The organism is Picosynechococcus sp. PCC 8807 (assembly GCF_001693295.1).
Taxonomy (GTDB): domain Bacteria; phylum Cyanobacteriota; class Cyanobacteriia; order Cyanobacteriales; family MRBY01; genus MRBY01.
In genome coordinates this window covers 1,992,864-2,048,764 of sequence record NZ_CP016483.1, presented here as the reverse complement: position 1 = coordinate 2,048,764, position 55,901 = coordinate 1,992,864, and the positions used below count along the sequence as shown (strand labels likewise).

Below are 55,901 nucleotides of genomic sequence, written 5' to 3'. Positions count from 1 at the left end.
CACAGGCGACAATTTGCTCGTTAAAGCGGAGGCGCAGGGCTTGGTTCCCTTGGGAGGTTCTGCCCATGACAGGGATTTCGTTGTCGTTTACGGGCAAATGCAAGACTCGCCCACTGCTGACGGCGATCGCCACCTGCTCACCCCCCTTCACGAAACAGGCGAATTTGAGGGTGTCCTTGTCCTTGAGCTTAATCAAACTCAAGCCGCGACTGGTGAAACTTTCGAGTTCGATCGCCGGGAGACGTTTAATTCGTCCTTGGGCTGTAAGTAAAAGTAAATCGTACTCTGCTAAATTATCGGGCAATAAAAACTGGGTAATCGGCTGATGATTATCCCGTAGGGCATGATCTGGTAATAAATCGATTAATTGGGGTTTATCCCGCTGTTCTTGGTAGGGTAAATCGGCGATCACCACCGGAAAAGCTTTCCCTTGATCGGTGCAGACGATTAAATTTTCCTGCGTGCCAATCTGCGCCTTGAAAATGGTCGGTTCCTCATCCAATAGCCCCGCATCATCATTGCCCCAATACACGCCCCCCGACGCTGCGATCGCCACATGGGAAGTCTCCGTTAGTTGCGGCAGGAGGGCAAGCACAGGTTCCTCCTTTTTGCGGGATTGGCGTTTTTTCTTCGGGGTCGCCGCGGGTGCATCTGGCTCCGCTTCGACTGTGACAGGTTCCGGTTCAGGGGATGGCACATCCGGTAAACGGGTGCGACGTGGGTCGGCAAATTTCCGTTTTAAACTGCGCAATTCCCGCTTTAGTGCCTTGAGTAATTCGTGGCGATCGCTCAACAACTTATTTAACTTGCCAATCTCCGTCGCCAGTTCCGCAAACTCCTGCTCCAACTTTTGCCGTTCCAAGCCCGTTAACCGCCGCATCGGCATCGCCAAGATCGCATCCGACTGACTTTCACTAAACCCCAATGCCGCCTGAAACTGCTGTTTTGCCGTCGTGCCATCCGCCGCATTCCGCAAAATCTCGATCACCGCATCCAAATTATTCAGCGCGAGTAATAACCCCTCCACCGAATGTTGCCGCGTTTCCTTCTGCGCCAACTCATACCGATATTGCCGAGTGACCGTTTCCTCCCGAAATTTAAGAAATTCCTGCAAAATCGCCTTAAGAGACAACTGACGCGGTTGATTATTCACCAGAGACAGCAAAATCGCCCCAAAATTCGACTGTAACGCCGTTTTCTTATAAAGCAGCTTTAAAATCTTCTCCGGTTCCGCATCCCGTTTCAGTTCAATCACCACCCGCATCCCTTGGCGATCGCTCTCATCCCGAATATCCGAAATCCCCGAAATCTTGCCATCATTCACCAGGTCCGCAATCTTTTCGATCCAGCCCGCCTTATTCACCTGATAGGGCAGTTCCGTCACCACCAGCGCATTCACATCCCGCTTCCGTTTACGCCCCACCTGAAGCACTTCCAAATGGACAATCCCCCGCATCGGAATAATCCCCCGTCCCGTCCGGTACGCCTCCCGCACCCCATCGAGATCCACAATTTCCCCCCCCGTCGGAAAATCCGGCGCAGGAATAATTTCCCACAATTTCTCATCCTCAATCTCTGGCTGATCAATCAAAGCGATCAACCCATCCACCACTTCCCCCAAATTGTGCGGCGGCATATTCGTTGCCATCCCCACCGCAATCCCCGACGAGCCATTCAGCAACAGCACCGGCAATTGCACAGGCAGCACCACAGGCTCCTGCTGCGACCCATCAAAATTATCCGTAAAATCAACGATGTCCTCACTAATCTGCGCCAACATCGCCTCAAAACTCACGGGCGATAAGCGCGTTTCTGTGTACCGCATCGCCGCCGGCGGATCATTATCAATCGAACCAAAATTTCCGTGCCCCGCCAACAACGGATAGCGCGTCGAGAAATCCTGTACCAACCGCACCAACGCATCATAAACGGACTGATCGCCGTGGGGGTGATACTTCCCCAACACATCCCCCACCACCCGCGCACATTTCCGGTAAGGGCGATCCGGACTTAAACCCAACTCATACATCGCATACAAAATCCGGCGATGCACTGGTTTCAGACCATCTCGCACATCCGGCAATGCCCGTCCGACGATCACACTCATCGCATATTCCATATAGGACTGTTCCATTTCCACATGGAGTGCTGTCGGGATAATGTGACCGGACTGGAGCAGATCGAGTTGTTGTGCCATGAATTTATGCTGATTGGACAATAATGGGGAACGCTGTTTTCAAGGAATATACTGTTGATTCTTAAATCTTTACAAGCGTTTGCATCTTTTTCACCATAAAGGCATAGGGCTCTCTGTCGCAAAAAACATTGTTATGGATTCGCTTTGCTTTGGGTAGAAATAAGTTACGCGATGTCTTTAATTCAAGGGGGTAATAATCGAGGTGGCAGAGATGATATATTGTGCTTCTGCTCAATGGCCCGCAAGACCCCAGTGATTACGCCATAATGAATCCCAGAATTGATTGTTTGCAGTTGTCCCTAATCTCAAGAAAGTAGTTATGGCCACGATATTGATAGTTGAAGATGATCCGATTAATGTGCGTGTTTTCAGCACAATTTTGCAGAAACGGGGACAGTTTGATGTGCTCTGCTCTGAGAATGTCGGGGAAATTATGGCCTTAACGTCAGCGGGAAAGGTTGATCTGGTGATGATGGATGTTTCCCTAACGGCAAGTCTCTATGAAGGGGAGTCAGTGGATGGAATTCGGATTACCCAAATGCTCAAAGCAGATCCCCAGACGAAGGAAATTCCAGTGATTTTAGTGACAGCCCACGCGATGCAAGGCGATCGCGAAACCTTCCTGAGCAAGAGTGGGGCTGAGGGGTATATTTCTAAGCCAGTGGTTGATTATGATGATTTTTTGCAGCAGATTCATCGCCTAATCGGAGAGTAACAAATAAAACTTGGCGATCGCCTTTTTTTGGCTTCAGTGAAAATCCGTTGGCGTTAATGGTTTACAACACTTGCGATCGCAGTAGGGCGACGGGCAGATAAACCATTTTCTTGGCCGTCGGCACATAGGCGCGGCGGTTAAAGACATCGTAGTCATTTTTCTCGATGATATCGAGGATCCCTTGGTATAGCATCAAGGCAGACCACACCGGCCAGCGGGCATCGGGATGGAGCGACCGAATTCCCCGCTCGGCAATTTGGTAGTAATGGCGGGCCCGCTTAATTTGAAATTTCATTAGCGATCGCCACCGCTCATCGATGACCCCCGCGAACAAGTCCTTTTCGGAATAGTTAAATAGCGCTAAATCTTCTAGGGGCAGGTAAATGCGACCACGGCCCCGGTCTTCCCCCACATCCCGGAGAATGTTCGTTAGTTGATTGGCAATCCCCAGGGCGATCGCCTCTTCCGTCGGCATCTGAGACTGGCTTTGGCGATTCCAGGGGGCCGTATTAGTGCGATTTTCTAAACCCATGACCGCCCCGGACATCAGGCCCACAGTCCCAGCGACTCGGTAGCAATAGAGCTCTAGATCTTCAAATGTTTCATAGCGACTCCGGTACAAATCCATGCGCTGCCCAGCAATCATGTCCCGAAAGGGCTGGATATCAAGGGGAAAGCGATTCAAGCTATCCACCAAGGCCACATCTGGATCGGCAACCGGTTGCCCCGCAAATACAGATTCGAGATCCCGCTCCCATTGATCGAGGGTTTCTGGGGTAGTATTAACCGCTTCTGGCCCATCAACCAGTTCATCGGTGCGACGACACCAGACATAAATGGCCCAAATTGCCTCGCGTTTTTCCTTGGGCATGAGGAGGGTGCCTAGGTAAAACGTCTTAGAATACATCGCCGTAACAGTACGACAATATTCGTAGGCCTCTTCACGGGAGATGAAGGACGAGGCAGTGGGTGGGGAAGGTTGAAGTCTAGACAATTGCAGCATGCGTTGCGGGCGAAGTGTCTGGGGAGTCGTTTCCGGGCCTCCCCGTGGGCAAAAAAAGCCATAATGATTGTCGCATTGTACGAGTCAAATGGGAAATTAATCTTAATTTTGTCAAGAAGTCTCCCACAGACTGATTTTATGCGGCAACGGAAACAGTGGTGGCCTGGTCAGCAAGGGTGGTTTCAGCCGCTTTCGCAACAGCTTGGGCGGTGAGTTTCCCGGAGAGGACGGCCCCTTCCATACTGGCGAGATAGCGCTGCATTGTGTAGTCCCCAGTGAGGAAGAAGTTGGAGATGGGTGTCTCCTGGGAGGGACGGTGATCTTGGCGACCGGGGGTTGACTTGTAAACGGAGCGGGGAGTTTTCACCACATGGTACTTCAAAAGTTTGGCTTGATTATCACCCGTAAAGTCATCGGGGAAGAGTTGTTGCAATTCTTCCATGGTGGCGGCGATGATCTCCTCATCGGACTTGCTAATCCAGTCCTTTGCGGGGGCCAAGACCAGCTCTAACATGGATTTGTCGCTGTAGTAGCCACGGCAAGTGTTGCTCATGTCCGCATACACGCTTAATAAAGGCGATCGCGAGAAGAGGAGATGATCCACATCGGTTAATTTGCGATCAAACCACATGTGCAGGTTGATTACCGGGACGCCTTCGAGGCCATCCAGCTTCTGGAAAAAGGACATTTCTTTCCAAGGCTTGGGCAACATTACCTTGAGGGGATCGACGGGCATCGCTGACACATAGGCATCGGCGGTGAAAAATTCGTCTTCGGCCCCGTTTAGACCGCGCAGGAGGAAGCCTTTTACAGAGCCATCATCGTTGAGTTGAATTTCTTTGAGGGGACGATTGAGATGGACTTCGCCGCCCCGTTCAGTGATGTAGTCCACGATGGGTTGACAGAGGCGTTCGGTGGGAGAGCCATCGAGGAAAGCCATTTTTGAGCCGTTCTTTTCTTGGAGGAAGCGGTTCAGGGCGGTGAGCAGAATGGTGGCAGAAATTTCATCGGGGTTGATGAAATTCAAGGCTTTGGACATGGCGATGAAAACTTCTTTCTCGACCCGCTCAGGAATTCCTTGTTTCTTCATCCATTCGGACCAGGAATATTGATCCATGTCTTCGACATATTTTTGGCCCTGTACCATCGCCGGAATTAAGCCGATGCCAAATTTGATTTTTTCTTCCCAGGTGAGCATGTCGTTGTTGCGGAGGATGGCAAACACACCGTTGATGGGAGCAGGCAGATCGGGGAAGTCGAACCGGGAATAGGTACCGGGAGCATCGGGCTGGTTGAAGATCATCGTATGCTCTTTCCACTGCAGACGATCTTCGATGTCGAGTTCTTTAAAGAGCTGGAGCATATTGGGGTAGGCTCCAAAGAAGATGTGTAAACCAGTTTCGTACCAGTCTCCATCTTCGTCTTGCCATGCGGCGACTTTGCCACCGAGAACGTCTCTTCTTTCGAGGACAATAGGAGTATGTCCTGCATCAACAAGGTATTTCGCACAGGATAATCCTGCTAATCCGGCTCCGGCGATCGCAACTCGCATGGTGAAGGGCTTCCTACTCTAACGAACGACAACTAAAAATTAGATGTTGTTCATTATACTTTGCAATTCGTTACATTTGAGTTTTTCTCCAGAAATCCCTTGATTTTCCACAAAATTAACGGTCTAAATTGCGGCAAGGGCGATCGCCTTTATTTTGATGCCAGATTACCTACATCGGAAAAAATAGGGTCGGGAACCAACTGCGGTGTAATAAATCGCTGGCATAGCTGTGCACCGTGAGTTCAAGGAGTTGATTGCGGGGTTTGCTGGCGATGGCGATCGCACTAATATCTTCTTTGACGGCGATATCAAGGGTTTCACTGAGGGGATTGCCAATTTTAACGGCGGTTTTGACCGTCAGTCCCAAGGCTTCTAGCTCCCCTTTAACCTTCGCGAGTTTTTCCTCGGCTTCCTTTTGGAGATATTCAATCTGAATGCGCTGGATACCAGAATTATCGAGGACGGACAACAAAAAACAATTGGCGATCGCCCCTTGGGGCGCATTTTTCGCAAAAGTCTTCACCTGTTCAATTAAATATTTCGCCTCATCACTGCCATTGTAAGGAAGCAGCAGATATCGCCACAGATGGCGGCAACGCAGCGCCAACTCCTCACAAGTATAGGTAGAGACAATCTGGGGCCGGAGGATCATGATCGGCTTTTTCAGAGACTTGATCAGACCCAGGCTCGTACTGCCAAACATTTTTTCTTGGATTAAATTTTTGATGGGGGTGCCCACCAAGATGACATCACATTGATATTGCTCAAGGACTTGGGGAATATTATCGAGGGCATTCCCAGAAACAATTTCTACTTTGACATCTGCACCAGCCGGCACCTGGGTGAGGGCCTTGGAAAGATGGGCTTGGGCAGCGGCAACTTTTTCTTTGTCAATGCGGGGGATATTGCCTTCTGTCCAGAGGGGCACACTGTGGAAAAAAACAATCCGGGATAGTCCTCCCTGTACCAGATTTGCGATGCAGCCAGTGAGTCGATCTAAGCCATCGGAAAAATCTGTACAGACTAAGGCGCTATGAAACATGGCAATATCGCTAAAAATTGTGGGCTAAGAATCAAAATTTTCTTTACGGTAGCATTTCTCCCCGAAGAAGTTGAACTGCAAGTCAATAAATCGTTTGGAATTTTTTCTCTACCCCCACATCCCTAGCGTGATGCTGTTGTGATCAGGCTTGAGAAGGAGGCCAGTGAAAAATATTCACGTTCACCAGTGGATGCTCTTAGTTGGAATAAACTTGACTATTAGTGCTGTTTCCAGCATTTGGACTATTCCCTAGAGTCCCCATTGGTGTTTGATCACTTCTTTGTACATATTCTCCCGTGAGAGCATTTGCTCATAAAGTTTTACGAGGTGCTCTAGGGCTTGCTCACGATTCATCTGTTGCACTTGGTTTTCGAAGGAACGGAGACTGAATTGTTGTTCTAATGAGAGTTCGTTATTTGTTGGAAACATAGTTATCTCCTGAACAGTTTTGACAATTAATACTGGGCTGAATTTCTACTGATGCAGAAATGCCCGGCTAACTATTACATATTGTAAACAATTATTGACAACTGTGTGATTGCATCAATTCGTTTTTAGCGATTCTTCCCCCAAGAAGTTGCTCAAAGTGAACAAAGCAATGAGTAAAAATACTTGTTTGTCTGGATTTCTAGATAAAATCAGTAAAAATCAGGGACAGCCAAACTAGCAGTAGGGAGAAATGTCTTCGTGGTACAGGAATTTCGTTTGGGGTGTGCAGTCTGGGCCTACCGGGGTTGGTTAGGGGATTTTTACCCAAGGGGCAGTGCTGCGAAGGATTTTTTGAGGCTCTATGGCGATCGCCTCCATGCCGTAGAAGGAAATACGACGTTTTATGCAGTGCCATCCGCTGAAACTGTGACACGCTGGCGGGAACAAACGCCCCCCGAATTCCGCTTTTGCTTGAAATTTCCCCAGACCATAACCCACCAAGGCCCGTTAATGGCTCAATTAGACCAGGCAAAGGCGTTTATCGACCGGGTTGCACCTTTAGGCGATCGCCTAGGCTGTATCTTTGCCCAGCTTCCCCCTTACTATTCCCCGAATTACTACGACGATCTACAGGCATTTCTACTCGCTCTGGCAGATTCTCCCGTCACCCTAGGCGTAGAAGTACGCCACCTCGACTGGTTTCAGACGCCCCATCGCCTGCGCCTTGACACCCTGCTCGCTCACCACAGTGTGAGTAAAGTTCTATTAGATACCCGCCCCATTTACAATTGCCCCGATAACCCCCAGGCCCATTCCCAACGCCCCAAACCGGAAGTGCCGCTGATCCCAACAGTAACGAACCAGAAAGCCATTGTCCGTTTTATCAGCCATCCCAAACGTTCCTTAAATCAGCCCTACTTCGAGCAATGGTGCCAGCAGATTCAGCAATGGTATGCCGCTGGCCACTCCATCTATTTCTTCATGCACTGTCCTATCGAAGATCACTCCCCCGGCCATGCCCGCTATTTCCAAAAACAACTACAACAGGCCCAGATTCCAGTGCCGCCCCTCCCCTGGCAGGAGCTCACCCCCGAACCAGAACAACTCAGTCTTTTCTAAAAACCATTGGCTTTCGGCATCGACCCCCCAATCCTGGCATTTTCATGCCCGACAAAGTCTATTCCATGACAAAATTCGAGGTCTATTTTTCAGTAAACCTGCCAGCAACTGAGAAAAATACCAGCTCTAGTCCCTCAGGACAGCACTCAACCCAAGATCCCCCTTAGCCCCTGTAGATGTTAAAAACTGTTACGAAACAACAAGGAGAGGTGACACAGTAACGCAAAATATTTGCGGATGGCTGTAGGAAAACCTAGGACAGTGTCGGCTTATTTCTCTGATGAAACATTTAGGTAGTAATCCGGACGCTTAGGGGCTTCACACACCCACAATGTTGGTTTTAATTTGAGCAATATAAAGCAAATTAAAGAAAGCCACCATTCATTTGATAAAAAACCAGTTTAAACCTAAAATCTGGTAATTATTTACTTTATTTAGTCTCATATCTAGAGGAGGAATCCATAGATGAGTATTGTCACGAAATCCATCGTGAATGCCGACGCTGAAGCTCGTTACCTCAGCCCCGGTGAACTCGATCGCATCAAAGCTTTTGTTACTTCTGGTGAAAGCCGTCTTCGGATCGCTGAAACCCTGACTGGCTCCCGTGAGCGCATCATCAAATCTGCTGGTGATGCCCTCTTCCAGAAGCGCCCCGACGTTGTTTCTCCCGGCGGTAACGCTTACGGCGAAGAAATGACTGCAACTTGCCTCCGTGACATGGACTACTATCTCCGTCTAATCACCTACGGTGTCGTTGCTGGTGATGTAACTCCCATCGAAGAAATCGGTCTTGTTGGCGTTCGCGAAATGTACAAGTCCTTGGGCACTCCCGTTGATGCGGTTGCTCAGGCCGTTCGTGAAATGAAAGCTGTTGCGACTGGCATGATGTCTGGCGACGATGCAGCTGAAGCTGGTGCTTACTTTGACTATGTCATCGGAGCAATGGAGTAATCATAAAATTTGATTACTTTCTCCATAGTGGTTTTTACCCTCTGGAACTTCGTTAAGACCTACTAAGATAAGGAATTATAACAATGCAAGACGCAATTACTTCTGTAATCAACTCTGCTGACGTCCAAGGTAAGTACCTTGATGGCAGTGCAATGGATAAGCTCAAGGCTTATTTCACAACTGGTGCTCTCCGTGTCCGTGCTGCTAGCACCATCAGTGCTAACGCTGCAGCAATTGTAAAGGAAGCTGTTGCTAAGTCTCTCCTTTACTCCGATGTAACTCGTCCTGGTGGCAACATGTACACCACTCGTCGTTACGCTGCTTGTATTCGTGACCTCGACTACTACCTCCGCTATGCAACCTATGCAATGCTTGCTGGCGATCCTTCCATCCTCGATGAGCGTGTGCTCAACGGTTTGAAAGAAACCTACAACTCCCTCGGTGTACCCGTTGGTTCTACTGTTCAAGCAATCCAAGCAATGAAAGAAGTCACTGCTGGTCTTGTCGGTGCTGACGCTGGCCGTGAAATGGGTGTTTACTTCGACTACATCTGCTCTGGCTTAAGCTAATGCTTCGCATCTGTCGGATGCAAATGGTGTAGTAACCCAATTGAGTTCGGAGGTATGCGCTCACTGTCTAGCTCTTTATAAGCTTTTACTAGGTTTATCTGGGTACAAGTTTTGGGGATCTAGAATCTGGGTTGCGACTTCCGAACTTTGCTATATCAGCCTTGATAATAAAACTCTTTCAGATAAACGACTGGGTTCAAAAACTTTTAAGGAGATCATTAAGCTATGCGGATGTTTAAAATTACGGCCTGTGTACCAAGCCAAAGCCGAATTCGGACACAGCGTGAATTACAAAATACATACTTCACCAAGCTGGTTCCCTACGACAATTGGTTCCGTGAGCAACAACGCATCATGAAGATGGGCGGCAAGATTGTTAAGGTGCAACTGGCAACTGGTAAGCCCGGCACCAATACTGGTTTGACCTAAATACAAATCGTCAAGTGTCCATCTGTTTTTGGGTTTGACTTGGGGAGGTCGATTAACGGCCTCTTATTTTTTTGGCAAAATCTGGGGTCATTGGCAAAAATTTGGTTCACGAATGGGTAACGAAGTCTAAATTTCACGCCAAAATTGACTACCCTAGATCTTGTATTTTCAGTGTCTCTTTGTGGTGGTACTCGCGATGACCCAACAAAATCCCCAACCTCCAAAAACACAATTGGGACAGATGGTCACCCAAGCCTTCAACACGATGGTTCACTTTGGGCAGCATACCCTCAAGCCTGGTGCTCGTGTACCTGAGTTACACATTGAAGGCCAGACACAACCTTTTCCGTTGATTGGCGATCGCCACACAGGGGGCCGGAGTTCGAGCCAAGATATCACCATCCGCAACGAAACGGTGAGTGCCCAACATTTTTCACTTAGTAAAGATCCCGAAAATCCGCGCCATTACCTCATCCATGACGAACGCTCTTCTAATGGTATTTATGTCAATCGGCGTAAAGTTAAACATTTTCCCCTCCGCCATGGCGACGTGATTCATCTTGCGCCCCCCGAATTAGCCCAGGCCGCTTGTTTGACCTACCGTTATGAAATGCCGGTCTGGGTCAAAATTATTCGTTATGGTCTGTTAAGCGGTGGTGGTTTCGTCGGTTTCTTGACCTTGTTTTTGCTATGGCAATGGACAAAATATCCTTTAAATCCTCTTCCCTCCGGCGTTACAGGCCCTGTCGTGATTTTTTCCCGGGACGGAGAGACCGCGATTAATCCTGTTACTACCGATAGCCATCGAGAACTGCAGCGGCTCAAGGATTTTTCACCTTACCTAAAAAACGGGGTAATGGCTTCTGAGGATGCCCGTTTTTATTGGCACCCAGGCATTGATCCCATTGGGATTGCGCGGGCGATCAGGGTGGCCCTTTTACGGGGAAGCGCGACCCAAGGGGCAAGTACAATTACGCAACAGGTGGCCCGGAGTCTATTTCCAGAGGTGGGGCGAGAAAAAAGTGCCAGCCGTAAGTTACGGGAAATAATTGTCGCCTTGAAGATGGAAACTTTCTTCAGTAAAGATGAAATTTTGCTGCTGTATTTAAACAAGGTTTACCTGGGGGTGGGCCAATCGGGTTTTGAGGATGCGGCTCAGTTTTATTTTGATAAGTCGGCCCGAAACCTCGATTTGCTGGAATCTGCGACTTTGATCGCCATGTTGCCTGCCCCAAATGCCTTTAATCCCATTGTTGATCCGGATAAATCCCGCGAACAGCGCAATCTTGTGATTGACCGGATGCACAAGTTAGGGATGATCACCGATCAAGAACAACGTCAGGCAAAGTTGACGCCCATCGAAGAGCGTTTAAGTGAAGAAGCCCGCCGTTCGCTATCGAACAATGCCGCTCCTTATTTCTATGGCTATGTACAGCAGGAGTTGACGGAATTACTGGGGGAAGATGCCCTGAAAATGGGGAATCTCTACATCGAAACGGGGCTGGACATCACGATGCAACAGAAAGCGGCCTCGGCTCTCAAGGCCTCCATTGAGCAGGATGGCACCCAGGTCGGATTTTCCCAAGGGGCGATCGCCACCCTCGATAGCGACACGGGTGAAATTCTCGCCATGGTTGGCGGCAAAGATTATGCCGAAAGCCAATTTAATCGCGCCGTCCAGGCGAAACGACAACCGGGTTCAACCTTTAAAGTGTTTGGCTATGGTGCCGCCCTTGAACAAGGCATTTCCCCCTACACTGCCTTTTCCTGTGCGCCTCTCAATTGGCAAGGACAACAATACCGTGGTTGTGAGCGCACCAGCACCGCCAGTACCGATATGTTTCGCGGCATGGCCCAATCTGAAAATGCGATCGCCCTGCGCATTGCCCAGACAGTGGGGTTAGATGGCGTCATTAACTTTGCCCAACAATTAGGCGTAGACTCACAACTGAGACCCTCCCCTGGTTTGATTTTGGGAGAAAGTGAAGTCTCTGTTTTAGAAATGGCAGGGGCCTATGCGACCTTTGCCAACGACGGTACCTGGAATAAACCCCACGCCATCCGTCGGATTTTTGACAGCAGCGACTGTACTGGTGAAACCATTGATAGCTGTCATTTACTCTACGATTTCAGTAACCGCGCCGATCTCCACCGAGAACAGGTCATTTCCCGCGATACCGCCCGCACCATGACCAGTATGCTTCAGGGAGTGATTCAAGGGGGCACAGGCACCGCCGCCCGTCTGGGCCTTGATGAAGCCGGCAAAACAGGGACAACGAACAGTAATGTTGACCTGTGGTTTGTTGGCTATGTCCCCTCCCAAGATTTAGTAACGGCCATTTGGTTGGGAAACGACGATAATAGTCCAACCCGGGGCGGGAGCTCATACGCGGCTAAACTGTGGGGCGCTTACATGCGTGAGGCCTTTTAAAACCGCTTCCAATACGGAAATCTAACAACGCACCATCGGGAAAACCAAACCATTCTTGGCAGAGCAATTTGCTATTCTATGGTGTAGTGAATCATGACCCCCGCAAGGAGGCTTAATTTCGATGGCAGCAACGGATTTTAAAGATTACTATTCCATCCTTGGGGTCAGTAAAAGTGCCTCTGCCGATGAAATTAAGAAAAAGTTTCGCAAGCTCGCTCTCCAATACCATCCTGATCGCAATCCAGGCAATGATGCCGCTGAAGCGAAGTTTAAGGAAATTAGTGAAGCATACGAAGTCCTTTCTGATCCAGAAAAACGGCAAAAATATGACCAGTTTGGCCAATACTGGCAACAGGCTGCTCGCGGGGGCGGTAGTCCCTATGGTGGCGCTGGCGTAAACGTCGATTTTGAGAACTTTAGTAACTTCGACTTTGGTAATTTTGGCAGCTTTGATGAATTTATTAACGATTTACTCGGACGAGCCGCAGCGAGTGCGGGGCCAAGAAGTACCGGGAATCCCTACAGTGATTTTGGTTTCAATACAGCAGCGAGTGGTACAACCCAAGGCGCCGATCGAGAAGCAAATATTCAACTGACATTGTCCGAAGCCTTTCGCGGTGTTGAAAAACGGTTGAGCCTAGGCACAGAGACAATTACAGTCAAAATCCCAGCAGGAGTAACCAACGGCAATAAAATCCGTGTCAAGGGCAAAGGTTCTCCTAGTGCCATGGGCGGCCAGAGGGGTGATCTGTATTTAATTGTTCAGCTCCAGGCCCATCATTTTTTCCACTTTGAAGGGGATAACTTAATCTGTACTTTACCCATTACCCCCGATGAGGCTGTGCTAGGGGCATCTGTCGCCGTCCCAACGCCGGATGGTATGGTGACGATGAAAATTCCCCCAGGGATTAAATCAGGACAATCACTGCGACTCCGAGGCAAGGGCTGGCCCAAACCAAAGGGAAACCGCACGGATCAGCTTGTCAAAATAGAAATTGCTGTCCCTGCTGCACCCACCGAAGCGGAAAAAGAGTGTTATGAGAAGCTCCGGGCGCTTAATTCTTTTAAACCCCGCGATCGCCTCCAAAATGTAAGCCTCTAACTAATCACCACCGAGGATTTTCTTAAGGGAATTAATCCCTTTTTTAATCCGCCGTGACACGGTAATAACACTCACTCCTAGTAGGTCAGCGGCCTCTTTTTGGGTAAGGTCATGGAGAAAAACAAATTCCAATACCTTGCGGGTATGTTCTTCGAGTTGAGCAAGGCCCTGTTGAATGCGAATTTGATCTTCAATGGCCAGTTGAAAGCTTTTGTAACCCGGATCCGGAACCAGATCTCCTAAAGAAGTATTTTCCCCTTGGTCAGCTTTTACAGAAACATCAAGACTGACAGGATCACGGTTTTGATAAGCCAGATTAATGGATTGCCATTCAGTTACAGAAATGTTGAGGTGTTCAGCGATTTCGATGGCAGAGGGTTGTCGATTATGTTCTTGGCGAAAAGTGTGGATAAAGCGATTAGACTGTTGCCGCAATTGCAACATTCGGCGGGGAATACGGACAGTAGAGCTTTTATCTCGCAGGTAATGTTGAATTTCACCGCGGATATAGGGATTCGCAAAGGAACTGAAAGCGTTGCCCCGCTCTAGGGTAAATCGCTCAATGGCCCGGAGTAAACCCAAGCTCCCCACCTGCATGAGATCATCAAAATTTTCGCTACATTGTCTCGACCAATGGTGGGCTTCTTTGCGAACCAAGCCAATATTTAAACTTACAATCTGATTACGAATTTTGACATCTTGGGACTGCCGATATTCCTGTAACAGTTCCAGGGTTTTTGACTTAATATTGTCACTAACTTTTGTCGTCGTAGGTTCCATTATTTTTCGGCCAGATTAATGGTCAAGCGATTACTGAGAAATGGATTGGAGCAAGCTAAAAAAGATACGCTATTTTTCTGATGAAAAACTTCAAAATTAATGCGAGACTAAGGGAGGATTTTGGGAAGGATAAATTTAGATACCCCTAACATCCATCAGTTGTACTATTCGTGATCATAATATTGGCATAGGTAGATCCGAAATAGTATTGATTTTTATCAAAATTCACTACTTTTTACGGAATCTTCAACAAAACTCCGTGAAACTACTGAAAAACCAGGGAAGATGACCTTTTAAATTCTTTCCAAAGACTCCCTAAATCTACGGAATTAATAGTCTTTGGCCTGCGGCGGATAATGATCTTGATTATTAGTTGATTTGGGTAAATTTGATTTTAGTGCTTCCGGCACAAGCCATTCTCCCATGACTTGCAGTTGAATTTTACCGGGTAAAGTGCTGAGGCGATCGCCATTGCAGCCATGAAGTAACTCGACTGTAGCGCTAATTTGGGCGAAGGTGGGCATTTTGGGCAAAACTTGCTGGAGGTATTGCCGGATAATGCGACGTTGGAGGGCAATGTGTAAGGGCTGTAGGACAAGGCGATGGAGATGTTGCTGGGGAGTTAGGGCTTGCTGGAGATATTGTTGGGCGATCGCCTCAAGGTAGTCATTTTCATCCTGCAAAATGAGCGCTGTTTGGGCAAGGTGTTTATCGGCTTGGGTGTTTAATGTCCGTAAATGGGGCAAGATTTGCTGGCGTATTTGGTTGCGTTTAAAGCGCATTTGTTGATTGAAAGGATCAAGACACACAGGCAGATTAAATTGTCGGCAAAATTCCCCCGTTTCCTGTCGCGTAATTGTCAACAAAGGACGCACCAACTTGACCTTGTTGGAGAGCGATCGCCGTTCGGTGAGACTGCCTAGACCAGCCGTCCCCGCCCCCCGCACCAGGTTATATATTAAGGTTTCTGCACGGTCACTTTGAGTATGACCCGTCACCACATAGGCCTGATCGAGTTGTTCTGCTAAGTGAGTTAGGGTGTCATAGCGCCAGCGGCGTGCCGCATTTTCTGTTTCTGGAAGAGAAGACGCCGCGCGGCAGAGGTAGAAAGGTAACTGCCATTGTGCCCCCAGAGTTTGTACGTGGGCGGCAATCTCTTCATCACCGGGCCAGCCATGGTGACAATGGGCGATCGCCAAGGACCATTGCCAATGGCGTTGTAAGTCCAGCATCAACCGACTTAAACACACAGAATCCTGCCCGCCGGAGACAGCCATGATGAGCTTGGCCCCTGCAGGCAATAAATTTGACTCCTTCAAATGTTGGTGTAGCCGCGCGTGTAAAGGACTCCAGTTCATGGAATCATCGATCTACTAATACGCCCATAGGATCATTATCTTCGTATCCAGGCTTATGGCTTTTTACGAAACATCGCAACATTGATAAACTGGCCCAGATCATCCTCCGATGCTTGGGTATTTTGGGTACTTGAAACTTCTGAGTCATCAAAAAGATCGTCTAAATCGAGATCACTATCTTCGGATAATGGCTCTTCTGCCTCATCTAAAGACAACTCCAAATCCCCTGACAGATCATCTAGACTTTCGGCGTCCTGACCTGTAAACACCGTAAACGGATCATCTGCCTCTGAAACATCCGCCTGGGTTGGTGCTTGATCTTCTGTCACCCCTTCAAAGGGATTAGGGGCCTCAAGAGAATCTGTTTCTAGGGCTTCAGGAGTACTTTCTGTCTCCATCTCCGGTAGATCTTCTGGTAGATCTAAAGTTTCTAAATCACCAGTCTCAGGGGTTGGGTTCTCTTCCAATAGGGATTGGAATAAATCGTCTTCCTCTGGAATCTGCTCCGGTTCATCAAACAGGTCTGTAAGGGCCATTTCCTGTTCTTCAATGCTATCGACGGTGATTGCAGTTGGCTCATCGTCGTCGGCAAATTCATCTAAATCTAAATCAAGATCAAAATCTCCCTCTTCTGTATCACCAAACAAATCATTGAGATCTTCGTCAGAAATTGCTTCATTTAGCGCATTAGCTGGTGTGTCTTCCGCAAATAATGCCTCTAAATCATCGGTTTCTTGAAGCTCAGCTTCTGCCTCTGAAGCTTGTTGCTCTGGGGATTCAGAAGTTTCTTGATCAAAAATATTTTCTAAAAACTCTTCATCCGGCTGCACCAGAGTCTCTTGAAAAACAATGGTTTCTTTACCATTAACGGTGGACTTTTCAACGGGTTCTGAGGTGCTAGTCGAGATATTCTCCTCACCGTGATCAGCTTCTGGGGCGATCCCGGTAAAATCTGCTTCAGGAGTCATTGTCTCGGCAAAGTCTGGCGCCTCTTCTAACTCCTCTGAGTCTAGGTCTTCTGAGAAGGTATCAGTGACTCCCGCAGTTTCCTCTGATGCCGTGTCAGGCCCATGAATTTCAGGTTCTACTTCGGCAACAGCAGCATCAAAATCAAAGTCTTCTTCCCCGAACAGATCATCAAGGTCGTCGATTGGTTCTGCCAAGTCTGCTTCGGCTGTGTCGCTAGATTCTTCAAAAAGGGCCTCAAAATCATCGAGGTCATCCTGATCAGAGAAATCAGCACCATCGGCAGTTGCTAGATTTAAATCTTCTAAATCTGCACTAATATCTTGGGGCTCGACCTCCATGTCCGGCAGGTCAAGGTCTGGTAGATCTGTCTCTGGGGTATCAGATTCAGAATCATCAAAATCCAAACCAAGGTCAGCAAATTCTGCTTCGTTAAACTCTAGTTCCAAATCATCAAAGTCTGATTCTGATTCAGAAGTCGTAGAGGCAGTCGCACTAGGGAAATCACTGGCAGCTACCGAAGGAAGGAGATCAGCAGCTGCCTTAGGCTTTGGGTCTGCGCTTGCCTCCCCACCGTCTTCTTCGGCAAATTCAAGGTGTAGCCTGACTTTTCCTTTGACCCAACCAGAGGCACCAAACCGCAGCACATCACATTCAATGCCGTTATCCGTTAACCAATCAACGGTTTCTTCGGTGAGTCCCCCCAACCCTTGTTCTAGCAAGAGTTGCTTTAAGGCGGCGGCGAACTCGTCAACGCGAAAAGTGCTATGGCCGATTACAAAACGAGATTCGCTATTAATCGACAGCACTTCACCGCTGCTCAGTGGTTGAAAGTTTTTGCTCACGGTTATTTCCCCACAGTGTCAAAATAGTTAGGTCATCAAGCTAAAAGAGGGTTCGGGCGGATTGATCACAATTCCCGCCTTTGTGTCTTATTTTAATCGGGCTTTTCCTACGGAAATGTCTTTTTCTCTTTAAAATTTACGGATTTTTAGAAAAACCAACCGTAGGAATGCAATCCTTTACCAAGAATATTGACCCCTAGATAACATACCCAAACGACTAAAAAACCTGCCGCTGCGAGAAAGGCGGGTTGTCGACCTTGCCAACCCCGGGTGATACGGGCGTGTAAATAAGCGGCGAAAACTAACCAAGTGATCAGGGCCCAGGTTTCTTTGGGATCCCAACTCCAATAGGAACCCCAGGCTTCGTTGGCCCAAACGGCACCGGCAATAATCCCAATGGTCAAAAGCGGAAATCCTAGGCCAATGATGCGGTAGCTGATGTTATCGAGGGTATCGGCAAGGCTCAACATCTGGGGACTGAGAGCTGGGGTCGTAGTGAGCTGCTGGAGGTCAGGGGATGCTAGGACGGCAGTATTACCGTTACTTTGGGGTTCGGTTTTTTGAAAAGCGACTACGGTCACTGGGGTTTCGTCGGTGGTGTTTTGGGGCTGACGGAGTCGATAGCTGCCATTACCAACGGAACTGCCTCGCAATTCAATTTTCTGGCCTTTGGTGACAATTAAAAAGGCGATCGCCAATAGAGATCCCACCAAGAGTGCGGCATAGCTGATCATCATCACACTGACATGCATCATCAGCCAGTTAGATTTGAGGGCCGGGACAAGGGGCGCGGAATTTTGCATTTCCGCCGGGAGCGATAGGGCAGCAAAGGCCGTGATCCCCATGGCAACCGGAGCAGTAATTACACCGACCCAACGACTGCGGCTCATCCATTCAGCCACGAGGTGCATGGTGGTTACCCCCCAGGCGAGGAAAAAGAGCGATTCGTAAAGATTACTAAGAGGGAAATAGCCGGCTTCTAACCAACGGGCTCCCAGGAGGGTGGCCATACAGAGATTGGCGATCGCCACGCCGAGGGTACCTAAACCGGTTAAGCCCGGAATGTTCGGAAACGCAGCCCCGCCCCAGTAGAGGAGCATCGTCAAGAAAAGAACCAGAAAAGAAGTGTTATCTAAAAGGCTTTGGAGTGCGACCAAATCCATTGTGCGATTCTCCTAAAAAAATATCGATCAAAAAAGCTTGGACTTTTAGCGGACTGTAATTAAAAAATTTTTATCGTTACTTATTTTCCCATTAGATCATATCGGCTGAGCTCCCCCGACGGCTATGTCGATCCTGATAGAGGGTGGTACGTTCTGCGGGAAGGCGATCCACTGAGGCGATCGCCATTCGTAGCTGAGAGACCGTTAAACAGGTTCCCCCTTGGGCCCCAGCCATGGTTGTAATGTGTTCTTCCATGAGGGTGCCGCCCAAATCATTGCAGCCCCAACGGAGGGCAGTGGTGGCCCCCCCTAAGCCCAGTTTGACCCAACTCGGCTGGTGATTGATGATCCACTTTCCAAGAAAGAGACGCGCCACTGCCGTTAATAACAGGGTTTTTTGTAGATCCGGTTGATCCCGGCCCACTTTTTTGCGGAGTACCTGGGGCGCGGCTTGACCGACGAAGGGCAACAGAATAAATTCGGTAATTTTAGCGAGTTTACCCTCGGCGATCGCCTGTTGTTGCAGTTGCCGGATCTGGGCTAAATGTTGTACCTGGTGCAATGGTGTTTCGATGTGGCCACAGAGCATTGTGCTGGTGGTCGGTAGTCCCAGGTGATGGGCTGTACTGACAATTTCTAGCCAAGTTGCCGCCTTTAACTTTTCGGGGCAAATTTGACGACGAATCTGATCGTCGAGGACTTCTGCCGCCGTACCCGGTAGGGAACCAACGCCAGCGTCCTTGAGGGCAATGATTACATCCCGGAAGGACAGCTGATCCTCGCGGGCAATAAATTCAATTTCCTGGGGAGAAAAGGCGTGGAGATGCAAACCCGGAAAAGCATCCTTCAAAGCAGCAACCAAATCGAGGTAGTAGTCGAGCGATCGCCCATTACGTTTTGCCTGGGGATTTAACCCCCCCTGGATGCACAGTTCCGTTGCCCCCTCCGCCCAGGCCGCCGCCGCTTTTTCCTGGAGTTGTGCTTGATCGAGCCAAAAGGAATCTGGATCTCCCGCATCCCGTCGAAAGGCGCAAAAGTGACAGTGCTGCTCACAAATATTAGTGAAGTTTAGATTGCGGTTCACCACATAGGTAACGGTTTCCCCACAAAGCGATTGTCTGAGGGTATCAGCTGCCATGCGGATACTTTCGATGGCCTCCGGCTCCGTTTGGGAAAGGAGGAATACTCCGGCCTCAACCGTGAGATCAACACCGGCGATCGCCGCATCTAGTACCTGCAGTAACTTCATCCTTGGCCTAACTCGACAGAACGGGCCTTCGCCGCGGCAACAGCAGCAATGACCCCTGAGCGAAACCCGTGGGCTTCAAGGGCCGCAACACCAGCGATGGTAGTGCCCCCTGGACTGGTCACCCGGTCTTTGAGTTGAGCGGGATGTAAGCCGGAGGTTTGGAGTAATTCAGCCGTTCCCTTGACCGTTTGGAGGGCGAGTTGTTGGGCCGTGGCCCGGGGCAAACCTACCGCAACGCCGCCATCGGCCAGGGCTTCTACCATCAAGGCCACAAAAGCCGGGCCAGAGCCAGAAAGTCCAGTTACCGCATCCATCAGAGACTCTGGTACTGCCACCACTTCACCCACAGCCCCAAAAATTTGTTTTGCGAGGGCGACCTGGGCCTCTGAGACGCGATCCCCAGGGGCGATCGCCGTCATCCCTTGACCAATAATCGCCGGTGTATTCGGCATTGCCCGTACCACTGGATAGTCCCTAAAACCATCTTGTAACTGAGCCAGGGTCACCCCAGCGAGGATTGACAACACAAGGGGGCGCGTTGATAGCTGTTGACCTTGGATTTCGGTACTGACTTGGTTAAAAATTTGCGGCTTGATTGCCAACATCAGAACCTCAGAGGCGATCGCCGCTTCCTGGTTACTGGCCGTGACACCCACCTGATATTCCTGTTGTAAATAGGCCCGTCGCTCCGCCACAGGTTCACTCACAATCACATCTGCTGGCAAGTAAATTTGTTCCTTGAGGAGCCGCGCCAGGAGTGCTTCTCCCATAACACCACCGCCAATCATGCCGAATTTTGCCGCCATTTTAATTCTTCACATTCATCCCTGAAATGACGCATTCATCTTGACTGATTTTTTCCCAGAAGGCAAATGCAGCGCACCAAAAAGGGGACAGAAAATCTATCCCCAAAATTTGGCGATCGCCTTGGACCTTACAGCGTTTTTGTTGGGCCAATTCTTATTGGGCCTGGGCCATCGGTGTCATTTCATCACTCCAAGCGGGAGCAGGGGCCGCTGGGCGAGCCGGGGCAGCCGGGGTGGCAGGAGTTTCTTCGCGGCTTAAGCTATTTGTGACTTGCACACAATTCGGTGTAAAGAGGAAAATGCTATCGCCAATCCGTTCTTGGTGGCCATCAATAGCAAAAGTCCCACCCGCAACAAAATCTACTGCCCGCTGTGCTTCGTCGGGATCCATCATGTTGAGATTGAGGACAATGGAACGTCGATCCCTAAGGGCTTGGATAATTTGGGGCATTTCTTCAAAGGAATGGGGCTCACAAACAACCACTTCAGCCGGGGAGTTACTGACGCCAGGGAGGCCGATGACATTGTTACGAGTGGGGGTGGTGTTAGAGTTCATGGCAAAGTTAGAAGCAACGGTAGGGTTTTCAGATAGACGACGGGGGGCAGGCGCACTCTCTTCGGGCAAAGGGGTGGGCATTTCAGCAGGATAGAGGGCATGATAATCGTTGTTATCAATTTCCCCTTCATAGTATTCTTCGTATTCTTCTGGTTCGTTGAAGCCTAGGAAGTTACGTATGCTGTTGAACATGGGGCTAAATATCCTTGGTTATAGGGTTTTCAATATTGATTGATAATATGCTTCGTCGGCTTGGTAGATGGTGGGCAACATCTCCAAAAATTGTTTGTCCAGGATATAAGGCTCGAAGGGTGAAGAGACTTGACCAAGACTTAGGTAATTTTGAGCATATTCTAAGGGATGAATTATCTAGGGTTTCGCCAATTTAAAATTCTTAAGCTTGGCGATCGCCTTGGGACATATGGCTTATTTTGCCCTAAAAGTGAAGTTTTGGAGAATCGACATTGATAAGATTTTGTGAATCAAACATTGCAAATTCTAGATATTTTTCATCAATAGAATTGTTGCAAGAGGATCAATTTCAAAATTCTTTATGGAACTGCGGCCATTCACTGGGGTGATCAACAAATTTTTCAGCGGTTAGATTGGCTTATTCCCGTGCCCCGAAGATCCCCTGGCCAACGCGAATCATTGTTGCTCCAGCCCCGATCGCCAGGGGGTAATCACCGGACATTCCCATGGATAATTCTGTTAATTGCTCCGGTAAGCTTGCCATCTGATTCAGTTGTTCCTTGAGAGAAAATACTTGTTCAAAGGCCATCTGGGTCTCAGTGCGGGAAAGCCCCAGGGGAAGAATTGTCATTAAACCCTGAAGCTTGAGGTGTTGACAGGTGGCGAGTTGTGGTAGCTCGCTCAGGAGTTGGGGAATTTCCCAGCCAAATTTATTAGGGTCAGGCAGGGGTTTGATTTGTAAACAGCAGCGGGCTGGATTTTCTAAATCGGTGGCGTACTGATCCAGTTTTTGGGCGAGGGCGAGACTATCGACGGTATGAATCCAATCGAAATGGGCGATCGCCTTTTTTGCCTTATTTTTTTGCAGATGGCCAATAAAATGCCACCGGATATCCGGCAAGTCCTCTAATTCCGCTTGTTTTTGCTGGGCTTCCTGGAACCGATTTTCGCCAAAATCTCGAATTCCCGCCGCGTAGGCCAGGCGAATTTTTGCCGCAGAGTGGGTTTTGCTAACGGCGATCAGGCGCACCTCCGGGGGGATTTCTTCCCGTAGTCGGGCAATATTTTCGGCGATCGCATCTGACATTACTAAAAAAATGACCCGTAAATTTTAGACTCAACTAACTCGCTTACTGGAACGTCCGTTTATAGAGCGCCTGTAATACTTGAAACTCAGCCATGGCACCGGATCGGCGCACCTGACGCAGGCGATTTTCCATTTTTAACCGGGCATCCATCCGGGTGACCGACTCAAAACTCATGCCATTGGTATCTTGGTGCACAATGAAAAATAACCGCTGGGCATAGAGCGTTGTAAATAACTCTTGCTTGTCTTCCAGTTCACAAATCCGAAAGAGCATCCCAAATGTCGGGTGATTAAAATAAGATTCCGTATTCATTCAAATTTTAGCGAGTTCACCAATAGCCACAAAGCACCCTTTCTTTTTCGGTTTTCGACCACAAAAAATCAGAGGTTAGCTTTGCTGTAATCAAAAATACACATCAAAAATATTAGACATAGTATATAGGCAAGGCTCCCCCTGGGATAGCGTGATCCAGAGTTTTCACAACTCACATTGAGGTTTTGGCGGATTCACATCCCCATCTCCCACAAGCGAAACCTAAATTGGTAGAATAAAAAGCTGCTAATTTGCCTAGCCCATTATTTTTGAAACGACCATGACTAAGCCTCGTCAATATCACATTACCACTTTCGGTTGTCAGATGAACAAGGCCGACTCTGAACGTATGGCGGGCATCCTCGAAGAGATGGGCTATCACTTCACCGAAGATCCCTATGCTGCAGATCTCGTCCTCTACAATACCTGCACGATTCGGGATAATGCGGAACAAAAAGTTTACTCTTACCTCGGTCGTCAGGCTAAGCGGAAACAAGAAAAACCCGACCTCACCCTGATCGTTGCTGGTTGCGTCGCCCAACAGGAAGGAGAAAGTCTCCTGCGCCGTGTCCCAGAACTGGATCTGATCATGGGGCCTCAACACGCCAACCGTCTCCAGGATTTGTTAGAGCAAGTTGAAGGGGGAAGTCAGGTGGTGGCGACGGAGCCAATCCATATCGTCGAAGACATTACGAAACCCCGGCGAGACAGCACGGTTACGGCCTGGGTCAATGTGATCTACGGCTGTAATGAGCACTGTACCTATTGTGTTGTCCCTGGGGTGCGGGGCACGGAACAATCGCGCTATCCAGAAGCGATCCGGGCAGAAATGGAAGAACTAGGGCGACAAGGGTTTAAGGAAGTCACGCTCCTCGGTCAAAACATCGATGCCTATGGCCGGGATCTACCGGGTACAACAGCAGAGGGCCGAAATAAATATACCCTTACTGATCTTTTATATTACGTCCACGATGTGCCGGGCATTGAGCGGATTCGCTTTGCCACCAGTCATCCCCGCTACTTTACGGAACGCTTGATTAAGGCTTGCCAGGAGTTACCCAAGGTTTGTGAGCATTTTCATATTCCTTTTCAGTCTGGGGACAATGAAGTGCTTAAGGCGATGCGACGCGGTTATACCCACGAAAAATATCGCCGCATTATTAATACTATTCGGAGTTATATGCCCGATGCTTCCATTAGTGCGGATGCGATTGTGGCGTTCCCCGGAGAAACGGAAGAGCAGTTTGAAAACACCCTCAAATTGGTGGATGAGATTGGTTTTGATCAATTAAATACGGCGGCCTATTCTCCCCGACCCGGCACTCCCGCCGCCACTTGGGATAACCAATTGTCAGAGGAAGTAAAAGGCGATCGCCTTCAACGTTTGAATCATTTGGTCGCCCAAAAAGCAGCAGAACGCTCCCAACGCTATGCCGGACGGATCGAAGAAGTGCTTGTTGAAGATCAAAATCCGAAAAATCCGAGTCAGGTTATGGGACGGACCCGGGGCAACCGCCTCACCTTTTTTGAGGGAGAGATTAATGAACTCAAAGGAAAAATTGTTGCGGTCAAAATCACCGAAGCACGGGCCTTTAGCCTAACCGGAGAAGCCGTTGAAGCCCTCGTAACCGCCTAGTAGATACTATGACCACTCAACCTTGGCTCACCCCAGCGGCGATCACCCAAGTGCAGCTTATTTTGGATAGTTATCACCATTGGTTTGGGGCGGATTTGATTGATCGCAGTGAATCCCCCCAAAAGCAGGCGGCGATTTTATTTGACGCGCCGCTGGTGGTATTTTCCCATGGCACGGAGGCCGACCCAATTTATAACTATGGTTCTCGTCTCGGTTTAGAACTTTGGGAACGGTCTTGGGAGGAGTTGTTACAGATGCCCTCCCGACAATCGGCGGAACCTTCGGCACAGGTACAGGCAGAGCGCAATCAATTGTTAGCGAGCAGCCGTAGTTATGGGTTTAAAACGGGTTTTTCGGGGGTACGCATTACCAAAAGCGGGAAGCGGGTACAGATCGAGGATGTTAAGCTTTGGGACTTACTCGACCCGGCGGGAAATTACCGGGGGCAGGCTGCCGTATATTCTAAATGGACAGATTTAGATTAGGACATGAAAGAGCAATTTATCCTGTGGTTGGATCGTCTATTGGTCGCGGATGTATTTGTGGTGTTATTCGCCTTTTTTTGGTTTGCGATCGCCTTAGTTGGCCGCTCATCGGGGGTTAATCTGGGCTGGGATTTGTGGTATTCCCTCTGGGAGCCTGTGTTTACGCCAGCCATTGGTATTTTGATGTTGGGGGCAATCCTGAGTTGGGTGGTAAAAAAACTGGGCCTCTGGTTTGGTGACAAATCCGATGAACTGTCTTAATTCTCTTCCCCATTAATGAGGCACAATCCTGCCTAGTTCATTGGTTAGGATTGGTGCAAATGCAACCTAGGCATTAAGTTGATGAAACTCTCTGACCGATTTTCTGAAGCGCTGGTTTTTGCGGAAAAATTGCACCGTCAGCAAGTGCGTAAAGGTTCTGGCGTTCCCTATGTGGCCTATCTCCTGGGGGTTGCCAGTTTAGTGCTCGAAGCCGGGGGTGATGAAGACGAGGCGATCGCCGCCCTGCTTCATGATGCCATCGAAGACCAAGGGGGATGGGAAACCAGAGCTTTAATCTGTGAAAAATTTGGCGAGCGGGTGGTAACCATTGTCGAAGGCTGTTCCGATAGTTTTGATGGTGAAAAAAAGAAGCCTTGGCGGGAACGCAAAGAAGCTTACCTCCAGCATCTACAAACAGCTTCAGCTTCAATGCACCTCGTTGCCATGGCCGATAAACTTTACAATGCCCAATCTATTTTGCGGGATTACCAACGGATCGGTGAAGCCCTCTGGCCCCGTTTTAAAGGCGAAAAAGAGGGCACCCTTTGGTATTACAACTCACTTTTGAAAATCTTTGATTTATCCCATCCCCTCGCCCAGGAATTGCACTACACGATGGAAACTTTGAAGACATTAGTGGCGGCAAATCAAGCACATCAGCAATAAAAAAGACAGACCGGAGTCTGCCTTCGCACAATTTTAAATTTCTTGTAATTTAGAAGTCGAGTTGGCCAGCGGCTTGAACCCGTTCTACCTGTTTCTTCTTCAGAACAAGGAAGATTTGGGTCAACATAATCCCAGCAACAAAGGCCATGTAGCCATAGATGCGAGCGGGATTCTGGAGGACAACTTCTGTATCTTTTTGGCCAAATCCACCGACGTTGGGGTTGTTCGTGAGGGCTTCACCAGCGGCGATCGCCTGACCTTCAGAAACAATCACTTCGGGGCCAGCCGGGATCGTATCGATCACTTCGCCCGCTTCAGTGGAAATGGTGATATCAGTACCCGCAGCCTCATTCACCGCAATATTGGTGATGGTGCCGGTGGCAGACGCTTTAAATTGATTGTTATTGCTTAGTTCACCAGTGGGATAAACTTGGCCACGGCCACGGTTCGCACCGAGGTGGACTGCATATTTACCGTAGTTGATGTTCTTATCGGTTTTCGGATCGGGGGAGAGTACCGGGAAAACGATCTCTTCATATTGGTCACCGGAAATCGGCCCAATGATTACAACATTTTCTTGATCCGGAGCGTAGGACTGGAAGTAGAGACCTTCGGTTTTTTCCTTCAGTTCGTCAGAGAGACGATCAGCGGGCGCAATTTTGAAACCATCCGGGAGCATCAAAACAGCACCAACGTTGAGGCCACCCTTTGAGCCGTCTCCTAGAACCTGCTGTTGGCTATGGTCATAGGGAATTTTGACAACGGCTTCAAAAACTTGATCGGGTAAAACGGACTGGGGAATTTCCACCTCTGCTTCTTTGGCAGCGAGGTGACAGTTGGCACAGACGATCCGGCCTGTTGCTTCACGGGGCGTTTCTGGGGCGGTTTGCTGGGCCCAAAAAGGATAGGCGGCAGCGGCTTGGGGGAAAAGGGCGTCACTGGCGAAAAATAAACCAAAGGTGGCGATCGCCACGAGGCAGGCGGTCTTTAGCCGTTGCCAGATTGCCATCAGTTCAGGTGTTTTCATCGTAAATTTTTACAAGCGTTTTCTCTAATGGATGAACCCGTATGGGGTCTTTAGGCCCACCAAGGAGCTTCGTCAGTACGGAAATCGGTTTCTGTCCAGTCGGTGAAGGAGATCTTGTCATCTTCAGTCACTTCCGCATGGACAAGGGCCAAGGATAAGGGGGCTGGGCCGCGGACAACTTTCCCGGTTTCGTCATACTGAGAACCGTGGCAAGGACACATGAATTTATTTTCAGCGGTATTCCAAGGGACGACACAACCAAGGTGGGTACAGATGGCGTTGATCCCATAGCTGGAGATGGTGTTATCCCCTTCGACAACCACATAGGTGGGATCCCCTTTGAGGCCTTGGGCCAAGGAGCGATCGCCTGCGGTGTGGGTTTGGAGATAGTCGCTCACGATAATGTCATTACCGAGGGCATCTTTAGCAATCACGCCACCACCAGCGCCACCACTAGAAGGAGGAATAAAATATTTAATAACGGGATATAAACCACCGAGAGCCGTTCCCGCCGCCGTCCCCACCCAGAGGAGGTTCAAAAATTGGCGACGACCTAGATCTGGAACATCGGAGGAACCTGATAATTGAGTCATAATCAGAGCCTTTTTGTATAGTTATGTAAGCGTTTCTACAATACTTCCTATGAAGAATATCATCCAAATGGCGAGCAAAGATGGCGTTTTACCTGAGCTTGAGCCTTAGTTGGTTGCCGGATAGCCTTTAAAAAGGTTAACAAAGTTTTGTAGATAAATTATTACAGATCGGCTGAGATTAGGCTTTTGGCCACAGAAATGTCAATGAACCGCAGGAGGAGTGGGCGATGAATGGTGGAGAACTACGGGAACTTTTGTGGCGTAAATGGGGACGATCCTATGACATCCAACTGCGACAAATTAAGGGGGAATGGTATCTCCAGGTGATGTGGAAATATTTGGAACAGGTTTCTTTTCCCCTCTCGGAGGCTCAATATGAGGAACATCTCCAGGCGATCGCCACTTATTTAGGGGAATGGGGTGTGAGTCAACAAGTTCATACTTACCTCGAAGAAACCACAGAACGCCCCAGGGTCGGCAAAGCAATTAGTATTCGTTTGGAATTGGGAGAACGGGCCTCAGAATGGCTGTTGGGTTAATCCAAAAATATTTTAATCAGAGTGTCTGTGTAGTGCTGGTGTTGGTAGCCGGACTGAGCCACAGCCCCAAGGCGATCGCCGATCCGCCGTCAGAGTTGCCCTCCCTCCAAGATTGGGCCTTTGACCCCCAAGCGCAGCAACTCCGCCTCCAAACCGCTCCAACGACGATTCCCCAATATTCTCGCCTCAGTAACCCGACTCGTCTGATCATTGACCTGACCGATACCCGCTGGCCCGCTGCTACCTTGACCCAGGCTTACGACGGCACCATTCGTCAACTGCGCATTGGCCAATTTAATGACCGCACCACTCGAATCGTTTTAACCTGGGCTGGGGAAATTCCGCCCACTTGGTCGCCCACCTTTCAACGTTTGCCCCAAGCTGATGGTTCTGTGGTGTGGCGCTTTGAATTTCAAGGGGCGATCGCCAGTGCAGATCTCCCCTTCACATTTCCCCCGGCCCTCTTGCCCCCCACCCAGGCGATACCGATCCAACTCCCCCCATTGCCAGAACTTCCTTAACGGTTTGTGGCGATCGCCACTATCTTTAGACAGAAAAATATCCTCCTTGGGCTACACTCAGGGATGAATCTCCGCTTCGGGCGCTGACTTTTTATGACAAGCCGAGCAAAATTCCCCCTTGTTTTCTGAACTTCCGTGGGCAGAATTCCCCTGTCATCGCTTTGACTATTTAAATTCAGCAATTTTTTTCGCAGGCCACTGGCACGTGTTATTTCCCGTGAAACTCCTATGACTGATCTGCAACTCCGCATCCAAGCTGAGGGCTACCCAGAACGTATTGTGGTGGTCGATCAAGGGGAGTTTGTGATCGGTCGCTTGCCTGAATGTAGTCTCTCGCTACAGATGACCCAAATTTCCCGGTACCACGCCCGGATCAAACGGCGGCAACAGGCTTGGGTTTTAGAGGACTTGGGCAGCACCAATGGCACATATCTTAATCACGTCCGGATTACTGAGCCCCAAACGATCCGCCAAGGAGATCTAATCCGTCTGGGCCATGCGTCAATTTTAGTCACGTTCCAGAATGTGACCCTCGATGAAACGACAGATCTACAGGCCGACCAATGGGGATCGGGGCGCACCATTCTCCGTAACGCCGAAGATCTCAAGGAGCAATGGCTACAGGGGGAAGAAGGCTATGGTCATCAGCCCCACACGGAAACGGCGATCGCCCGCCTCAAGGAGTTGGTGGACATTGTGAAACAACTTAGTTCTGCCGAATCCATTGAAGCTATTTTTCGCCTGACCCGGAATGTTATTTTTCAGGAATTGCCAGGTTTAGAACGGCTGGCGCTGCTCATTGATATTCGGGGCAATGGCAAATTAGAACTCCTCAGTGCTGCGGCCCAGAGTCTTCCGGATAATCACCCGGCCATCCGCACCAGTGCTTGGATTAGTCAATCGGTCTGCCAAAAGGTTTTTAAAGAAAGGGTTGCCCTCAAATCCGTAGATGCCCAGAGCGACCAGCGCTTTGCAGGGGAAGATAGCATTTTGGCAAAGGGGATTCGGGGAGTGTTGGCGGTGCCCCTATGGGATCAAACAAAAGTGGTGGGGGTTTTGTATGGTGATGCCCACTTGAAGTTAGATGAATCAGAATCGTTAACCGATGATGATTTAAGTTTTTTTTCGACCATTGGCCATCTGTTGGCGGCCAGTGTGCAACGGTGGTTGCTAAGCCGTCGTCTCCAGGAACAGGCCCAAATTCGCCAAAAACTAGAGCGTTACCATTCGCCTGCGGTGGTACATCAATTAATTTCGGTGGGGGCGTTAAAAAATGGGCGACTCCCCCCTAGGGAAGCGGAAATCAGTATTCTATTTGCAGACATCGTTAATTTTACGCCCATTGCGGAGCAGTCTTCCCCCAGTGCCATTGCGGATTTGCTGAACGTTTTTTTTGAGGAGATGCTCCACTCGGTGTTTGCCCAGGGAGGAACCCTCGATAAATTTATTGGCGACTGCATCATGGCGTTTTTTGGGGCACCAGAACCCCAGATCGACCATGCTGAACGGGCGATCGCCACTGCCATGGGCATGCTCAACCGCCTTGATCAACTAAATTTACAAAATATTTGGCCCCAACCAATTCAACTGCGGGTTGCGGTAAATAGTGGCAAGGCTTTTGTGGGCGATGTGGGCAGCTCCCAGCGGGTAGACTACACGGTTCTGGGGGGAACGGTGAATCTTGCCGCCCGCCTTGAGACCATTTGTCCGCCGGGGGAATGTGTGATCACCGATGCGACATATCAAGCGATTGGCGATCGCCACCAGGATTTATTTATTCCCATGGGTGCTGGGCGATTTAAAGGCATTGACCGCCCCATCCAGGTTTACCGTACCCAACGGCACCGCCACCCCAAACCGCTATCGTTAAAAAGCACCGAGGTTTCCAGCTCCTAGGTTTTTGGCATTTCATCACGGCTCTGCAAAATAAATTCGGCGATCGCCAAATCTCCTGGCGTCGTAATTTTGAGATTTGTTTCTTCCCCAGAGACAATTTTCACAGGCAGACCACAACGCTCGAACAAAGCCGCATCATCGGTCACTTCCCAACCCAGGGTTTTGCCTTTTTCGTGGCAATCCTTGAGGCGCTGCACCGTAAACCCCTGGGGCGTCTGGGCAGCCCAAAGCTTCGCCCGCTCCGGCGTCTCTTTGACCCAACCTTGTTCATCTACTACCTTAATGGTGTCCTTGACGGGAATCGCCGCAATTAAGCCCTCACAGGTTTCTAGGGCCGCTGCACAGCGATTAAATAGCGCCGGGGTGGCCAAACACCTTGCCCCATCGTGGATCAGCACCTGGGTTGCCTCTGGGGGAAGGGCTTGTAGACCGTTATAAACTGATTCTTGGCGAGTTTTGCCACCTCGAATCAGTTGGACAGGCTTAGAAAGCTTTAAATCGGCCAAAATTGCCTCAAAGTCCGGAAAATCTAAGGGCTGTCCCATGATGCCAATCCAGGCCACTGAATCCGCCGCCGCTGCTGCCTGGAGCGTCCAACTAAAGAGCGGTTTATCCTGTAGTGTCATCAGCAGTTTGTTGCGATCGCCGCCCATCCGTTTGCCGACGCCCGCCGCAGGCAATAACAAGTGCACCATGGCTTTTCCCTAAGTTACTAAACGTTTCCGCCTATTCTCTTCTAAAATGATGCTGGATACGTAAGTTTATACCCCCAAGATGCGCATACTAGCCCTAGTTCCCGGAGGAGTTGGCGACCAAATCCTCTTCTTCCCGACCCTCGCTGATCTCAAGGAACGTTATCCCGAAGCCATGATTGACGTTCTGGTCGAACCCCGTGCCAAGGCAGCCTATCGCGTCTGTCCCCAGGTTCATGAAGTGCTGACCTTCGACTTTAAAGATCGTAATGGCCCCGCTGACTATCTCAATATTCTCGGCACCATCCGCGATCGCGAATACGAAATTGCCCTCTCCCTCGGCAAAAATTGGGCTGTGGGCTTCCTGCTCTGGCTGAATGGAATTCCCACCCGCGTGGGCTACAAAACCGCAACATCTTGGTTTATCTCCAATCCAGCCCCCCTCAACGAAAACCAATACGCAGCGGCCCTCTACCACGATCTCCTCAAAGGCTTAGGCATTGACACCGATTGCCCATCCCCCAGTATCACAGTGCCCAATGGGGACATTCAGTGGGCTGAAGGGGAACAAAAACGCCTGGGCTTAACCGAGGGGTATATCCTGATCCACGGTGGTGCCAGTCAACTCTCCCAAGCCAAGGGCATCAACAAACTCTATCCTGTGGCAAATTGGCAACCGATCATTGAAGATATCCAGAGCAAGCAGCCAAACCTCCCGATTGTCTTGCTCCAAGGCCCGGACGATGCCCCTTGGGTCACGGAACTCATTGCCCTTTATCCAGCGCTAAAGGTGACACGGCCTGAGGATATTGGTAAAGCAGCAGCCATGATTGCCGGGGCCAACTTGATGGTTTGTACAGATAGTGCGCCGATGCACCTGGCCGCCGCCGTGGGGACTTACACCATTGCTCTCTTTGGTGCGACCCACGCCGAAAAGCTCTTACCGCCAAAGAATGATAAATTGATTGGCATCCAGTCTCCCACTGGAAAAATGGCAGATATTCAACCCAAAGACGTATTGGCTCAAATTTGGCGTGGCTAAACCAGCAGTTTTCCTTGATCGTGATGGTGTCCTTAACATCGAAGCAGGATATATTCACACCCTCGAAGACCTGAATCTAATTCCAGGGGTGGCGGCGGCTGTGCGATCGCTCAACGATCAAGGAATTTTTTGTTGCTTGGTTTCCAACCAATCGGGGCCAGCCCGGGACTACTACGGCATTGACCATGTAGAAGCCCTCCACACCAGACTGCGTACCCTCCTGAACCAAGAAGCGGCGGCCCACCTCGATGCGCTGTATTATTGCCCTTATTTAAGCCAGTCAGCCGGGGGCACCCACCCAGACTTTACCCAGTGGGGCACCTGGCGCAAGCCGAATACGGGAATGTTGGTGACAGCGGCCTGGGAACATGATTTAGATTTACGCCGTAGTTTTATGGTGGGGGACAAGGCGACGGATATTGACCTCGCCCACAACGCTGGCCTCCGGGGAATTTTGGTTCAAACAGGCTACGGTAAACAAGTCCTCAGCGGCAAGTACCAACACCACACCAAGCCCGATTATGTCGCCAAGGATCTCCAAGATGGGGTGAATTGGGTATTACAACAGCTCCAAAAGAAGCCATAGGAATCAAGAAAATACGGAAATCCGCATCTAGGGATGGGGGCGATCGCCGCCTTGAGGTTTTCCCAAGTTCCGGCAAAATAGAGGACGAATCCTTAGACCAAGTTGGAAGCATACGACCTATGGCAGTCCTCGAAAAAGGCAATATTACAATCCATACCGAGAATATTTTCCCGATAATCAAAAAATCTCTGTATACCGACCACGAGATCTTTTTACGGGAACTCATTTCCAATGCCGCTGATGCGATCACCAAGCGCAAAATGGCAAAAATGGCCGGTGAAAGTAGCATTGATGTGCCCGATGGGGAAATCATTATTGACGTTAACAAGGAGAAAAAACAACTCTCCATTACCGATAATGGCATTGGGATGACCGCCGACGAAATCAAAAAATATATTAACCAAGTTGCCTTTTCGAGTGCCGAAGAATTTATTCAAAAATATGGCAAGGATGCAAACGATTTAATCGGGCATTTTGGTTTAGGGTTTTATTCTGCCTTTATGGTGGCCACTCAAGTAGAAATTAATACCCTTTCCTGCAAAGATGGTGCGGAAGCGGTTCATTGGAGCTGTGATGGTTCCCCCGAATTTCAACTGAGTGCCAGTGACAAAACCAGCATCGGCACGACCATTACCCTCACCATGATGGACGAGGAAACAGAATATTTAGAATCCCAACGGATTCGCCAATTGGTCAAAACCTATTCTGATTTTATGCCCGTTGCCATTCGCTTTGAAGGGGAACAAATCAACAAACAGCGGGCCATTTGGAAGGAATCTCCCCAGAATTTAACCGACGAAGATTACCTCGAATTTTATCGCTATCTTTATCCTTTCCAAGAAGACCCATTACTGTGGGTTCACTTGAATACGGACTATCCTTTCTTGCTCAATGGCATTCTCTATTTTCCGAAATTGCGCCCGGACATTGATGTTACTAAAGGACAAATTAAGCTGTTCTGTAATCAGGTTTTTGTCAGTGACCATTGCGAAGAAGTCATTCCTGAATTTCTGATGCCGCTGCGGGGCGTTGTGGACAGCACCGATATTCCCCTCAATGTTTCTCGCAGTGCCTTAACAAACCACCGGACAGTGCGCCGCATCTCCGATTACATCGCCAAAAAAGTTGGCGATCGCCTGAAGTCCCTCTACAACGAAAGCTATAGTGACTACGTTAAAAGTTGGGAAGATGTCGGCACCTTTGTGAAGTACGGTAGTATCCGCGATGAGAAGTTTAAAAAACAAGTCGAAGACATTCTCATTTATCGCACAACCCACCAACCAGAAACAGCAGCGACAACGCCGAAAGTAGAAGTACAGGGTAATGATGGCGATGTGTGGGAAGACGTGAAATCCGAAGACACCCAGGCAACGTCTACGGCCCCCTACACAACCCTCAAAGATTATTTAGAACGCAATAAAGAGAAGCACGAAAATCGCGTTTTTTATTGCACCGATCCCAGCACCCAGGGCACTTACATTGAACTGTACAAAAACCAAGGTTTAGAAGTCCTTTACATGGACTCCTTTATTGATACCAATTACTTCATTCCTTTCCTAGAACAGGAATACAGCGATGTGAAGTTTTCACGGGTGGACTCGGAGCTAGATCAAAGCCTCGTAGAAGACGATAAGGCCAGTGAAATTGTTGATCCGAATACCAACAAAACCCGTGGCGACGTCATTAAAGAGTTGTTTGAAAAGGCGATTGGGAAACCAAAGGTCAACATCAAAACCCAATCGATTAAATCCGCAGAAACAGCGGCAACGCCCCCGGCAATGGTGCTTTTACCAGAGGCCATGCGACGTCTGCAAGAGATGACGGCGATGATGCAACAAACGACGATGCAATTCCCAGAAGATCATGTGTTGATGATTAATTTGTCGCACCCTTTGATCGAAAATATTTACCAACTCAGCCAGGGTTCGATTATCCAAGCAGATGGCAAAGCATCCAACCAGGAAACCATCGATATGATGTGTCAGCACGTTTATGATTTGGCATTGATGGCCCAGAAGGCCTTTGATGCGGAGGGGATGAAAGCGTTTGTGGAACGTTCGAACCAAGTGTTGACCCGTTTAACCCAGAAGTAAGCCTTCATTTAACTCGCCCGATGATCTCCCCCCCGGTGGGGAGATTTTTTTTGTAAACACAATTAACGGACGGGCATTGCGCTATGCTCAGTAGCTGTCCCTCTGCGTAACATTTGGCTATGGCTCGTCTCTCCCAAGAATTGCACCGTTATTTTTTTGAAGAAGACCGTGGTGAAACCGTTAGTTTAGCCCAGGCGATCGCCCTCGCAGAGGAAAAAGTCTTTGGGGTCATTTTGCTGCTGTTGGCCTTTCCGTCGGCCCTGCCAATTCCGGCCCCAGGCTATTCAACGCCCTTTGGGATTTTAATTTTTGCGATCGCCCTCCAGTTGATTTTTGGGCGGAAAAAACTCTGGCTTCCGGTTGCTTGGCAACGAAAAACCGTCAAAACGACCATGGCCCAGGGCATCCTGAAAAAAGGTCTCCCTTGGCTTAAAAAAATTGAGGCGATCGCCCACCCCCGATTTCCCATCGTTTGCCAGAGTCGCCTGGGTCGCACCGTCATGGGTTGTACCATTGCCCTGATGGCTACCTCGATGATGATCCCCATTCCCGGCACCAATACCCTCCCGGCCATGGCAATTTTTCTCACCGCTTTTGGCCTCCAAGAGGACGATGGCTTGATCAGTGGCGCTGGGGTTGTTTTCTCCATTGTCATTGCCGTGCTGATGGTGTCCGTCATTTATGTGTTCTTCAACGGTGGCCTCAGCCTATTGGATCTGCTCAAAGACTGGGTCACGGTACGATTAGGGGGCTAGTTGTTTTCGTTTTGTTACCGCCATGTCCCAGTTCCCATCCCTAGAAGCCGCCCTCAAACACTTCTTTGGATATGACAATTTCCGCCATGGCCAAAAGGCGGTCATTACCGCTGCCCTGGAAAACCGCGACGTCCTCGCCCTGATGCCAACAGGAGCGGGTAAGTCCCTTTGCTTCCAACTGCCCGCCCTGCTGAAACCGGGGTTGACGGTGGTGATTTCTCCTTTGATTGCCCTAATGCAGGATCAAGTCGATGCCCTGACAGACAATGGCATTGGTGCAACTTTCCTAAACAGTACCCTCAACCTCGACCAAGCGCGATCGCGAATCCAGGCAATTTTTAACGGCAATATTAAACTGCTCTACGTTGCCCCAGAACGGCTGTTTAACGAAGGCTTTCAGCAACTACTCACAGATGTAGATCAGACCATTGGCCTGACTGGATTTGTGGTGGATGAAGCCCACTGTGTTTCAGAATGGGGCCATGATTTTCGTCCAGAATACCGCCAACTGAGTCGCATCCGGAGACGCTACCCCCGGACTCCTTGCCAGGCCTTCACCGCTACCGCCACCCAGCGCGTCCGGGAAGATATTATTGATCAACTTGCCCTACAGAACCCCAGTTTTCACTGCACCAGCTTTAATCGCCCCAACCTTTACTACGAGGTTCTTCCCAAAGACCGGAAAAGTTATACGCAACTGCTGCGCCATGTTCGTCAACGGCGTGGGCAACCGGGAATTATCTACTGTTCTAGCCGCAAAAAAGTAGACGAGTTGGCCGATCGCCTCAAACAAGATGGCGTTAAAGCCTTGCCCTACCATGCAGGACTGGCCGATCGTTTACGGGCGGATTATCAAGAGCAGTTTATCCGGGATGATGTGCCTGTGATGGTCGCCACCGTTGCCTTTGGCATGGGCATCAACAAACCCGACGTGCGCTTTGTGGTGCATTATGATTTACCGACCAATTTAGAACGCTATTACCAAGAGTCGGGTCGTGCGGGTCGGGATGGAGAGCCTGCCCACTGTACTCTGTTCTATCGGGCAGGGGATATTAAAAGAGCCGAATATTTCATTGAACTCAAGGAAGACGAACAGGAAAAACGAATTGCCTACCAGCAACTGCAAAAGATGATCGACTATGCCGAGGGGATCGATTGTCGGCGGACGATCCAACTGAGCTATTTTGGGGAGCAATTTCCGGGGGACTGTGGCGGTTGCGATAATTGTCAGAATCCTCGCCCCGTCGAAGATTGGACGATTGAGGCCCAGAAATTTTTATCCTGTGTTGCCCGCTGTCGAGAACGCTATGGCATGACTTACATTATCGATGTGTTGCGGGGTTCCAAGAAAGAAAAAATTATTCAAAACGGGCACCATCAACTGTCTACCTATGGCATTGGCCTCGACCATACTAAGGAAGCATGGAAAAATTTGGGGCGATCGCTCCTGCATCAGGGCTTGATGACCGAAACAAGCGATGGCTATCGGGTTCTAAAGCTCAACGCTCGCAGTTGGGAGATTTTGCGACAACAGAAAACAGTGAAAATTGCTGTGGAACGGCGGCAAACGGCCCAGGAAATTCTGGGGATTTCTGAGAGTCGCCTCGATGCGGAAATTCTCTTTGGGCAACTGCGACAACTGCGGAAACAATTGGCCGATGCAAATTGGGTTGCCCCCTATATGATTTTTTCCGATGCGACCCTCCGGCAAATGGCAACTCGGCGACCCCGCACCCAAGCAGATTTTTGTTTGATTTCTGGGGTAACGAGTGCGAAATACCAGCGTTATGGGGAGCCTTTCCTCGCGGCGATTCAGGAATTTTGCGCCAGCCAAGGGCCACCAAAACCCCAGGTCAATGGCACCCAGTTACTCACCCTCCAGCTTTATCAACAGGGCCTTTCGGTCACAGAGATTGCCAAGCGGCGCAGTCTGACGGCGGGGACGATCAACGAGCACCTGGCAACATTACTCCAGAATGGCGAGATTACTGACCTAGACCGCCTCGTAAAACCAGCCGCCCAGGTGGAAATTGAAAAGGCGATCGCCACCGTGGGGCCAGAATCCTTAACGCAGTTGCGGGAGCACCTCCAGGAAAAATACAGCTACGATGCGATTAAACTGGTGCGGGCTAAACTGCTGCAAACTGCAAAATCAGCCTAGAATCTTGAAATTTACTGGAGATTGAGGAAATTATCTAAATCTTCAAGGACTTTCGGTGGAAAGCGACGAATATTCTCTAACCATTCTAGATCCCGGTAACGATCGTCTAAACCCGCTGCGGCCACCCAGTTACTTTCAGCTTCGCCGAATTGGTGGTTGCCCCAGAGCATCGCCGTCAGGGCCACCCGCGCATCAGCAAACATCGGGTATTTGCGCACCAGGCCTTTCATTCGCTGGATCGCTTGGTTGTTTTCGCCAACTTGATACAGGGCAAGGGCATAACTTTCGGCGGCCCAGGCAAAACGGGGATCCAGTTCCGTTGCTTTCTGGTAGTCCTGGCGGGCCTGTTCCCAATTGCCCAAACTGCCATAAGCATTGCCGCGATTGTGGTAGGCGATCGCCTCTTGGGGATCGAGTTCGATGGCTTTGTCATAGTCGGCGATCGCTTCGCTAAACCGTTGCTGTTGTTCGAGGATCGCACCGCGATTAAAGTAGGGTTCGACTTGGTCTGGGGCCAGGCGAATCGCTTCATTGAGATCGTCAAGGGCTGCATCAAACTGATTTAAACTCGCCCTCGTATTACCCCGATTACTCCAGAGGGCCGGATTTTGGGGAAATGCTTCAATTAAATCTGACCAAATTTTTTCGGCGGTAAATAGATCCCCTTTTTTCGCTGCCTGTATCGCAGTTTGGGTAAGGCGGTCTCCTTCAGAGATTTGAGCATTGGTAAGGGCAACACTAGGCCAACAAAGGCTAATCCACAGCAGCAGACTACACAGAAAACTAAAAATTGGGCGCATAGATAAATCGCTCAACGGCGTTCAGAGAAAGGGCTAAGGGTACTATAACGCGTCTCTACCAAGTGACTTTTCCGGCCAGGTCAGCCGCTTTCTTTTCCCCAATGCCCGACACCCGCTGCAGATCCGTCAAACCAGAGTAGGGACGGCCTTCGATAATTCCTTGGGCGAGACTGGGGCCAATGCCAGGTAGGGTTTCAAGTTCGACGGCACTGGCGGTATTAAGGTTTACAGGGCCATCGGTGGCGGCTACAGTACAGTCAGCGGGAATCGGTTTTTGTTTGCTGGCGATAAAGGGCGGGATCCCCAGGTAGGCCGTGGTATAAAACTGATCGAATTCAGCTTGAAATTGTTGGGCGATCGCCTCGTTCTGGATAATTAAGAGAGTTTCGTCGTTTTGATTATTGGCAGCAGCCGACCAATTATGGGAGCCAGTAATTACGGTTTTTCCATCGATGACAGCGAATTTGTGGTGAAATTTGTCCCCCTTGGGTAATTTGGGCGTGCCGACGGTTTGAATGGGGTTAGCCCAAGGCCGATTAAAGGGGTCACATTTTTCCTTGAGATTCACCCCCAACAGATCCAGCCCATCGCTATATTCCCGAAAGGCAAAACTCGGATCAATTAAGGCGCGGATTTCAGTGCCCGCTTGGGCTTCTTTTTCTAAAATATTGGCGATTTTTTGCTCAGAGAACACGAATAGGGCCAGGCTAATCGACTCTTGGGCTTGGGCGAGGGTGCTGCCAATGAGACCATTGCTCGTATTTTCCCAGGGCTGGGAACTGGAGAAAGGCGAAAACTGAACGGTGACGCGACTGTTACCCACGCTAAAGGTTTGGGGCGGTTCCTGAAGTTTCTGAACTCCAAATTTGCGCCCTGTCCACATCTCCTCAAATTCTGCCGTAAAAACCTGGGCGATCGCCGCATCTTGGATCCGCATTAGGTGGTTTACATTGCCCCTGGTTTCCGGGTTGGCGAAATCTCCGTGGATGCCGCTTAATGTCCAGTTTGCTGAGCCGGTGATCACCGTTTCCCCATCGACCACCATAAATTTGTGGTGCATCAGGCCGCTCCCTTTGGAACCGTCGGCGGTGTCGTCCAAAATCGGAATCTTTGCCCGTTCTAGAATGGCGATCGCATCATATTTAGCCGTCTCTGCCGCATCCAAAAAGCCATCTTGGTTTTCGTCGGCGAGGGCGACAAATTCTTGGTATTTTCCCTGATCCCGTTCATCGAGTTCTAAAATTTCTGCCGAATCAGGTGTGGCCCAGGGTTGACGATAATTATTTTCGACGATGACGCGAATTGTGATTCCCGCAGCGGCTTGGTCGGCCAGAGCTTCAGCTACCAGGGGCAAGTTCAACTCCTGAATCGCAATATCGATGGTGCTTTGGGCACTGTTAATGCCCTCGATTAGAATAGCTTCGAGGTTATCCCCTGGGCGTTTCAGTTGGCGGTAGGGTTCGGTGTAACTAATACGTCGGCCTTGACGCTGATTGAAATACACTTGAATGGATTCATCCTGGGGCGATCGCCCCCTTCCCCCCTGGCAACCCAGCAGACCAACGGCCAACAGACCCCAAAAAGCGAAAAATGGGCGGCGAGCGGCGGGATTAACCATCGAAGATTTAAGAGCGCGACACCACCCTTATACCTAATAATCGTAAGGATTTCTGGGGGTGGGAATTGGTTCGACGGCACTGGCTTGGATCACCAACTGGCGCTGGGGCAAATTATTATCACCCTCAGCTTCTGTGGTGAGTTGGAGATCCTCGGTGATCATTTCCCCCGTGACTTCTACCCAAGAGTCCGGCGCAAAGGCTTGGCGATCGCCTTCGAGTTTCACGGGCAATCCCACCGGATAGGCATCCACCGCACAACAGGTCAGCACAAACCGCGACACCATCATGTAATTGTCTGGCAACTGGGGCAGGTGAGTCACAAAGCCGTTCACCTTCACTGGATCCCCCGTATAGGCATCGGGTTCCGGGTAAACATTCAACGTCCGAATCCAATCCAATAACGTCCGCTCCTCTGGGGAGGTGCCGACCCGAAAACTTTCCGGTTGACTCCGGGTGAGGGGCAATTCTTCCGTTAAACCCCGTTGAATCGCTGTCTGGCTTGACAAAATGGTCGGCGGGATCAAAAATCCGGCGATCGCCACCACAATTAATAGGGCACTCCCCACATTCTGGGGTAATAGCGTAATATGCTGCACCGACTCCCCGCCACTAACTTGGGGACGCACCTGTTGTAGTAATTTTCCCAACCCCAGCAGGAGGAGAATGATCCCCGCCGCCACACATAAACCGAAGTAATTGGGGTGGATCAACAGAGCTAGCTGACCCGTAATTGCATACTTGAGCAGCAAAGCTCCCCACAACAACAGGGCCGTAATATCAAACCAAGGGGCCAAACCAGCCGCTTTCGGAGCAGAAAAATTAACCATTGCGTTCCTGGAAAAAATACCTCAAACAACTATTACCCGTTTCCGTTAAGGCCACCCTAAAACAAACGTGTTGCCTCTTCATCAGCCATCAGTTCTTGATCCTCGGCTAACATCGCCGGATCAATGAGCGTAATGTCAAAGGGATCTTCTTCCCCTGGCTGAGTGCGCTTTGAAGCACGCGGCGATCGCCGTTCATAACGACCCAAAATTTGGGGGCCAAACGTCACGACATCCCCATCTTGGAGTGTGACCGCATTCACTTTGTTCCCATTGACCAAAATGCCATTGGCACTCGCCTCCTGCAAACCGTCCCCATCAACAATGCGATAGTAAACATGATCATCCGTGAGATGCCGGACTAAGGTGGCATGGAGACGAGACACAAACTGAGACTGGAGGTGAATCGCGCAACTACTACGACGCCCAATAGAATAGCGAGCATCCGTCAAAATATATTCCCGTTGTCCAGTGTCATCTTGGACAACAAAAACATGTTGAGGTTGATTCATTGTGACGGTAGGAGCAACAGCCATGGATTCCAAATCAGTGCAGAAAAATTGTCGCTAAACAAAGACAATACTAAGTCCTCACATTTAAACATATTCAGCTCAACATTCAATCGTGGTATGAACCCACAAAGCCCAATTTATGTTCAATCTCTAGGATTGTCCTATCCTATCGAAGTGCCGTCTTTTTTGGTCAACCCGTAACAAATTCAATCACAAACAGAAAACCCATTACCTGCAACAGCGGGCATGGGTTATGGCTGAGACAAAAATTTAGTGTAGCGTTGCGAGAAAAACAGACCCTAAAGTCATTCCCCCAAATTAACCGAAACGGCCGCTGACATATTCCTGGGTGGCCTGTTCCCGGGGATTTTGGAAAATAACCTCCGTGCGGTCACATTCCCCTAGATAGCCCTGGCGGGTACCATCATCATTGGTCTTCACGTTGAAAAATGCCGTCATATCAGCGACCCGCGAAGCCTGTTGCATATTGTGGGTCACGATAACAATCGTGTATTGCTCTTTGAGTTGGTGGATCAACTCTTCAATTTTGAGGGTCGAAATCGGGTCTAGAGCAGAACAGGGCTCGTCCATCAACACCACCTCTGGCTGAATGGCGATTGTCCGGGCAATACAAAGCCGTTGCTGTTGCCCCCCAGATAGGGCGAGGCCACTTTGACGCAATTTATCCTTAACCTCATCCCAAAGAGCGGCCTGGCGCAGTGAGCGTTCTACCAGTTCGTCCATGTCGCCCTTGTAACCATTGATCCGTGCCCCATAGGCGATATTGTCATAGATCGATTTAGGGAAGGGGTTTGGCTTCTGGAACACCATGCCAATGCGACGGCGCACTTCCACTGGATCTACACCGGATCCGTAGAGACTACTGCCGTGGTAAGCGATGTCGCCATCTATGCGGAAAGAAGGAATGAGATCATTGAGACGGTTATAGCAACGCAGCAGAGTGCTTTTACCGCAACCAGAGGGGCCAATAAATGCTGTTACTTGATTTTTGGGAATGTTGAGGTAAACGCCTTTGATCGCCAGGAAGTTACCGTAATAGACACTGACATTTTCTGTCTGCAGAACGTAGTCTGTGGCGTTTGCATTGTCGAGTTCAATCATTGGAAAAGCAGCTTATCTAGGCCGGATGCGGGGAGTCAAGAAAATAGTCAATTACTTGCCGAATGACTTGGTGGGGCTAATGTTGAGGCTTGTTTAAATCTGAGAAGAGCTTAACGATGGAGAGGGTTTCCGCGTTTGCCAGCTTTATCAGTTTTGCCTAGACCATTAGAATACAAAACCTTCGGCTCCAGTATATTATCAGTCCTGCGACATCTTGACTTTAAGAACAGGTAAACCTTTTGGCTGGCGCTAGATAGGGTCGTTCTTTGTCGGTTATTGTTAGGTTGAACTAAAGCGGAAAGCTTGATATTTCAAAGATTTCTGGTTGACAATTGGAGTCTTTTTTACTGGCGTGGTGGGGCCATGTCCAATTGGGGTAAATCTAAATCATGGGGATCGATGTCATCGGCTTTGACTTCTTGGATTGGACTGACCTGAAACACAATTTTAAAAATTTGCCGATTACGCTTGCGTAAGAATTCCTCAACGAGGAGAGCCTGTCTGGGGGTAATTTCTTTTTTCGCCTGGAGATTGACATAGATAATCGGCGGGGAAGAAGTCCAGTCAACCCGTACCCGAACATTTTCAACATCTTGACCAACAGTGACGGTTTTAGTTGTGAGCTGGCTGGTGATGGTTTGTTGTAGGCGGAGCTGTTGCACGAGTTGAACAAATCTTGCCCCCAGGGGTACTAACAAAATCAGGGTTAGGGCCATCGTCCAACCCAGGGCGTGGTTGATCTCGGCATAACCGGCCAAGATGTAGACCACCATGCAGGCAAGGGTAATGCCGAGGAGGTTGGTTAGATAGAGTAAGAAAGCGCCACGGGAGTAATTGAAATAGCCTTGGGAAAAGGATAGGCCCACCACACAGAGAGGAGGCATCAGGGCAACGGCGATCGCCGTCCCGGCGAGGGCATCGCTGATCCCTCGGCGCACCTTCGCAAAACCGCTAATCCCCCCAGCGGCCACGGCAATACCAAGGTCGATCAGATTTGGCTGCGTCCGGGCCGTGAGTTCCGAGCCAAAATCAGGAATACCAATGACGACGCCGATCATCCAGGATAAAGCCAGGGAAAGGGCGGTTGCGCCGGTAATCGAATAGAGCGATCGCCAAAATAATTTCAATTCCCCTTCTAGGGCGGCAAAGGCTAATCCCCGCAACGGCAACATGAGCGGCGCCACCAGCATCGCTCCGATAATCACAGCCGTACTATTACTAATGAGCCCGAAGGTGGCAATAATACAGGAGCTGACGGTCAACATTACAAAATTAAGCCGCCAGCTCGCCTCGATCAAAAGCTGCCGATACAGACGCCGCGTCTTTTTCCCCGTCACCGGGCGAGGAATAAACCACTGCACAAAATCGACCCAACCCAACCACCATTCCATCACGACCCCGTAGGCTTGGGGATTACGGTACAGCCGTCGTCGATACCACACCATCGCTGTTAAGACTCCTGGACAAATAGACACACAAATGCGATTTCGATTGTAAAAGCTCGGTTCCTCTCTGATGGGATTTGCATGGATTTCTTTACCCGTGACAAACCCCGCCTTCGTTCAACCCCACAATTCAAGAGATTCTGACGGAGGACTTACTTTTTGGGAGAGAAGATTTTATAATGGTAATTCTGTAAAAATCTGTAGTTAATCCCATGGCAGTTCCAAAGAAGAAAACCTCAAAGGCAAAGCGTGACCAACGCCGGGCCCACTGGAAGCGTAAGGCAACCATCGAAGCCCAAAAGGCCCTTTCCCTTGGCAAATCTGTACTCACTGGTCGTTCTAGCTTTGTTTATCCTTCCCCCGAAGACGACGAAGAGTAAATTCAGTATTTTTCTGGCCCCAGTGCCCTCTAAATCTCTTATTAAAAATAAATATAGTTCTGATACAACAAGGTGGAAAGTTTTCCGCCTTTTTTTGTGACAAAGGCCCATGCCCAACGAAGAACTGTCGCCGCAACATCGCCGGAGAGTTACCCTACTAATCCCAAGGGAAATAAAGGTAGACTATGTAACAGTCAAAATTTAGCCTACCTTGCGAGCCTCACCGTTTATGACCGCCAAAACTGCCATTTCTGCTCCCCAGTACGATGTGATTGTCATTGGTTCCGGTATCGGGGGCCTCGTCACGGCAACCCAATTAGCAGCAAAAGGGATCAAGGTGTTGGTGCTAGAACGCTATGTGATCCCCGGTGGCAGTGCGGGTTATTTTGAGCGGCAGGGCTATCGGTTTGATGTGGGCGCTTCGATGATCTTTGGCTTTGGCGATCGCGGCACCACCAATCTCCTCACCCGGGCCCTCGCCGCAGTGGATATGTCAATTCCGACCATCCCAGATCCGGTGCAAATTCATTACCATCTCCCCAATGATCTTGAGGTCAAGGTACACCGTGACTACGAAGAATTTTTAACGGAGTTAACGGCACGGTTTCCCCACGAAGCCAAGGGCATTCGTAAATTTTATGATGAGTGCTGGAAAGTTTTTAATTGCCTCAATAGCATTGAGTTGCTTTCCCTCGAAGAAATTCGCTACCTGCTGCGGGTCTTTATGCAGAAACCCTTTGCTTGCCTGGGGTTACTTAAATATTTACCCAGAAATGCCGGAGATCTTGCCCGTCAATATATTAAAGACCCCGAACTGCTGAAGTTTATCGATATGGAATGTTACTGCTGGTCGGTGGTGCCAGCGGAACTGACTCCCATGATTAATGCGGGTATGGTGTTTAGCGATCGCCATTATGGGGGCATCAACTATCCAGAAGGCGGAGTGGGCCAAATCGCCCTCAAGCTGGTTGAAGGTTTAGAGCACCATGGCGGTGAAATCCAATACGGTGCAAATGTCTACGAAATCATCACCGACCAAGGCCAGGCCGTCGGCGTGCGTTTAGCCAATGGCACCGAGTATTTCGCCAAAAAAGTCATTTCCAATGCCACCCGCTGGGACACTTTTGAAAAGCTGCTCCCCAGTGAAAATAAACCCTTTTTTGAAGAAAAGTGGACGGAGAATTACCAAAAATCCCCCAGCTTTCTCAGCGTTCACCTCGGTGTCAAAGCCGATGTTCTTCCTCCTGGGACGGAATGCCACCACATTTTGCTGGAGAATTGGGACACCATGGAAGCCGAACAGGGTACTATTTTTGTCTCTATTCCGACACTCCTCGATCCGAGTCTGGCCCCTGAAGGATATCACATCATTCACACCTTTACTCCCAGTTGGCTGAGTGAATGGCAAGGCCTTTCTCCCCAGGAATATGAAGCCAAAAAAGAAGCCGCCGCCTGGCAACTCGTAGATCGCCTTGAAGCTATTTTTCCAGGATTAGATGCGGGATTGGACTACATGGAAGTGGGGACACCGCGCACCCATCGCAAATTCCTCGGACGGGTCGATGGCTCCTACGGGCCGATCCCCCAGCGCAAACTTTTGGGGTTATTGGGAATGTTTAATTTTGCTGGTTTTCCACCCCGGGTCAATAAAACAGAAGTCTCTGGACTTTATTGTGTCGGCGATAGTACCTTCCCCGGACAAGGCTTAAATGCTGTGGCGTTTTCTGGTTTTGCCTGTGCCCATAAGGTAGCGACAGATCTCGGCTATTAAGTGACAGGCACAAGAAAGGCGATCGCCCCTGGGAAAAATAAAAAAGGGGGAAAATTCCCCTCCTGAAATCTTGTATTTACTTCACGTTGAAAACTGACAGTTACCGTGGCGTCAACTTGGCAATGGTGGCATTTTGGTAATAGTGACGCAGAATTTGTTGGTAATCAATGCCCTGGGCTGCTAAACCATTAGCTCCCCATTGACTCATACCAACGCCGTGGCCAAAGCCTTTACCGTAGATGTAAACGTCACCCTGTTGGATTCTGGCATTAATCAAAGTGCTACGCAATTCTAATAAACTACGCAATTGATCGCCACTGATATTTTTGGTGCCGCGATCGCCAATCACTTTCATCGTAATCACCCGACCCTGGGGGGTAGCCCGTTGGGGAATGAGTTGCTTTACAGTACCAACACCACCAACCAGTTCCCCTAAGCGAGCCGCAGAAATGGTTTTACTCCACTGATAGACTGGCGAAGACTGATCATAATCCACAACCCCCCGGAGATAGGGCAGAGGTTGACTCCAGATATCCTCGACATTTTCGGTATGGCCACCCGAAGAAGAATGGAATACTGCCAGAATAACACTACCGTTATAGGTCATCACCTGACTTTCCGTGGCGTTAACGGCAGCATGGGTTGTGCTGTACTCGCTATTTAGACCCTTGTAGACCTGTGTCGCCGTCGTGGTGTCTAGGTCATAGGGTTTCCCGGCATTTTCCGAGCGTTTTTTTAATGCATAGGTACGGGCCGCGACAGCCTGGGCTTTGAGGGCTTCCTGGGGCCAACTGGGAATTGCTTCAGCGCCAACAACACTATAGAGATAGTCTTCGAGATCGACGTGATTGATGGCGAGAATTCCGTTGCCACTCTGCCGGAGTTGGGTGCGCCCCCGGTACCAGCGATCGCCAATCCACACATAGCCATCACCCTGGGGCTCAATCCAGACCTCAGTTGCCCGCCACCGGTCAAACGCCAACTGATTACCCTGGCGTCCTACAGCAAAGGAACTCATTCCGGCAATTTCACCGAGGACTTGGCCTTGGCCATTTCTGATTAAAGCATTGGTGGAACTGCCCACCTGGAGATTGGCCGTCGTCTGCCGTACAGCGACCCGGAGATCAACCGCTGCCTGTGCAGGTGCAAGGGTTCCTAGCCATACAAGCCCCGAAAGAACCCAGGAATGTCCGATTAATCTACGTAAGGGTCTCAGCATAAACACATTAGAAATCTACAACAAATGTCAATGGCATAAAGTGGTGCAGTCGATCACTATATAGCTTTACTCTAGAATCGCTTTTGATGTGGTTTGTTCCATTACAATTTCACGACTCAATCTAGCACGAAAATTAGGCGATCGCCGTACCATCATCCGGAAAAACATCCTGTAAACGTTGGGGGCCAACCGCCTTCACCGCTTCAGCCAAATTAATATCTCCGGTATAAATCGCCCGGCCCACAATCGCTCCTGTGACTCCGATCCCTTCAAGGGCCACAAGATTAATCAGATCCACCAGAGAACTTACGCCCCCCGACGCAATCACCGGAATCTCAATGGTGGCCGCCAATTCCCGCAGCGCCTCCAAATTAGGGCCAGCCATGGTGCCATCCCGATGAATATCTGTGTAAATAATGGCAGCGACGCCCTGGGTAGCCATCTGTTTCGCCAAATCCGTCGCTAAAACCGCCGACGTTTCCAACCATCCCTTTGTCGCTACCTTTCCATCGCGGGCATCAATCCCAACCGCAATCCGGCCCGGATATTTGGCACAGAGTTCTGTCACGAGATCCGGATTATCTACCGCCGCCGTCCCAAGAATGGCTCGCTCTACACCCACATCAAACAATTGCGCCACACTATCTACCGTACGGAGACCACCGCCCACCTGTACAGGAATATCAATCGCTGCTGCAATTTTGGCAATCGCCCCTAGATTGACCGACTCTCCCTGTTTTGCCCCGTCTAAATCCACCACATGGAGCCGCGTTGCCCCCTGCTCAGCCCAAGTCCGTGCCACCTGAACCGGGTCATTATTAAACACTTGCGCCTGTTGATAATCACCCTGATAGAGGCGCACACATTGGCCACCGAGCAGATCAATAGCGGGAATAACTTCCATAACGAAAAAAATGTTGTGATGTGAACAAAAGCCCTGTTATAATAGCGGACTGTTGACCCGGTGGTATAGCCAAGTGGTAAGGCAGAGGTCTGCAAAACCTCCACTCCCCAGTTCGAATCTGGGTACCACCTTATTTTTGCTGACTGAAATTGACCTGGAAACCGCTCCACAAGTAGGATTCCAGGTTTTCTTGTTTTTGGGCATTCTCCCTAATCAGGACTAACTAGGACTAATTGGACAGCAAAAATTAGGCAAATTTTAGGCAAGTGGAAATTTCAGGGAAAATTTCCCAGGCCAATGGCCGGCTGTTGGCTGCTGGTTTGGGTCTACAGATTCAAAAAATTAACAATCGTTTATATCTGCGGGGGACTTTGCCGCCGAAGCCTGAGAGCGGAAAGTCTTCCCCTTATCAACAGCGCATTTCAACGGGGCTAGCCGCGACGCCTTCGGGATTGAGGGAGGCGGAACGGCGGGCCAGGGAAATCGGGCTACAGCTCATGACCGGTAACTTTACTTGGGACGCTCCAGAGCAACCGCAACGGATCGGTGATCTGATCGAAACCTTTGGGCGATCGCTTTTGGCCCAGGGCATCACCGAGACCACATGGAAAAAGGAATATCAATCACCCTTATTAAGGATGGTGGATCGGCCCCTCGACCCTGATGTGTTGGTAAAAATTCTCTTAGAAGAAACAAAACCGGATACCCGCACCCGGAAGCGGTGGGCCTTGGCGATCGCCAAATTACTCGACTATGCAAAAATCCCCAATGACCTCCGGCAATATAAGGGGTCTTATTCCCAAAAGGCAGTTTCCCCCAGGAATTTACCGACCGATGCCCAAATTTGGCGGGCCTGGGGACGGCTTACAGAAATTGATCCACGGTGGGGAAATGCCTATGGGCTAATGGCGGTGTATGGCTTGCGCAATCATGAGGTTTTCAATTGTGACTTAAATGACTTTCCGGTGCTGTGGGTCAGCCGTGGCAAAACTGGAGAGCGCTACGTTTACCCGCTTTACCCGGAATGGGCGGATCATGTGGCCCTGGAGCTGCCCAATATTTGCCGCAAGGATACCCAGGGCTATGGGGGAGCTGTCACCCAGGCTTTTTCTGATTATGGGGTGGGCTTCTCTCCTTATAATTTGCGTCACTGTTGGGCGGTGCGGGCGATTGAGTGTGGCTTGGATAATGCCCTGGCCGCTTTCCAGATGGGCCATCGCCTATCGGTTCACAATGCCACCTACCAGCATCACCTAAAACGTCAAACCCACCAGCGGGCCTTTGAAATTCTGCGGGATAATCCCCTACGGCCTAGGCCCCCCAGCCATGAAAATGGGCATATAGCCCGAACAATCGTTTAAGGGCACGGCTCGGATTTTGGGCTTTGCGTCGTTCGATGCAGTTGGCGATCTCGTATTCTTCAAACCAACCGGACTTGACTAAATCCGTTTTGGTGATGCCGTGCTGCAACATTAAAGCCTTAAATTCATTCGCCTCTAAAGGTTCTGGGCTAAAATAACCGTTGTCCATTTGTTGCTACCTCAACTTATGGATATTCCCTGGGAAGTTCGCGCTTCTTAGGGATTTTTTATTTGACTGTTAAGAACATTTTAAGGCTCTTTGTTTTCGGAAGATAATAGGGCCAAATACTCAAGAAATAAGTCTATACAAATATTTACGGTCTTTGCCCAACGCTCACAATGGGTAGGGAAACGCCCTCTTTTCATGGTCTTTTTAGGGGGCGTTTTACGATGGGAATAATTTTCTTCTGGGTAGAATTATGGCAATGAGGAAGAAATATTATGGCGAAGAAATTTGGCTGGTCTCCGGCAATACCCTACCCGTTGGCCTGGTTACGTTTATTAATTAATTTCATTGTTCTTGGAGTGGCGGGCGGCTTCGTTGATGCAGCGACTCGAAACCAAGTTTTAACGGTTCATCCTTTCTTTGTGGTGATCGTCTTGATGTTGATGGGCGGGACAGCTTTTGCGCTGCATTATCCTTTCCGGGCGATGTTGGCAAAGTTAGGTGGGGTTCGAGAAATGGGGATGATCGATAGCCTCTGGGAGGCGGTGTTAACGGTAATGGTGACGGTGAATAGTTTTTTCCTGGTGTTGTTGCTCTATGCGGGGACTTATATCGGCGCTCCCTTTGTCGAGCCGGAAAGCTTAGATGTGGTCTCTGCTGAGACGATCTGGATCGCCATTATGTATTCGGCGATCGCCTTATATCTGTACCACCTGGAATATCTGGTGAGACACCCGGAAGTTTTAAGGCGATATTTCACGCCACCAGAGGAACGGATCAACCTGGAGAAAAAGCCACCTAAAACCAAGTTCACCCCCAGGACACCACAGCAGGAAATTGATCTGGAATTGGCGCGGATCAAGGCCCAGATCGACAATGAAAAAAGGTTCGGGAAATAATCCCAAACCTCTGTGATTGGAGAGAAACAAACTTTTTATTTGATGACGGCGGTGACGATCGTCGTAATTGTGGCGGTCGCCAACAGGCCAAAGGCTAAATTAACCACCCATTGAGAGGCCATCTGGTAGGCATTGAACCGGATGGTCAGTTCCTTCTGTTCGTCCCGTTGGGTTTTGATGGACTCGGCAAGCTCCTGTACGTCATCAGCGAGCTTATCAAGCATTTCATCTGTCCAGCGTTGTGTCATTGTGCTACCTCAACTTTTCTTTTTATTAAAACGGAATGTCATCCAGATTAGGGCTACCAGAGAGTCATAAATCCATCTCGACGCCGCTGATCTGAGTGCTGGCTAATTTCTTCGGGTTTTCGTAGTGGTGGGCTTCTCGGATGGGAAAATCTGGAATGGCTTCCTTTAGACCTTGGGCTTTGAGAAATTCTGTTGCTTTGTTCCATTCTTGCTGCATCTTCTTTAAGGCCCGCTGGCTATCCATCAGGTCTAAGTCTGCTTTGGCGGTTCGGCCCTTGATTTCTTCGTAAAGTCTGTCTGAGTGGGAAGCATGGAAGGCTAAGGCTCTTAATTTCTCCAATTCGACAGGGAGATCTTTCTCTTCAGTGATTGAGCTGGAAACTTTGATTTCTTCTGTGAGAGCGCCATGGTCAATGGTTGATCGGAGGGTGTAGCCAATGGTGTATGTCATTTTTGATATACCTGGGGTTAGGGGTTGACTTTTAAGGTTTTAAAAATTCGTTTATGGTGCCAGCGGTAGGAAGGCCGATCGCCAAAAGGGTTTGCATTGTAGTAATGGTGTCCTTCCTTAAACCTTTTCCGATTGCGGATGAGGGTTTTGGGGTTGATGCCAAGGGCCTGGGCCATGGCGCTGGTCGGGAACCAAGGAGAATTTGGGGAATTGGGCATAGGCTAAATTGCTACTTTGTCGGAGAGTTTACTCGGCAGCTTTTTGGGATTGATGTTCGCCTTATCCAGCATTTCTTGGAATTTAACCCATTGCTCGATGGTGAATCTTGGCTCATGCATTCCCGCTTCAGCTTTTGAAACTACGGATAAAGAGCAACCAATAGCTGATGCCAGTTCAAACTGAGTCAAATCAAGTTTTTCTCTAATTTGCTTAAGCACAGTTACTGATTCCTGTTGCAGTCTTGATGCGTTCATACTACCATAAAACTACTCGAATCGAGTAGTGATTTTTACTACTCAATTCCAGTGTTCCTACTTGTTTGTGAGCTTTTCCCCGTGTTGCACCACGGGGGATATTTCTTAATCAATTTCAGCACATACCACCAAGTCAACAAATCACCAAGTCAACACACAAAGACCATGGATAACCCCGAAAATATTGAGCTTCGCGCCCGTCACCTAGGCAATCAGAAAGGATGTGGCACTTACCGTGAGTATTTGATTGGTCAAGTCTTAGCAGGGGCCGTCACAAGTAATTATTTAATGGCTGAAGCCTTAGCCGCGGCCGCCACAAAGTTCTACCCAGAAGAGAATTGGGTTATTGAAACGATTGCAGAACGAGCGGTCTCCCTCGCAGATGCGGTTTTGCTTGAAATGGCGCGACGGGAATATGAACACCATTGAGATGCTGCTCGCCATCGTGCGGGGCTATGAAGAGATTTTGGGTGTTGAAGGGCCGTCGGATCTTCCCCTCGAAAGTCGTTTGAGGGCTTTGTTAATGACCCTTACCCATTGCACGCGCCGCGCTGAGAACTTAAGCGAGCATTTACAGCCTAAGCAGGTCTGGGCAGATGCGATCGCCATTGAGCGGGCCAGATTAAACCGGTAATTATTTTTGGGCAAAAAAAAGGGGGGAGACCCCTCTCGCCCCTAGTGAAAATCAACTTCTTTAATGGAGGAAGAATATCAATTATGTATAGCAATTCCCTTGCAACTAATAAGGTAACACCGATTTTTTCGGATCGCAGCTTGCCCCCCCAGAACCTCGAAGCGGAGGAAATGATCTTGGGGGGGATTTTAATGGGGGGAGCTGCAGCCCTGGCCAGGGTGAAACACATCCTAGAGCCAGAAGCCTTTTATGTGTCAGCTCACCGCCAGATTTATCAAGAGTTTCTGAAGCTGGATCAAAAAAATCTCCGCATTGATCTGCTGACAGTCATCTCTACCTTGAGCGCAAAGAAAAAATTTTTTGAGACCATCGGTGGGACTGCTAAATTATCTTTGCTGGTGGATCGCACCGTCTCGGATGTGAATCTAGATCATTATGCTGATCTGGTACAGCAAGCCTTTCTCCGGCGACAGGCGATCGCCATCGCAGAAGAGGTCATCTCCCACGCCTACAGCCGCGATACTCCGGTTAGTGACCTAGCCAATGTGATCCGCGATCGCTTTACAGAGATCACCGCTTCACCCCTGGTGACCGGAGAGGCGAAATCGATCAAGCTCCACCAATGCGATCGCCTCCTCGAAAAGCTCAATCACATTCAGTTGGATATCGACAGCCCCACCTATAAAGAATTTATGCTCCAGGAGCTAGCAAGGGAAACCGGGCGATCGCCGGCCCAGCTCCAGAGCCTTTTTTATAAATCCCTCATCGAGGACGAATGGGAACCGACCCTAAGCCTTTCCCAATTGCGCGATAAATACGGCGACCAGGTGCGGGAATGGCTTTTACATGGATTTATCCCTAAAGGAGCAACCACCCTGCTCCATGCCCTCGGTGGCCAGGGGAAAACGAGACTTTTGTATGACTTCATCTATCACCTCGCCCTAGGGGAATCTTGGCAGGGCTTCCCCGTTACAAAAAAAGCCAAGATTCTCATCATCCAGACCGATGAACAGCCCGTTGATATGTTGGCCGCCCTCGAAGTGCGGGGCATTCGCCCAGACGATCCACGCTTTGATATCCACTACAAAACCCGTTGGTCTACCGAACATATCCCCCAGCTCTACCGGGAAGTCCAGAACGAACGCTACGACCTTATCCTGATCGACTCCCTCGCCTCCGTGAGCCGCTTCTCTACCGTCAGTGAGAACGATGCCGAATTTGCCAAGCCGATCCTGTTGCTGAATAAGATCGCCGCCGACTTCAACACCGCGATCATGTTGGTTCACCATTCCAGCAAATCCGGGGACGCCAGGGGCACCACCGCCGTTTACAATGCCGTCTCCCAGGTTTTCCAACTCACCAAAGACCCCCAAGACCTCAACCCCTCATCCTGCGAGCGAATCCTCTGCATCCAAAAGAGCCGCGCCCGTCGCCCTGCTAAATATGCCCTGGTTTTCAACCCAGAGGAAGGGTCATGGGTTTGCGAAGGAGAAGCTACCCTCACTCCAGACCCAGATTCTTCTTTAAAAGAGCAGGTTTCTCAATTCCTAAGCCAACACCGAGGGGTAAAGTTTGGCAGTCGAGATTTAGCGGAAGCCCTAAACTTTAATACCAATTCTGTTAGAAAGGTTCTTGGCCAACTGGCGGCCGATGGAATTATTTCCTGGAGAAAGCAGGGCCGGAGCAAGACTTATTGGATCGACGCCTTTGAGGGAATGGTTAAGGGAAGGTTAACTGATCCGCCTATGGATCAGGTCGGATCAGTTGCGGATCAGTTCGTGGATCAGTTCGCTAATCCAGACGGGGCAAAGGATGTAGCTCCAACTGATCCACTGATCCAAAAAAACGAAAAATTTTTGAGAAAAAAATCTGGAGAAAAAACGGATCAGCGGATCAGGTCGTCTAAAACCCAGTCAGGGCATAAAACACAAACTGATCCACCCTCCGGATCAGTTCGGATCAGTTCGGATCAGGTGGATCAGTTGGATCAGATAGAAAAAGGCGATCGCGTCACGGTGGCCCAGGGCTGTGAGATATATCCAAAGGTAGGAATCCTCTGGGAAGCCGGAACGATATTGGAAGTTTTAGATATTGGGAGAAAAGGCATCTATTCTAATCAGCTTCAAGTGAAAAGATTGGGTGACAATTCTCACGCGGCCTGGGTACCAATTGCCAATATTGAAATCAATCATGTGTCAAAGGAGGTTTGAAAATGTCAAAAGGTTTTGGGCATCAATCCGTAAATAAGTTTTCTCTGTCTGTGTGGCAAGACCCTCTTTCAAGGGACTGGAATGGGGAATTTGATGTAGAAAAATTCAATAAATTTTCTGTTGAGGAAAAAATAAAGATCGTTGCCATGCTTATGCAACTAATACAGGCCCTTTGCCGCCACCCAGATCTTGAACACTTTAATCTTTTTGATGATGAGTAAAAATATTCACCCCGTAAAGGCGATCGCCTGGGCACACCGCCACAAACAACAGCCCCTTTTGGAGGCGCTGATCCTCTATGGCTACCCACGCCTAAGACCCCTATTTGAGCTTCTCATGGAGGACAAGCGATGCCGATGAAACGTGAGCTTTATCCTGACAACTGGGAGGCGATCGCCCTCGAAATCAAAGAGTCAGTCCATTGGTTTTGTGAAAAATGTGGCCGGCCATGCCGTCGCCCTGGGGAGGATTGGTTTGATTTCCTAGAAAAATTACAAAGCACTTTCCCCCAGTGGTACCAGCAATATGAAGAAGAAGTTTATGACGATGACACCGGAGAATGGGGGTACATCGAAAAACGGGGCCGCTTTATCCTCACCGTGGCCCACCTCGATCACAATCCGGCCAATTGCGATCGCCAAAACCTAAAAGCACTTTGCGCGCCTTGTCATCTCCGGAATGATCACAGCCATCACCTCAAAAACGCCTCAAGGACGCGCTTCCTTAAAAATCAAGTCGATGGTCAGCTTCCTCTCTTTTAACTTTTGTGATTAAGTTGTGGTGTGGTACCTCAACTCTATCAATTTCCAACCACTAAATCCCGATTACGGGACTGAAACCTGATAAACCCATTTTGTGCCATGGCGTCCTAAGACTTTCCAACCACTAAATCCCGATTACGGGACTGAAACCCTTTTATTTCCGTCGCCAAAACTCCCCAGCGACGGGGACGCCCATCAAAACGCAGCTCACCCAGAGCAGGGGCTTCAGCCGTTGTTCCGGGATGTCTGGATAAAACAAGATCGCCTTTCCCCAAAAATAAAAGCCCACTATCCC

60 protein-coding genes and 1 tRNA gene (2 of these 61 cut by a window edge) are annotated in these 55,901 nt (G+C 49.5%); 30 read left to right on the top strand and 31 right to left on the bottom strand.

Annotated elements, in window-relative coordinates; genetic code table 11:
* A protein-coding gene (locus AWQ24_RS09955) for a DNA topoisomerase (ATP-hydrolyzing) subunit A (protein WP_065716724.1) crosses the window boundary here: on the bottom strand, positions 1-2,197 show its 5' portion. It extends 320 nt beyond the left edge of the window; only the first 2,197 of its 2,517 coding nucleotides appear in the window; it begins with the start codon at positions 2,195-2,197; its stop codon lies beyond the left edge, outside the window.
* A gap of 319 nt (positions 2,198-2,516) precedes the next feature.
* Here AWQ24_RS09955 and AWQ24_RS09950 point away from each other — a divergent pair, with 319 nt between their 5' ends.
* Positions 2,517-2,912, top strand: a complete 396-nt coding sequence (locus AWQ24_RS09950) for a response regulator (protein WP_012307547.1) — start codon at positions 2,517-2,519, stop codon at positions 2,910-2,912.
* 61 nt (positions 2,913-2,973) lie between these two features.
* Here AWQ24_RS09950 and crtB read toward each other — a convergent pair whose 3' ends face one another.
* The 4 genes from crtB to AWQ24_RS09930 form a co-directional block, all read right to left on the bottom strand.
* Positions 2,974-3,915, bottom strand: a complete 942-nt coding sequence (crtB, locus tag AWQ24_RS09945) for a 15-cis-phytoene synthase CrtB (protein ID WP_012307546.1) — start codon at positions 3,913-3,915, stop codon at positions 2,974-2,976.
* A gap of 136 nt (positions 3,916-4,051) precedes the next feature.
* Complete coding sequence (pds, locus tag AWQ24_RS09940) at positions 4,052-5,467, bottom strand: 15-cis-phytoene desaturase (protein ID WP_062434879.1); 1,416 nt, start codon at positions 5,465-5,467, stop codon at positions 4,052-4,054.
* Positions 5,468-5,636: 169 nt separating this feature from the next.
* On the bottom strand, positions 5,637-6,509 hold the full coding sequence (locus AWQ24_RS09935) for a universal stress protein (protein ID WP_012307544.1): 873 nt from the start codon (positions 6,507-6,509) through the stop codon (positions 5,637-5,639).
* Positions 6,510-6,758: 249 nt separating this feature from the next.
* Positions 6,759-6,938: an NblA/ycf18 family protein gene (locus tag AWQ24_RS09930; RefSeq protein WP_012307543.1), complete on the bottom strand. Its 180-nt coding sequence runs from the start codon at positions 6,936-6,938 to the stop codon at positions 6,759-6,761.
* Between the two features lie 258 nt (positions 6,939-7,196).
* Between AWQ24_RS09930 and AWQ24_RS09925 the strand changes: the two genes are divergently transcribed.
* The 6 genes from AWQ24_RS09925 (at position 7,197) to AWQ24_RS09900 (ending at position 13,539) form a co-directional block, all read left to right on the top strand.
* Positions 7,197-8,057: a DUF72 domain-containing protein gene (locus AWQ24_RS09925; protein WP_065716723.1), complete on the top strand. Its 861-nt coding sequence runs from the start codon at positions 7,197-7,199 to the stop codon at positions 8,055-8,057.
* A gap of 465 nt (positions 8,058-8,522) precedes the next feature.
* Positions 8,523-9,008 carry an allophycocyanin subunit alpha gene (locus tag AWQ24_RS09920; RefSeq protein WP_012307540.1) on the top strand — a complete coding sequence of 162 codons (486 nt, stop codon included), beginning with the start codon at positions 8,523-8,525 and terminating at the stop codon, positions 9,006-9,008.
* Between the two features lie 83 nt (positions 9,009-9,091).
* A complete protein-coding gene (gene apcB / locus AWQ24_RS09915; protein WP_012307539.1) occupies positions 9,092-9,577 on the top strand; it encodes an allophycocyanin subunit beta in 486 nt (161 codons plus the stop codon).
* Positions 9,578-9,802: 225 nt separating this feature from the next.
* Entirely contained in the window at positions 9,803-10,006 is a 204-nt protein-coding gene (locus tag AWQ24_RS09910; RefSeq protein WP_012307538.1) for a phycobilisome linker polypeptide, read from the top strand.
* 196 nt (positions 10,007-10,202) lie between these two features.
* The gene (locus AWQ24_RS09905) at positions 10,203-12,437 is read left to right on the top strand and encodes a PBP1A family penicillin-binding protein (protein WP_012307536.1); all 2,235 of its coding nucleotides are present in this window, start codon (positions 10,203-10,205) and stop codon (positions 12,435-12,437) included.
* Positions 12,438-12,558: 121 nt separating this feature from the next.
* A complete protein-coding gene (locus AWQ24_RS09900) occupies positions 12,559-13,539 on the top strand; it encodes a DnaJ C-terminal domain-containing protein (protein ID WP_012307535.1) in 981 nt (326 codons plus the stop codon).
* Here AWQ24_RS09900 and AWQ24_RS09895 read toward each other — a convergent pair whose 3' ends face one another.
* The 9 genes from AWQ24_RS09895 to pipX all read right to left on the bottom strand — a co-directional run bounded on the left by AWQ24_RS09895 (position 13,540) and on the right by pipX (position 22,854).
* Positions 13,540-14,319: an RNA polymerase sigma factor SigF gene (locus tag AWQ24_RS09895; RefSeq protein ID WP_012307534.1), complete on the bottom strand. Its 780-nt coding sequence runs from the start codon at positions 14,317-14,319 to the stop codon at positions 13,540-13,542.
* A 329-nt stretch (positions 14,320-14,648) separates the two neighbouring features.
* The gene (gene tilS, locus AWQ24_RS09890) at positions 14,649-15,677 is read right to left on the bottom strand and encodes a tRNA lysidine(34) synthetase TilS (protein WP_065716722.1); all 1,029 of its coding nucleotides are present in this window, start codon (positions 15,675-15,677) and stop codon (positions 14,649-14,651) included.
* Positions 15,678-15,730: 53 nt separating this feature from the next.
* Positions 15,731-17,488, bottom strand: coding sequence for a KGK domain-containing protein (locus AWQ24_RS09885; protein ID WP_065716721.1), 1,758 nt, complete (start codon positions 17,486-17,488; stop codon positions 15,731-15,733).
* Between the two features lie 146 nt (positions 17,489-17,634).
* On the bottom strand, positions 17,635-18,651 hold the full coding sequence (ccsB, locus tag AWQ24_RS09880; protein ID WP_065716720.1) for a c-type cytochrome biogenesis protein CcsB: 1,017 nt from the start codon (positions 18,649-18,651) through the stop codon (positions 17,635-17,637).
* Positions 18,652-18,742: 91 nt separating this feature from the next.
* Positions 18,743-19,900: a 7,8-didemethyl-8-hydroxy-5-deazariboflavin synthase subunit CofH gene (cofH, locus tag AWQ24_RS09875; RefSeq protein WP_065716719.1), complete on the bottom strand. Its 1,158-nt coding sequence runs from the start codon at positions 19,898-19,900 to the stop codon at positions 18,743-18,745.
* Positions 19,897-20,706: a pyrroline-5-carboxylate reductase gene (proC, locus tag AWQ24_RS09870; protein ID WP_065716718.1), complete on the bottom strand. Its 810-nt coding sequence runs from the start codon at positions 20,704-20,706 to the stop codon at positions 19,897-19,899. The genes cofH and proC overlap by 4 nt, the downstream gene beginning before the upstream one ends.
* Before the next feature lie 154 nt (positions 20,707-20,860).
* Positions 20,861-21,454, bottom strand: a complete 594-nt coding sequence (locus AWQ24_RS09865) for a cell division protein SepF (protein WP_065716717.1) — start codon at positions 21,452-21,454, stop codon at positions 20,861-20,863.
* Between the two features lie 418 nt (positions 21,455-21,872).
* Positions 21,873-22,541, bottom strand: a complete 669-nt coding sequence (locus tag AWQ24_RS09860; RefSeq protein WP_065716716.1) for a YggS family pyridoxal phosphate-dependent enzyme — start codon at positions 22,539-22,541, stop codon at positions 21,873-21,875.
* A 43-nt stretch (positions 22,542-22,584) separates the two neighbouring features.
* Complete coding sequence (pipX, locus tag AWQ24_RS09855; protein ID WP_012307526.1) at positions 22,585-22,854, bottom strand: transcriptional coactivator PipX; 270 nt, start codon at positions 22,852-22,854, stop codon at positions 22,585-22,587.
* Between the two features lie 280 nt (positions 22,855-23,134).
* Between pipX and miaB the strand changes: the two genes are divergently transcribed.
* The 4 genes from miaB (at position 23,135) to AWQ24_RS09835 (ending at position 25,902) form a co-directional block, all read left to right on the top strand.
* Positions 23,135-24,490 (top strand): tRNA (N6-isopentenyl adenosine(37)-C2)-methylthiotransferase MiaB, encoded by a 1,356-nt coding sequence (gene miaB / locus AWQ24_RS09850; protein WP_030006427.1) that lies wholly within the window; start codon positions 23,135-23,137, stop codon positions 24,488-24,490.
* An 8-nt stretch (positions 24,491-24,498) separates the two neighbouring features.
* Positions 24,499-24,975, top strand: a complete 477-nt coding sequence (locus AWQ24_RS09845; protein ID WP_065716715.1) for an MEKHLA domain-containing protein — start codon at positions 24,499-24,501, stop codon at positions 24,973-24,975.
* A gap of 3 nt (positions 24,976-24,978) precedes the next feature.
* Positions 24,979-25,236 carry a hypothetical protein gene (locus AWQ24_RS09840; protein ID WP_012307523.1) on the top strand — a complete coding sequence of 86 codons (258 nt, stop codon included), beginning with the start codon at positions 24,979-24,981 and terminating at the stop codon, positions 25,234-25,236.
* Positions 25,237-25,317: 81 nt separating this feature from the next.
* Complete coding sequence (locus AWQ24_RS09835; RefSeq protein WP_065716714.1) at positions 25,318-25,902, top strand: HD domain-containing protein; 585 nt, start codon at positions 25,318-25,320, stop codon at positions 25,900-25,902.
* A 49-nt stretch (positions 25,903-25,951) separates the two neighbouring features.
* Here the strand turns inward: AWQ24_RS09835 and petA are convergent, their stop codons facing one another.
* Together petA and petC are read right to left on the bottom strand one after the other, a co-directional pair.
* Positions 25,952-26,929, bottom strand: a complete 978-nt coding sequence (gene petA, locus AWQ24_RS09830; RefSeq protein WP_062434829.1) for a cytochrome f — start codon at positions 26,927-26,929, stop codon at positions 25,952-25,954.
* Between the two features lie 50 nt (positions 26,930-26,979).
* The gene (gene petC / locus AWQ24_RS09825; RefSeq protein WP_012307519.1) at positions 26,980-27,522 is read right to left on the bottom strand and encodes a cytochrome b6-f complex iron-sulfur subunit; all 543 of its coding nucleotides are present in this window, start codon (positions 27,520-27,522) and stop codon (positions 26,980-26,982) included.
* Between the two features lie 227 nt (positions 27,523-27,749).
* Between petC and AWQ24_RS09820 the strand changes: the two genes are divergently transcribed.
* The 3 genes from AWQ24_RS09820 to AWQ24_RS09810 all read left to right on the top strand — a co-directional run bounded on the left by AWQ24_RS09820 (position 27,750) and on the right by AWQ24_RS09810 (position 30,478).
* The gene (locus AWQ24_RS09820; RefSeq protein WP_012307518.1) at positions 27,750-28,061 is read left to right on the top strand and encodes a DUF3067 family protein; all 312 of its coding nucleotides are present in this window, start codon (positions 27,750-27,752) and stop codon (positions 28,059-28,061) included.
* Positions 28,046-28,582 carry an AMIN domain-containing protein gene (locus AWQ24_RS09815; RefSeq protein WP_012307517.1) on the top strand — a complete coding sequence of 179 codons (537 nt, stop codon included), beginning with the start codon at positions 28,046-28,048 and terminating at the stop codon, positions 28,580-28,582. The genes AWQ24_RS09820 and AWQ24_RS09815 overlap by 16 nt, the downstream gene beginning before the upstream one ends.
* Positions 28,583-28,810: 228 nt before the next feature.
* The gene (locus AWQ24_RS09810) at positions 28,811-30,478 is read left to right on the top strand and encodes an adenylate/guanylate cyclase domain-containing protein (protein ID WP_065716713.1); all 1,668 of its coding nucleotides are present in this window, start codon (positions 28,811-28,813) and stop codon (positions 30,476-30,478) included.
* Here AWQ24_RS09810 and ispD read toward each other — a convergent pair.
* Positions 30,475-31,170: a 2-C-methyl-D-erythritol 4-phosphate cytidylyltransferase gene (gene ispD, locus AWQ24_RS09805; protein WP_041443905.1), complete on the bottom strand. Its 696-nt coding sequence runs from the start codon at positions 31,168-31,170 to the stop codon at positions 30,475-30,477. The two genes, AWQ24_RS09810 and ispD, sit on opposite strands and share 4 nt — an antisense overlap.
* Before the next feature lie 82 nt (positions 31,171-31,252).
* Here ispD and AWQ24_RS09800 point away from each other — a divergent pair, with 82 nt between their 5' ends.
* The 5 genes from AWQ24_RS09800 (at position 31,253) to recQ (ending at position 37,807) form a co-directional block, all read left to right on the top strand.
* A complete protein-coding gene (locus tag AWQ24_RS09800) occupies positions 31,253-32,212 on the top strand; it encodes a glycosyltransferase family 9 protein (protein WP_030006419.1) in 960 nt (319 codons plus the stop codon).
* Positions 32,205-32,798 carry an HAD-IIIA family hydrolase gene (locus AWQ24_RS09795; RefSeq protein ID WP_012307513.1) on the top strand — a complete coding sequence of 198 codons (594 nt, stop codon included), beginning with the start codon at positions 32,205-32,207 and terminating at the stop codon, positions 32,796-32,798. The genes AWQ24_RS09800 and AWQ24_RS09795 overlap by 8 nt, the downstream gene beginning before the upstream one ends.
* Positions 32,799-32,917: 119 nt before the next feature.
* Positions 32,918-34,891 (top strand): molecular chaperone HtpG, encoded by a 1,974-nt coding sequence (gene htpG, locus AWQ24_RS09790; RefSeq protein ID WP_065716712.1) that lies wholly within the window; start codon positions 32,918-32,920, stop codon positions 34,889-34,891.
* Positions 34,892-35,010: 119 nt separating this feature from the next.
* Positions 35,011-35,646: an exopolysaccharide biosynthesis protein gene (locus AWQ24_RS09785; RefSeq protein ID WP_012307511.1), complete on the top strand. Its 636-nt coding sequence runs from the start codon at positions 35,011-35,013 to the stop codon at positions 35,644-35,646.
* 22 nt (positions 35,647-35,668) lie between these two features.
* Complete coding sequence (gene recQ / locus AWQ24_RS09780; protein ID WP_065716711.1) at positions 35,669-37,807, top strand: DNA helicase RecQ; 2,139 nt, start codon at positions 35,669-35,671, stop codon at positions 37,805-37,807.
* 11 nt (positions 37,808-37,818) lie between these two features.
* Here the strand turns inward: recQ and AWQ24_RS09775 are convergent, their stop codons facing one another.
* The 6 genes from AWQ24_RS09775 to AWQ24_RS09750 form a co-directional block, all read right to left on the bottom strand.
* Positions 37,819-38,607, bottom strand: coding sequence for a tetratricopeptide repeat protein (locus AWQ24_RS09775; RefSeq protein ID WP_065716710.1), 789 nt, complete (start codon positions 38,605-38,607; stop codon positions 37,819-37,821).
* Between the two features lie 55 nt (positions 38,608-38,662).
* Positions 38,663-40,225, bottom strand: coding sequence for a phospholipase D-like domain-containing protein (locus tag AWQ24_RS09770; protein ID WP_065716709.1), 1,563 nt, complete (start codon positions 40,223-40,225; stop codon positions 38,663-38,665).
* 33 nt (positions 40,226-40,258) lie between these two features.
* A complete protein-coding gene (locus tag AWQ24_RS09765) occupies positions 40,259-41,053 on the bottom strand; it encodes a TIGR03943 family putative permease subunit (RefSeq protein WP_012307507.1) in 795 nt (264 codons plus the stop codon).
* A gap of 56 nt (positions 41,054-41,109) precedes the next feature.
* On the bottom strand, positions 41,110-41,586 hold the full coding sequence (locus tag AWQ24_RS09760) for an FHA domain-containing protein (RefSeq protein WP_012307506.1): 477 nt from the start codon (positions 41,584-41,586) through the stop codon (positions 41,110-41,112).
* 294 nt (positions 41,587-41,880) lie between these two features.
* Positions 41,881-42,684 (bottom strand): phosphate ABC transporter ATP-binding protein PstB, encoded by an 804-nt coding sequence (pstB, locus tag AWQ24_RS09755; protein WP_012307505.1) that lies wholly within the window; start codon positions 42,682-42,684, stop codon positions 41,881-41,883.
* 344 nt (positions 42,685-43,028) lie between these two features.
* The gene (locus AWQ24_RS09750; RefSeq protein WP_030006411.1) at positions 43,029-44,129 is read right to left on the bottom strand and encodes a DUF389 domain-containing protein; all 1,101 of its coding nucleotides are present in this window, start codon (positions 44,127-44,129) and stop codon (positions 43,029-43,031) included.
* Positions 44,130-44,341: 212 nt separating this feature from the next.
* Between AWQ24_RS09750 and rpmF the strand changes: the two genes are divergently transcribed.
* Both rpmF and crtH read left to right on the top strand, forming a co-directional pair.
* On the top strand, positions 44,342-44,509 hold the full coding sequence (gene rpmF / locus AWQ24_RS09745; protein WP_012307503.1) for a 50S ribosomal protein L32: 168 nt from the start codon (positions 44,342-44,344) through the stop codon (positions 44,507-44,509).
* A gap of 229 nt (positions 44,510-44,738) precedes the next feature.
* Positions 44,739-46,280, top strand: a complete 1,542-nt coding sequence (gene crtH, locus AWQ24_RS09740; protein WP_157072214.1) for a carotenoid isomerase — start codon at positions 44,739-44,741, stop codon at positions 46,278-46,280.
* A 100-nt stretch (positions 46,281-46,380) separates the two neighbouring features.
* Here the strand turns inward: crtH and AWQ24_RS09735 are convergent, their stop codons facing one another.
* Both AWQ24_RS09735 and hisA read right to left on the bottom strand, forming a co-directional pair.
* Positions 46,381-47,499, bottom strand: coding sequence for a SpoIID/LytB domain-containing protein (locus AWQ24_RS09735; protein WP_041443552.1), 1,119 nt, complete (start codon positions 47,497-47,499; stop codon positions 46,381-46,383).
* A gap of 133 nt (positions 47,500-47,632) precedes the next feature.
* Positions 47,633-48,403, bottom strand: coding sequence for a 1-(5-phosphoribosyl)-5-[(5-phosphoribosylamino)methylideneamino]imidazole-4-carboxamide isomerase (gene hisA, locus AWQ24_RS09730; protein ID WP_065716708.1), 771 nt, complete (start codon positions 48,401-48,403; stop codon positions 47,633-47,635).
* A gap of 59 nt (positions 48,404-48,462) precedes the next feature.
* Here hisA and AWQ24_RS09725 point away from each other — a divergent pair.
* A tRNA-Cys gene (locus AWQ24_RS09725) sits at positions 48,463-48,534 on the top strand.
* A gap of 135 nt (positions 48,535-48,669) precedes the next feature.
* On the top strand, positions 48,670-49,764 hold the full coding sequence (locus AWQ24_RS09720) for a hypothetical protein (protein ID WP_065716707.1): 1,095 nt from the start codon (positions 48,670-48,672) through the stop codon (positions 49,762-49,764).
* Here AWQ24_RS09720 and AWQ24_RS16250 read toward each other — a convergent pair.
* Positions 49,715-49,933 carry a hypothetical protein gene (locus tag AWQ24_RS16250; protein WP_065716706.1) on the bottom strand — a complete coding sequence of 73 codons (219 nt, stop codon included), beginning with the start codon at positions 49,931-49,933 and terminating at the stop codon, positions 49,715-49,717. The two genes, AWQ24_RS09720 and AWQ24_RS16250, sit on opposite strands and share 50 nt — an antisense overlap.
* A gap of 272 nt (positions 49,934-50,205) precedes the next feature.
* Here AWQ24_RS16250 and AWQ24_RS09710 point away from each other — a divergent pair, with 272 nt between their 5' ends.
* The gene (locus tag AWQ24_RS09710) at positions 50,206-50,829 is read left to right on the top strand and encodes a hypothetical protein (RefSeq protein WP_065716705.1); all 624 of its coding nucleotides are present in this window, start codon (positions 50,206-50,208) and stop codon (positions 50,827-50,829) included.
* Between the two features lie 35 nt (positions 50,830-50,864).
* Here AWQ24_RS09710 and AWQ24_RS09705 read toward each other — a convergent pair whose 3' ends face one another.
* From AWQ24_RS09705 to AWQ24_RS09690, 4 genes are all read right to left on the bottom strand, one after another.
* Positions 50,865-51,077, bottom strand: a complete 213-nt coding sequence (locus AWQ24_RS09705) for a hypothetical protein (RefSeq protein WP_065716704.1) — start codon at positions 51,075-51,077, stop codon at positions 50,865-50,867.
* 64 nt (positions 51,078-51,141) lie between these two features.
* Positions 51,142-51,528: a hypothetical protein gene (locus AWQ24_RS09700; RefSeq protein WP_065716703.1), complete on the bottom strand. Its 387-nt coding sequence runs from the start codon at positions 51,526-51,528 to the stop codon at positions 51,142-51,144.
* A 17-nt stretch (positions 51,529-51,545) separates the two neighbouring features.
* Entirely contained in the window at positions 51,546-51,746 is a 201-nt protein-coding gene (locus tag AWQ24_RS09695) for a helix-turn-helix domain-containing protein (RefSeq protein ID WP_065716702.1), read from the bottom strand.
* Positions 51,747-51,749: 3 nt separating this feature from the next.
* On the bottom strand, positions 51,750-51,965 hold the full coding sequence (locus AWQ24_RS09690) for a helix-turn-helix transcriptional regulator (protein WP_198161452.1): 216 nt from the start codon (positions 51,963-51,965) through the stop codon (positions 51,750-51,752).
* A 201-nt stretch (positions 51,966-52,166) separates the two neighbouring features.
* Here AWQ24_RS09690 and AWQ24_RS09685 point away from each other — a divergent pair, with 201 nt between their 5' ends.
* The 6 genes from AWQ24_RS09685 (at position 52,167) to AWQ24_RS09665 (ending at position 55,606) form a co-directional block, all read left to right on the top strand.
* The gene (locus AWQ24_RS09685) at positions 52,167-52,430 is read left to right on the top strand and encodes a hypothetical protein (RefSeq protein ID WP_065716700.1); all 264 of its coding nucleotides are present in this window, start codon (positions 52,167-52,169) and stop codon (positions 52,428-52,430) included.
* Positions 52,417-52,635 carry a hypothetical protein gene (locus AWQ24_RS09680; RefSeq protein ID WP_157096853.1) on the top strand — a complete coding sequence of 73 codons (219 nt, stop codon included), beginning with the start codon at positions 52,417-52,419 and terminating at the stop codon, positions 52,633-52,635. Before AWQ24_RS09685 ends, AWQ24_RS09680 begins: the two co-directional genes overlap by 14 nt.
* An 83-nt stretch (positions 52,636-52,718) precedes the next feature.
* Positions 52,719-54,845: a DnaB-like helicase N-terminal domain-containing protein gene (locus tag AWQ24_RS09675; RefSeq protein WP_065716698.1), complete on the top strand. Its 2,127-nt coding sequence runs from the start codon at positions 52,719-52,721 to the stop codon at positions 54,843-54,845.
* A gap of 2 nt (positions 54,846-54,847) precedes the next feature.
* A complete protein-coding gene (locus AWQ24_RS09670) occupies positions 54,848-55,066 on the top strand; it encodes a hypothetical protein (RefSeq protein ID WP_065716697.1) in 219 nt (72 codons plus the stop codon).
* Positions 55,056-55,205, top strand: coding sequence for a hypothetical protein (locus AWQ24_RS16245; RefSeq protein ID WP_157096852.1), 150 nt, complete (start codon positions 55,056-55,058; stop codon positions 55,203-55,205). Before AWQ24_RS09670 ends, AWQ24_RS16245 begins: the two co-directional genes overlap by 11 nt.
* Positions 55,196-55,606, top strand: a complete 411-nt coding sequence (locus tag AWQ24_RS09665) for a hypothetical protein (protein WP_065716696.1) — start codon at positions 55,196-55,198, stop codon at positions 55,604-55,606. The genes AWQ24_RS16245 and AWQ24_RS09665 overlap by 10 nt, the downstream gene beginning before the upstream one ends.
* Before the next feature lie 154 nt (positions 55,607-55,760).
* On the opposite strand, the gene AWQ24_RS09660 is transcribed toward AWQ24_RS09665, so the two are convergent.
* Positions 55,761-55,901, bottom strand: partial view of a hypothetical protein gene (locus tag AWQ24_RS09660; protein ID WP_065716695.1) — the 3' portion only. 69 nt of this gene lie beyond the right edge of the window; the window shows 141 of its 210 coding nt (coding positions 70-210); its start codon lies off the right edge, out of view — the gene reads right to left on this strand; it ends in the stop codon at positions 55,761-55,763.

Bases quoted from the DNA above. Each gene is read 5' to 3' on its own strand.
- AWQ24_RS09950 (WP_012307547.1), top strand. From the start codon at position 2,517: ATGGCCACGATATTGATAGTTGAAGATGATCCGATTAATGTGCGTGTT.
- crtB (WP_012307546.1), bottom strand. From the start codon at position 3,915: ATGCTGCAATTGTCTAGACTTCAACCTTCCCCACCCACTGCCTCGTCC.
- pds (WP_062434879.1), bottom strand. From the start codon at position 5,467: ATGCGAGTTGCGATCGCCGGAGCCGGATTAGCAGGATTATCCTGTGCG.
- AWQ24_RS09935 (WP_012307544.1), bottom strand. From the start codon at position 6,509: ATGTTTCATAGCGCCTTAGTCTGTACAGATTTTTCCGATGGCTTAGAT.
- AWQ24_RS09930 (WP_012307543.1), bottom strand. From the start codon at position 6,938: ATGTTTCCAACAAATAACGAACTCTCATTAGAACAACAATTCAGTCTC.
- AWQ24_RS09920 (WP_012307540.1), top strand. From the start codon at position 8,523: ATGAGTATTGTCACGAAATCCATCGTGAATGCCGACGCTGAAGCTCGT.
- apcB (WP_012307539.1), top strand. From the start codon at position 9,092: ATGCAAGACGCAATTACTTCTGTAATCAACTCTGCTGACGTCCAAGGT.
- AWQ24_RS09910 (WP_012307538.1), top strand. From the start codon at position 9,803: ATGCGGATGTTTAAAATTACGGCCTGTGTACCAAGCCAAAGCCGAATT.
- AWQ24_RS09905 (WP_012307536.1), top strand. From the start codon at position 10,203: ATGACCCAACAAAATCCCCAACCTCCAAAAACACAATTGGGACAGATG.
- AWQ24_RS09900 (WP_012307535.1), top strand. From the start codon at position 12,559: ATGGCAGCAACGGATTTTAAAGATTACTATTCCATCCTTGGGGTCAGT.
- AWQ24_RS09895 (WP_012307534.1), bottom strand. From the start codon at position 14,319: ATGGAACCTACGACGACAAAAGTTAGTGACAATATTAAGTCAAAAACC.
- tilS (WP_065716722.1), bottom strand. From the start codon at position 15,677: ATGAACTGGAGTCCTTTACACGCGCGGCTACACCAACATTTGAAGGAG.
- ccsB (WP_065716720.1), bottom strand. From the start codon at position 18,651: ATGGATTTGGTCGCACTCCAAAGCCTTTTAGATAACACTTCTTTTCTG.
- cofH (WP_065716719.1), bottom strand. From the start codon at position 19,900: ATGAAGTTACTGCAGGTACTAGATGCGGCGATCGCCGGTGTTGATCTC.
- proC (WP_065716718.1), bottom strand. From the start codon at position 20,706: ATGGCGGCAAAATTCGGCATGATTGGCGGTGGTGTTATGGGAGAAGCA.
- AWQ24_RS09865 (WP_065716717.1), bottom strand. From the start codon at position 21,454: ATGTTCAACAGCATACGTAACTTCCTAGGCTTCAACGAACCAGAAGAA.
- AWQ24_RS09860 (WP_065716716.1), bottom strand. From the start codon at position 22,541: ATGTCAGATGCGATCGCCGAAAATATTGCCCGACTACGGGAAGAAATC.
- pipX (WP_012307526.1), bottom strand. From the start codon at position 22,854: ATGAATACGGAATCTTATTTTAATCACCCGACATTTGGGATGCTCTTT.
- miaB (WP_030006427.1), top strand. From the start codon at position 23,135: ATGACTAAGCCTCGTCAATATCACATTACCACTTTCGGTTGTCAGATG.
- AWQ24_RS09845 (WP_065716715.1), top strand. From the start codon at position 24,499: ATGACCACTCAACCTTGGCTCACCCCAGCGGCGATCACCCAAGTGCAG.
- AWQ24_RS09840 (WP_012307523.1), top strand. From the start codon at position 24,979: ATGAAAGAGCAATTTATCCTGTGGTTGGATCGTCTATTGGTCGCGGAT.
- AWQ24_RS09835 (WP_065716714.1), top strand. From the start codon at position 25,318: ATGAAACTCTCTGACCGATTTTCTGAAGCGCTGGTTTTTGCGGAAAAA.
- petA (WP_062434829.1), bottom strand. From the start codon at position 26,929: ATGAAAACACCTGAACTGATGGCAATCTGGCAACGGCTAAAGACCGCC.
- petC (WP_012307519.1), bottom strand. From the start codon at position 27,522: ATGACTCAATTATCAGGTTCCTCCGATGTTCCAGATCTAGGTCGTCGC.
- AWQ24_RS09820 (WP_012307518.1), top strand. From the start codon at position 27,750: ATGAATGGTGGAGAACTACGGGAACTTTTGTGGCGTAAATGGGGACGA.
- AWQ24_RS09815 (WP_012307517.1), top strand. From the start codon at position 28,046: ATGGCTGTTGGGTTAATCCAAAAATATTTTAATCAGAGTGTCTGTGTA.
- AWQ24_RS09810 (WP_065716713.1), top strand. From the start codon at position 28,811: ATGACTGATCTGCAACTCCGCATCCAAGCTGAGGGCTACCCAGAACGT.
- AWQ24_RS09800 (WP_030006419.1), top strand. From the start codon at position 31,253: ATGCGCATACTAGCCCTAGTTCCCGGAGGAGTTGGCGACCAAATCCTC.
- htpG (WP_065716712.1), top strand. From the start codon at position 32,918: ATGGCAGTCCTCGAAAAAGGCAATATTACAATCCATACCGAGAATATT.
- AWQ24_RS09785 (WP_012307511.1), top strand. From the start codon at position 35,011: ATGGCTCGTCTCTCCCAAGAATTGCACCGTTATTTTTTTGAAGAAGAC.
- recQ (WP_065716711.1), top strand. From the start codon at position 35,669: ATGTCCCAGTTCCCATCCCTAGAAGCCGCCCTCAAACACTTCTTTGGA.
- AWQ24_RS09775 (WP_065716710.1), bottom strand. From the start codon at position 38,607: ATGCGCCCAATTTTTAGTTTTCTGTGTAGTCTGCTGCTGTGGATTAGC.
- AWQ24_RS09770 (WP_065716709.1), bottom strand. From the start codon at position 40,225: ATGGTTAATCCCGCCGCTCGCCGCCCATTTTTCGCTTTTTGGGGTCTG.
- AWQ24_RS09765 (WP_012307507.1), bottom strand. From the start codon at position 41,053: ATGGTTAATTTTTCTGCTCCGAAAGCGGCTGGTTTGGCCCCTTGGTTT.
- AWQ24_RS09760 (WP_012307506.1), bottom strand. From the start codon at position 41,586: ATGGCTGTTGCTCCTACCGTCACAATGAATCAACCTCAACATGTTTTT.
- pstB (WP_012307505.1), bottom strand. From the start codon at position 42,684: ATGATTGAACTCGACAATGCAAACGCCACAGACTACGTTCTGCAGACA.
- AWQ24_RS09750 (WP_030006411.1), bottom strand. From the start codon at position 44,129: ATGGTGTGGTATCGACGACGGCTGTACCGTAATCCCCAAGCCTACGGG.
- rpmF (WP_012307503.1), top strand. From the start codon at position 44,342: ATGGCAGTTCCAAAGAAGAAAACCTCAAAGGCAAAGCGTGACCAACGC.
- crtH (WP_157072214.1), top strand. From the start codon at position 44,739: ATGACCGCCAAAACTGCCATTTCTGCTCCCCAGTACGATGTGATTGTC.
- AWQ24_RS09735 (WP_041443552.1), bottom strand. From the start codon at position 47,499: ATGCTGAGACCCTTACGTAGATTAATCGGACATTCCTGGGTTCTTTCG.
- hisA (WP_065716708.1), bottom strand. From the start codon at position 48,403: ATGGAAGTTATTCCCGCTATTGATCTGCTCGGTGGCCAATGTGTGCGC.
- AWQ24_RS16250 (WP_065716706.1), bottom strand. From the start codon at position 49,933: ATGGACAACGGTTATTTTAGCCCAGAACCTTTAGAGGCGAATGAATTT.
- AWQ24_RS09710 (WP_065716705.1), top strand. From the start codon at position 50,206: ATGGCGAAGAAATTTGGCTGGTCTCCGGCAATACCCTACCCGTTGGCC.
- AWQ24_RS09705 (WP_065716704.1), bottom strand. From the start codon at position 51,077: ATGACACAACGCTGGACAGATGAAATGCTTGATAAGCTCGCTGATGAC.
- AWQ24_RS09700 (WP_065716703.1), bottom strand. From the start codon at position 51,528: ATGACATACACCATTGGCTACACCCTCCGATCAACCATTGACCATGGC.
- AWQ24_RS09695 (WP_065716702.1), bottom strand. From the start codon at position 51,746: ATGCCCAATTCCCCAAATTCTCCTTGGTTCCCGACCAGCGCCATGGCC.
- AWQ24_RS09685 (WP_065716700.1), top strand. From the start codon at position 52,167: ATGGATAACCCCGAAAATATTGAGCTTCGCGCCCGTCACCTAGGCAAT.
- AWQ24_RS09680 (WP_157096853.1), top strand. From the start codon at position 52,417: ATGAACACCATTGAGATGCTGCTCGCCATCGTGCGGGGCTATGAAGAG.
- AWQ24_RS09675 (WP_065716698.1), top strand. From the start codon at position 52,719: ATGTATAGCAATTCCCTTGCAACTAATAAGGTAACACCGATTTTTTCG.
- AWQ24_RS09670 (WP_065716697.1), top strand. From the start codon at position 54,848: ATGTCAAAAGGTTTTGGGCATCAATCCGTAAATAAGTTTTCTCTGTCT.
- AWQ24_RS16245 (WP_157096852.1), top strand. From the start codon at position 55,056: ATGATGAGTAAAAATATTCACCCCGTAAAGGCGATCGCCTGGGCACAC.
- AWQ24_RS09665 (WP_065716696.1), top strand. From the start codon at position 55,196: ATGCCGATGAAACGTGAGCTTTATCCTGACAACTGGGAGGCGATCGCC.